The sequence below is a fragment of the Streptomyces sp. NPDC005492 genome (assembly GCF_040605995.1).
Lineage (GTDB): Bacteria > Actinomycetota > Actinomycetes > Streptomycetales > Streptomycetaceae > Streptomyces.
The window spans coordinates 1-57,671 of sequence record NZ_JBEXDX010000013.1 but is presented as its reverse complement, the minus strand read 5'-3'; the positions used below and the strand labels follow the sequence as shown (position 1 = coordinate 57,671).

The following is a 57,671-nucleotide window of genomic DNA, read 5'->3' as shown; positions in this document are numbered from 1 at the left end:
GGATGAAGGTGGTGTTGAAGACGCCCTGGTACTTGGCCTTCGCGGCGGTGGTGGTGATCGGCGCGATCAGGTCGAAGGGGAACTTCGCGCCGAGCGCGCGCACACCCGCCATCTGGAAGGAGCCGACCGCCAGCAGGCCCGCCTTGCCCTCGGCGAAGAGCTGGGTGACCGCGTCGGTGGTGGAGCCGGTGGCGCGGGCCTGGAAGTAGGGGGTCAACTGCCCGTACTGCTCAAGTGTCTTGAGGAACCAGTCGTCGGTCACCTTGTACTCGCCCGACTCGATCTTCGTGAACATGTCGTCGCTGGGCGCGTTGTTCATGACCATCGTGTTGAGCAGTTGGCCCGCGTTGGCGGTGTCGCCGCCCGGCCACGCGATCGGGGTGTAGCCCTTCGACTTGAGGTCGTCGAGGAGTTTCAGGAACCCGTCCCAGTCGGTGGGGGCGCTGGTGTGGCCCGCCTTGTCGAGGGCGTCCGTGTTGGCGAGCGGCATGTTGAAGACGAGCTGGTAGGGCAGGCCGTACTGAACTCCCTTGGTGGCGCCGGGAGTTATCAGGCTCGCCTGGTACTTGCCGACGACGTCCGCGCCGGTCAGCGGCGCGTACACACCCGCCTTCACGATCTGCTCGAACTGCGCGCCCCGGAAGGCGGTGAACAGGTCGCCGGTCTTCGAGCCCTGGATGCGGCGCAGCGCGGTGGACTGGTAGTCGGCGGACGGGGATATGTCCTGGTCGACGCCCGCGTCCGGGTACTTCTTCACAAACGCCTTGATCAGTCCGGCGATCACCGCCTTGTCCTCGGCCCGCCAGTGGGCGAAGGAGACGGTGCCCTTGACGGTGCCGGAGGTGGCGAGGGCGGAGGGTGAAGAACCGCTGTCGGTTCCGGAGGAGCCGCCGCCGGGTCCCGCGCAGGCGGCGAGTCCGAGGCCGAGTCCGGAGGCGGCGAAGAGACGGAGGGCGGCTCTTCTGTCGAGGGGACGGGTCATGGCTGGTCTCTCTTCCGTGAACGTGAACGCGAACGTGATCGTGAAAGGGGCTCAGACGGCGGCGAGTTGGCGGTCGAGCAGCGGCCGGACGCACTCCCCGAACCGGATCGCCTCCTCCAGGTGCGGCTGGCCGGAGAGGATGAAGTGTTCGATGCCGAGCGAGGCGAACTCCTCGATCCGCTCGGCCACTTGCTCATGGCTGCCGACCAGCGCGGTACCGGCGCCGGGCCGGACGAGACCGAACCCGGCCCACAGATTGGGGTGGATCTCCAGCCGGTCCGTCCGCCCACCGCTCAGCGCCGCCATCGCCCGCTGTCCCGCCGAGTCCGACCGCGCGAACCGCTCGTGCGCGGCCTGGATCGCGGCCGGATCGAGCGAGTCCAGGATTCGGTCGGCCTCGGCCCACGCCTCCTCGGCGGTGTCGCGGCTGATGACGTGCAGCCGGATGCCGTAGGACAGTTCGCGTCCCTCTGAGGCGGCCAGTTCCCGCACCCGGGCGATCTTCTTCGCCACGGCGGCCGGGGGCTCGCCCCAGGTGAGATACGTGTCCGCATACCGGGCCGCGACCGGGAGGGCGGCCTCGGAGGAGCCGCCGAAGAAGACCGGGGGTGCCTGAATCGGGGGCCTGCGCAGACGTCCGCCCGCGACCCGGTAGTGGGCGCCCTCGAAGTCGTAGGACTCCCCCGACCAGGCGGTGCGGAGCAGCCCCAGGAACTCGGCGGTGCGTGCGTAGCGCTCGTCGTGGGACAGGAAGTCGCCGTAGGCGCGCTGCTCGTCGGCGTCCGAGCCGGTGACGATATTGAGCAACAGGCGTCCGCCGGACAGGCGTTGGTAGGTGGCCGCCATCTGGGCGGCCAGCGGGGGTGCGATGACGCCGGGGCGGAAGGCGACCAGGAACTTCAGCCGGCTGGTCTGCGGGATGAGGGCGGCCGTGGTGAGCCAGGAGTCCTCGCAGTCGCTGCCGGTCGGGGTGAGCACGGCCTCGAAACCGGCCGACTCGGCGGCGCGGGCGACCTGACCGAGGTAGTCGAGCGTGGGCGGGCGGGTGGTGGAGCGGGACTGGAGGGAGTCGCGGGCGGTCACGCCGACCACATCGCGGTCGTCGCCGGTGGTGGGCAGGAACCAGTGCAGGCGCACGGTCATGGAGGTCTCCAACGGGAGGTGGAGCGGGGGTCCGGGAGAAAGCGGATGCAACGTTGAACCATGCCGAGGACAGCAGGTCGGAACGTGGCGGGGAAGGCGAAAAGGCGCCGGAAAAGACGCGCGGGGGCGCGTGGGGTCAGCTACACAGCGCGGTGGCGACCCTGAGCAGGTCGACGTGCGCGCGCTTCACAAGCTCGACACCGGAATCCATGGGGCGGGACTATACACATCGCAGGTGAAGAACGAGACGGGAGTCTCGTTGCGTGGACAGCGGGATTGTTGCGACCTCGTGGCGAGCGTGTGGCAGGGCTTCCGGCGGCCGGTTACCGGCGCGTAGAACACCGTGTCGTGAAGATCAGACACGGGGCGCTCCTGCTCGCCCTGACACTCGCCCTGCTGCTCCCCGCCAACCCTGCCCAGGCCGCCCCGCTACCGGACCCCATCGTCTTCGTGCACGGCTACTCGGCGCCCACCTCCGTCTGGGACGAGTGGATCGCCGACTTCGAGGCCGACGGCTACTCGGCCGACCGCCTGTTCACCTTCGGCTACGACAGCGCACAGTCCAACGCGACGACGGCCGCCGAACTCGGCGCCTACGTCCAGTCCGTGCGGGCCGCGACGGGCGCCGACAAGGTCGACCTCGTCACCCACTCGATGGGCTCACTCAACGGCCGCTACTACCTGAAGAACCTCGGCGGCACCCGCTACGTCGACGACTTCGTGTCCCTCGCCGGGCCCAACCACGGCAGCAGCACCGCCCTGTTGTGCGCCTGGCTGTACCCCTCGTGCGCCGAGATGGTGCCCGGCGGCGACTTCCTCACCGCGCTGAACGCGGGGGAAGAGACGCCGGGCGACATCGGTTACTTCACGTTCCGGTCCACGTGCGACGAGTACATCAACCCCGACGACAGCACGGTCCTGGAGGGGGCGGTGAACGCCACCTCCGGGTGCCGGACGCACAGTGACATGAACGACGACCACGAGGTGTACGAGCAGGTGCGGGCGGTGCTGAACTGACCATCTCCTTCAGGGCGTTACGGACGCAAGGTGTGCTCGCGCGCCTCGTCACCGACGTCGAGTCTCGCGTCGTACCTCGCGAGCGGCTTCGCCTGTGCGACGGTCGCGGCCGGGAGGCCGGCCCAGGCGAGGATGCGGGCGGTGGCCAGCGCGCTCTGGTCGGCGGTCAGGCCCGCGACGTTCGCGCCGTGGTTCATGCCGGGCGCGGTGAAGACGTACGAGTCGCGTGCACCCTTGCCTACCGCGAAGCGTTCCGCGCCCCACGGGTCGTTCTGGCCGTAGACGAAGAGCATGTGGTCGGCGTGGTGGCGGACCCAACTGTCCACGTCCCGCATCGCGCCCGGCCGGAACTTCATGGGGATGGAGCGGGGGACGAAGTTCCGGGGTGGCTGGTAGCCGTAGCGGAGGTACTTCTTCTCGATGTACGGGAACTGGATGGTGGGCGCGCCGAGTTGGGTGCCCGCCTGGTAGTAGTACGGGGTGTACGGGTCCAGGCCCTGGTCGGTGTAGAAGGAGAAGCCGGAGATCGTGTCGACCGAGGTCCAGATCTCGTCGTCGGTGGCGGTCGCCGCGTTCGCCGGGATGGTGTCGCAGTCGGAGAGCAGGCTGTACTGCCAGAAGCCCCAGACGTAGTCGAGGACGACGGCTTCGTAGGCCTTGTCGAGGCTGCCGACGGTGGTGAAGGTGTAGCCGTTGTCGGCGGCGTACTGCGCGTACTTCTGCTCCAGGGACTCCCTGCGCACCAGCGCCTCGCGCTGTACGGCGTCCAGGCGGTCGCGGCACTCCTTGGTGCCGACCTTGGTGAAGAAGCGGTCGTAGGCCGAATCCTCGTTGTTCACCACGTCGTTGGGGGCGACGTAGGCGACGACGCCGTCCATGTCACGGGGGTAGAACCGCTCGAAGTAGGTGGCCGTCATACCGCCCTTGGAGCCGCCGGTGGCGATCCAGTTCTTGGTGTAGACCGACTTGAGGGCCTTGAAGACGCGGTGCTGGTCGCTGGCCGCCTGCCAGATGTCGAGCTTGGACCAGTCCGCCGGGGCGGGGCGGGACGGGGTGAAGTAGCGGTATTCCAGGGAGACTTGGTTGGCGTCCGCGATGCGGGTGGGTTCGCTGCGGCTGGGGGTCGTGGAGACGTTGTAGCCGCTGGTGTAGAAGACCGTCGGGCGTGAGACGTCCTTGTGCAGCACGGTGATGCGCTGCTGGAACGTGCCCTTGGACGGGTGCCGGTGGTCGATCGGCTGGGTGTAGTTCAGGACGAAGTAGCGGTAGCCGGTGTACGGCTTCTCCTGGACCAGGCTCATGCCGGGTATCGCCAGCAGTTGATCCTTGATGTCCGTGGCCTGGCCGGCCTGGGCGGCGGTGGCCACCCCGGCCGTGCTCAGCGTGCCTATGAGCACGGTGAGCGCGAGCAGCCATCTGAGCGCCTTGCGCATGCAATCTCCCCTGTGAGGCAGTTGTGAAGCGGAAGCTATCGGAGCAACTTCCGTCACACCAGAGGAGGTTGTTGTTCAGCAGAGGATCCAGCCCGACCTGACCGAGCCGCCGCCGACCGCGCCCTCGACCCGCACGCACCGGTGACCGGCGTGCACGGTGACCGGGCCGGCCCGGCGGATGTACCGCCCCCTGTCGACGACCGGCCGATTACCGCGGGCCTGCACACTGACCGACATCACACGCTTCCCGCCGGCCTTCTCCGGGACGGTGTAGGCGCAGACGTAGCCGTTCCGCCGGAAGACATGGACGGTGCCGGTGTCGAAGGGAAGCGTCGCGACCCTGCGCCCCGGACAGACCGAGGCCGCCTGAGCGGTACCGGGGGCCGCGAGCGCGATCACCCCGGACGTGGCGAGCACAGCCATACCGAGCGCCACCCGCCGTCGTAGCGCACCCATGTCCACAGTCGTCCCTCCCGCACAGCAGCCGGACAGCGTACTGATGTACGGACGCAAGACGTATGTCCTACGGTTGCGCGCCGATCAGGCCACGGTGGCGGCTGTGTCCTCCCCCGAGGAAGGTCCCCACAGCTCGGCGTGGGCGTGTTGGGGCACGAGCAACGCCCTGACGGGCCTCCCGGCCACGCCGCGACAGCGGCATATCGGCACCGTGAAGCAGCGGCAGCCCCGGGCCCTGCCGGTCAGACGGCGGTCGCGGTTCCGCCCTCCCCGACGAAAACCACGCCGATCAGGCCACTGTCGCCGCCGCTTCCTCCCCCGATCAAGGTCCCCACAGCTTGGCGTGGGCGTGTTGGGGCGCGAGCAACGCCCTGACGGATCTCCCGGCCACGCCGCGACAGCGGCATATCGGCACCGTGAAGCAGCGGCAGCCCCGGGCCCTGCCGGTCAGACGGCGGTCGCGGTTCCGCCCTCCCCGACGAAAACCACGCCGAACAGGCCGCGGTCACCGCCGTGTCCTCCCCGACGAAGGTCCCCACAGCTCGGTGTGGGACCCGTGGGGCGCGGGCAGTGCCCTGGCGGGCCTCCCGGCCGCGCCGCGGTAGCGGCATATGGAGACCGTGAGACAGCGGCCCCGGGCCCTGCCGATCAGGCCGCTGTCGCCGGCTCGTCCTCGCCGATGAACGTGCGCCACAGGTCGGCGTAGTAGCCGTCCAGACCGAGCAGCTCCTCGTGGGTGCCGTCCTCCACGACCCTGCCGTGGTCCATGACGACCACCCGGTCCGCGCGGGCCGCTGTGGTCAGGCGGTGGGCTACCACGAGGGTGGTGCGGCGGCCGGCTAGGCGGTCGGTGGCCTGGTTGACCTGGGCTTCTGTGGCTAGGTCCAGGGCTGCTGTCGCCTCGTCCAGGAGGAGGATGTCGGGGTCCACCAGTTCCGCTCGGGCCAGGGCGATCAGTTGGCGTTGGCCGGCCGAGAGGTTGCGGCCGCGTTCGGCGACCTCGTGGAGGTAGCCGCCGTCCAGGGTCGCGATCATCTCGTGGGCGCCCACCGCGCGGGCCGCCGCCTCCACCTCGGCGTCCGTGGCGTCGGGGCGGCCGTAGGCGATGGCGTCGCGGACGGTGCCCTGGAAGAGGTACGCCTCCTGGGGGACGACCCCGAGGTGGTGGCGGTACGACGTGATGTCCAGGGAGCGGAGGTCCGTGCCGTCCACCGTCACACGGCCGCCGGTCGGGTCGTAGAAGCGGGCCACCAGTTTGACCAGGGTCGACTTGCCCGCGCCCGTCTCGCCGACGAAGGCGACCGTCTGGCCCGCCGGGATCGTCAACTCGACTCCCCCGATGGCCTCTTCGTCGTCACCGTATGCGAAGTGCACGTCCTCGAAGGCTATGTCGCCCCGGAGGGAGAGGACTTCCAACGGTTCCTCGGCCGCCCTTGTCGACGTCGGTTCCTGGAGCAGCTCCTGGATGCGGCCCAGGGAGACCGTCGCCTGCTGGTAGCCGTCGAAGACCTGGGAGAGCTGCTGGACCGGGGCGAAGAACAGGTCGATGTAGAGGAGGTAGGCCACCAGGGCGCCTGTCGTCAGCGTCGCGGCGTCCACCCTTCCGGCGCCCGCGATCAGGACGGACGCCGCCGCCACCGACGACAGCAACTGCACGAAGGGAAAGTAGATCGAGATCAGCCACTGGCCCCTGATACGCGCCGCGCGGTAGCTGCTGCTGCGTTCCGCGAACCGTCGGCCGCCATCCTTCTCGCGTCGGAACGCCTGCACGATCCGCAGCCCCGACACCGACTCCTGGAGGTCCGCGTTGACCAACGACACACGCTCACGGGCGAGTTCGTACGCCTTCACGCTCGCCCTGCGGAAGAAGAAGGTGGCGATCACGAGCGGGGGGAGGGTCGCGAACACGACCAGCGCCAGTTGTACGTCGATCACCAGCAGGGCGACCATGATGCCGAAGAACGTGACGACCGAGACGAAGGCCGTGACCAGGCCCGTCTGGAGGAAGGTCGAGAGGGCGTCGACGTCCGTCGTCATCCTCGTCATGATCCGGCCGGTCAACTCCCGCTCGTAGTAGTCGAGTCCGAGCCGCTGGAGCTGGGCGAAGATCTTCAGGCGGAGGGTGTAGAGGACGCGCTCACCCGTGCGTCCGGTCATCCTCGTCTCGCCCCGCTGCGCCGCCCACTGCACGATCACGCCGAGCAGCGCCAGCACCGACGCCGACCAGACCGCGCCCAGCGCCATCTTCGTCACGCCCTGGTCGATGCCGTGCCGGATCATGATCGGCAGAAGCAGGCTCATGCCCGCGTCCACGGCGACGAGGCCGAGGCTGATCAGCAGCGGGGCGCCGAAACCGCGCAGCAGCGGGCGCAGACCGTAGGAGTCCTCGGCGCGGACCGCCCGCGCCTCGTCGATGTCGGGGACGTCGGTCGCCGGGGGCAACGCGTCGACCTGGGCGAGGAGTTCGGGGGTGGCGGGCATCCCGGACAGCGCGGTGTCCTTGGGCTCGCGGTCACCGGTCCAGAGGTGGGGCGTGACCCCGCGCTCGGCGTCGAACTCCGCGTCCAGCTCCTCGCGTACGGAGGTGTCCTCCGCCGGTACGGCGGGCAGCGCGTGCCCGGGCGAGACGCCGCCGAGTTCGTCGGGGTCCGTGAGCAGGCGGCGGTAGAGGGGGGAGCGCTCCTGCAACTCATCGTGCGTGCCGATGTCGGCCAGCCGTCCGCCCTCCAGGACGGCGATGCGGTCGGCGAGGTTGAGGGTGGAGCGGCGGTGTGCGATCAGGAGGGTGGTGCGGCCCTGCATGACCTGTTTCAGGGCCTCGTGGATCTCGTGCTCGACGCGGGCGTCCACCGCCGAGGTCGCGTCGTCCAGGACCAGCAGGCGGGGGTCGGTGAGGATCGCGCGGGCGAGGGCGACGCGCTGGCGCTGGCCGCCGGAGAGGGTGAGGCCGTGTTCGCCGACCGTGGTGTCGTAGCCGTCGGGGAGTTCCTGGATGAACCGGTCCGCCTGGGCGGCGCGGGCGGCGGTCAGGATCTCGTCGTCGGTGGCGTCGGGGCGGCCGTAGGCGATGTTGTTGCGGACCGTGTCGGAGAAGAGGAAGGAGTCCTCGGGGACCAGGCCGATCGCGGCGCGCAGGGAGTCGAGGGTCAGCTCGCGGACGTCGTGGCCGCCGACGAGGACGGCGCCGTGGGTGACGTCGTAGAAGCGGGGCAGCAGGAGCGAGACCGTGGACTTTCCCGAGCCCGAGGAGCCGACGACCGCGAGGGTCTCGCCAGGGCGGATCTCGAAGCTGAGGCCGTTCAGGACCGGGCGGTCGTCGTCGTAGCCGAAGGAGACGTCGTCGAACTCGACCGTGGCCGGGGCGTCGGCGGGGAGTTCCTTTGTGCCGTCCGTCATCGAGGGCTCTGTGTCGATCAGTTCCAGGACGCGTTCGGTGCCCGCGCGGGCCTGCTGGCCGACCGTGAGGACCACGGCGAGCATGCGGACCGGGCCGACGAGCTGGGCGAGGTAGGTGGAGAAGGCGACGAACGTGCCGAGCGTGATGTGGCCACGCACCGCGAGCCAGCCGCCGAGGGCGAGCATGGCGACCTGGCCGAGGGCGGGGACGGCCTGGAGTGCGGGGGCGTAGCGGGCGTTCTGCCGGATGGTGCGCAGCCGGCCCGCGTACAGCCGACGGCCGACCTCGCGGAGCTTTCCGGTCTCCTGGTCCTCCTGGCCGAAGCCCTTCACCACGCGTACGCCGCTGACGGCGCCGTCGACGACTCCCGCGACGGCGGCGGCCTGGGCCTGCGCGTACCAGGTGGAGGGGTGCAGCTTGCTGCGGCTGCGCTTGGCGATGATGCCGAGGGCCGGGGCGACGGCCAGGGCGATCAGGGTCAGCGGCAGGGACAGCCAGGCCATGATCGCGAGGGAGATCAGGAAGAGCAGGACGTTCCCGATGGTCATCGGGAGCATGAACAGCAGGCCCTGGATGAGCTGGAGGTCGCTGGTCGCGCGGCCGACGACCTGGCCGGTGGACAGCTCGTCCTGGCGGCGGCCGTCGAGCCGGGTGATCGTGCCGTACATCTCGGTGCGCAGGTCGTGCTGGACGTCGAGGGCGAGCCGGCCGCCGTAGTAGCGGCGGATGTAGGTGGAGACGTAGACGACGAGTGCGGCGGCGATCAGGGCGCCCGCCCAGGGGGCCATGGAGCGGGTGTGGCCGCCGATCACGTCGTCGATGATCACCTTGGTGACCAGCGGGACCAGTGCCATCACCGCCATACCGGCGAGGGAGGCGCCGAGGGCGAGGACGACGTCCTTCGGGTACCGCCAGGCGTACCCGGCGAGCCTTCGGGCCCAGCCCTGTATCTCCCCCTGTTTCACTGCCACGCGGGTGCCTTCCGTTCGCCCTGATCATGGAGTCCCTGATCAGCCGGTCCTCCGGAAGACACCAACGCGCGATGAAGCGGATTTCATCCCTCCGCAACAACGGAAGGGCAGCGGTCCGTCAGACGCGGACCCGCAAGTAGTAGAAACGGGTCGTCTGCGTCGCGCCCTGGTTGTCGTCGCTGACCAGCAGCACCTTGAACCGGCCCTTCTCGCGGCCCGTGATCACCATGCCCTCGATGTTGTCGAGGAGCGGGTTCGGCTGCGGCTGCTTCGCGGTCGCGCCGAGGGACGGACAGTCGGCGATGTCCGCGAGCAGGGTCTTCTTGACGAGCCGGACGCCGGGCTGACCGGTGAGGGTGTCGATCCCGCTGGTGTCCGTCGCGTGGCGCGGGTCGGCCAGGTAGAGGCGGACGGTGTTGCCGACGCCGCTGGTGAAGCCGCGCTCCAGGACGAGGAGGCGGCCGTCGGGGAGGGCCTGCACCTCGGGGACGCCGAGGAAGGCGGCGTCTGTCTTGTAGGCGTACTGCGCGGCGAGCCTGAAGTGGTCGCCCTTGGTCCGGGTCCAGGTCTGGAAGCGGACGGCGCCCGAGGTGTCGCCCGCGATCGGGTACTCCATCGACGCGAGCAGGGTGTGGCCGCCGGGCAGCAGGGTCAGGCCCTCGAAGGTCTGGTTGGAGACGGCCCGGCCCGCGGGCGCGACCAGCAGCGAGGACGGGACCGGGAGGCGGTCGAGGATCTTGCCGTCGGTGGAGTAGCGGCGGATGGACGGCTCGGTCTCGGAGGTGATCAGCCGGGTGCCGTCGTGGTCGATGACCAGGCCCTCGGAGTCGAGGGCGGCGCCGTTCTCGTCCGCGAGCGCGACGACGCTCTTCGGCTGGAGGGTCTTCGCGTCCAGGTCGAACAGCGAGGAGCGGTCCTCCAGGGCGGCGAGCGAGCCGTCCTTGTCCAGCGCGAGGGCGGAGAAGTTGCCGACGAAGGTGCCGTCGAACGTCGTCTTGTCGAGCGCGTCGGAGAAGCGGTCGATCGAGACGGAGGACGAACAGGCGTTGGTGGTACGGGAGTTGCTGGTGGCGTTCGCGGGCCCGGCGGCGGTCAGGCAGGTGGCCGCCGCCAGGCCGGCGGTCGCGGTCGCGATTACGGTTCTCAGGCGCATGCCGGTCACCGTAGGACGGGTGGGTGACGGGCGGGAGACCTGCCAGTTAAGCGAGATCTTTGTGAATCGCCTTTGCGACGCCCTGGATCGTCGTGATGCCGTAGCTCATCGTGCTGTTGTCCTGGGTGAGCACGCTCATCATGTAGTCGTGGCCGCCGCCGTTGAAGGTGCCCAGGCTGTGGACGCGCCAGCCGTGCGTGGACCGTTGCAGCCAGCCGTTCTTGACGTGCACGGTGACGGTCGACGGGGCGCCGTACGGGGTGCCCCAGCGCTGGCCGGCGATGACCTTGTTCATCAACTTCAGGATGTAGGCACGGGAGTTGTCGCTCAGCACCGAGTTCTTGGCGGTGACCAGCTTGAGCAGCTTCTGCTCGTCGGTCACCGTCTCCTGGGTCAGGCCCCAGTAGTTGTTCGCGCCCGGCTTGGTCTGGGTCATGCCGGCCGCGGTCAGGAAGCCCTTGATCTTCGTGAGGCCCAACTGCCTCCACAGGGTGGAGGTCGCGGTGTTGTCCGACTTGGTGATCATGGCCGTGGCGAGGCTGGTCTCGCGGCTGGTCAGATAGCGGTTGTGCTTCTTCGCGTCCCACAGCAGCGTGGCGAGGACGGTCACCTTGACGGTGCTGGCCGAGTCGTAGGCACTGGTCGCCCGCAGGGTGCAGGTGGTCTTGGTGGTGCGGTCGTAGAGGCCGACCGCGACGGTTCCCTTGCGGGTCGCGAGGGCGGCGGTGATGTCCTTCTTCAGCTTCGCGGCGAGGCCGGCCTTGGCGGACGTACAACTGACCGTCGGGGTGGCCGCGGCAGCCGGCGTCGCGGCGGCCAGCACGGGTATGAGCACCGCGGCGCCCGTGCCGACCGCCAGCACTCTGGCTCGGCGGGATGTCCTGTGAGTCCTGTGAGTCATGCAGGAGTTGACTCACAGGAAGGCACGAAAGGTTGTACGGGTTGGGGAACGGTTGCACGACGCGTTACCCGGGCCTTTGCGAATTCACAGCCGAGCACAAGGTCGGGCACAGCACCTACCCACCCTGTCTTCGCACCATGGCCGGGTGACATCTGCCACCGATCCACACCCCCACACCGACCCCGCGTCCGCCGACTGGCCGCCGCCGGCTCCACCCGAGGCGGCGCCGGAGAAGGCGCCCCGCTGGTCGCTGCCCGCGCTGCTCGCGATCATGGTCCTGGCCGCCGTGCTGTACTCCTGGAACCTGACCGGCTCCAGCCTCAACAGCTTCTACAGCAGCGCCGTATACAGCGGCACGCAGAGCTGGAAGGCCTGGTTCTTCGGCTCGCTGGACGCGGGCAACTTCATCACGGTCGACAAGCCGCCCTTCTCCCTGATGGTGATGGGCCTGTCGTGCCGGATCTTCGGCTTCGGCACCTGGCAGATGATGCTGCCGGAGGTCGCCGCCGCGCTCGGCACGATCTGGATCCTGCACTCGTCCGTGAAGCGGTACTTCGGCCACGTGGCCGCGACGATCGCCGCGCTCGTGCTCGCGCTGACCCCGATCACCGTCGCCATCAACCGGGACAACAACCCCGACACCCTCCTCGTCCTGCTGATGGTGGCGGGCGCGGCCCTCGGTCTGCGCGCCGTGCGCACCGAGCGCCTGCTGCCGCTGATCGGCTCCGCGGTCTGCTTCGGCTTCGCCTTCAACACCAAGCTCCTCCAGGGCTACATCGCGCTGCCCGCCGTCTTCGCCGTCTACCTGTTCGCGTCGAAGCTCGGCTGGAAGAAGAAGCTGGTCCAACTGGCCCTGGCGACAGTCGCGTTGGCCGTCTCCAGCTTCTGGTGGGCCACGGCCGTCTCCCTCGTCCCCGCCGCCGACCGCCCCTACATCGGCGGCTCGACGGACGGCACGGCCTGGGACCTGATCATGGGCTACGACGGCTTCGGCCGCGTGTTCGGCGGCGAGGGCAACGGCGGCGGAGGCGGCGCCGGGGGTGGTGGCGGCGGTACGTTCGCCGGCACCGCGGGCCTCGGCCGGATGTTCAACGACATCCTCGGCGGCCAGATCTCCTGGCTGCTGCCCTTCTCGGCCGTCGCCCTGATCGCCGGCCTGGTCCTGGTCGGCCGCGCCCCGCGCACCGACCCGACGCGCGCCGCGCTGGTCATGTGGGGCGGCTGGACCCTGCTGCACTACGTCACCTTCAGCATGGCCCAGGGCACGATGCACCCGTACTACACGACCGCGCTCGCCCCGGGCATCGCGGCGCTGTGCGGTGGCGGCGGCGTCATGCTGTGGCGCGCCTTCCGCGGCGGCGACGCCCGCTGGTCCTGGGTCCTGCCGGCCGGCCTCGCGGTCACCGGGATCTGGGCGATCGTGGTGCTGCGCCGGGCCTCCGGCTGGAACACCTGGCTGTGGCCGACGGTCGGTGTGCTGATGGTCCTCGCGATCGTGGGCCTGTTCGTCTTCCGCACCGGTTCGGGCAACCGGGCCCGGCTGCTGACCGCGTCCGTGGTGGCCGCGATCATCGCCGCGCTCGCCGGTCCGACGGCGTACGCCGTGACTCCGGCCGCCTCCAGCGGCTCCGGCGGCGGCATGGGCGGCACCAACCCGACGGCCGGTCCGTCCACGGGCGGCGGCATGGGCGGCGGCCCGGGCGGCGGCACCCGCGGCGGCTTCGGCGGCGGCGAGGGCGGTCCCGGCGGCAGCCAGGCCAACGGTGAAGCTCCCGGCGGGATGACCCCGGGTGGCGGCGGCACGGGTGAGCTGCCGCAGGGCGGCGGAGCACCGAGCGGGGCGCCGAGTGGCGCGGCGGGCGGTGCGGCCGGTGGTCAACCGGGCGGTACCACCGGGGAGTTCCCCGGTGGCGGTACGGCGCCCGGTGGCACCGGTACGGCTCCGGGCGGCGACACCGGCAGCACCGGCGGTACGCGCGGCGGTTTCGGCGGCGGCGGTGGCGGCATGGGCGGCACCACGTCCAGCGCGCTGATCTCGTACCTGGAGAAGCACCAGGACGGCGCCAAGTGGCTGCTCGCGGTGTCCAATTCGCAGAGCGCGGGCCAGCTGATCCTCAGCACCCACAAGCCCGTCATCTCCATGTGGGGCTTCACCGGCTCCGACCAGGCGATGACCCTCGCCAAGCTCAAGGAGCTGGTGAAGAAGGGCGAGTTGCACTACATCCAGCTCGGCGGCGGTGGCATGGGCGGCAACAGCACCCTGAACACCGAGATCACCGCATGGGTGCAGAAGAACGCGACGGCGGTGAAGGAGAGCGCGTACGACAAGAGCGCGACGGCGGAGACGAGTTCGAGCTCCTCGACCTCCACCACCAACACGTCGACGCTGTACCGGCTGGACCCGTCGGACGTGAAGTGACACCGGCGTAGGCGAACCGCCCACCGCCCCAACGGCCCCCGACCACACGGTCGGGGGCCGTTTTTAACATTCCGTTAACCACCAATACCTCATGTCCATGCCACCCTCCCTGTGCCGCCTAATCAACCCGCGTAGATGGGAAACTCTTTATGCTGGCGCCCCACATACGGCACTGGAGGTCGGTCGCGCTGGCGACGGCCGCCGTCCTGGTCGGTCTCACCGCCCCCACACTGACGGCCACCCCGGCCGCCGCCACGACGACCGCGTACGACTCGACGTACTACAAGAACGCGGTCGGCAAGACCGGCACGAGCCTGAAGTCGTCGCTGCACACGATCATCAGCACCGGCGTCACGAAGATCTCGTACGCCGCGGTCTGGAACGCCCTCATGGCCACCGACCAGGACCCGAACAACAGCAACAACGTGATCCTGCTGTACAGCGGTGTCTCCCGCGCCAAGTCCCTCAACGGCGGCGACGTCGGCGACTGGAACCGCGAGCACACCTGGGCCAAGTCGCACGGCGACTTCGGCGAGGTGACCGGCCCGGGCACCGACCTGCACCACCTGCGTCCCGCCGACGTCCAGGTCAACAGCATCCGCGGCAACCTGGACTTCGACAACGGCGGCAGCGCGGTCACCAACGGCGGCGGCAGCACCGTCGACTCGGACTCCTTCGCGCCGCGCGCGGCGGACCGGGGCGACGTGGCCCGCATGATCCTCTACATGGCCGTGCGCTACGAGGGCGACGACGGCTTCGCCGACCTGGAGCCCAACGAGAAGGTGGGCAACGGCAGCAACCCCTACATGGGCAAGCTCTCCGTCCTCAAGGCCTGGAGCGAGGCGGATCCGCCCAGCGCCTTCGAGGAGAAGCGCAACCAGGTCATCTACGACACCTACCAGCACAACCGGAACCCGTTCATCGACCACCCGGAGTGGGTCGAGGCGATCTGGTAGGCCGCACTGCCGCTGAACTCCCGTACATACTGCGGGAGTTCAGCCCCCTACCGAATATCACCCATCCAGAGTCGCCGCCCCAGCTCGTCAAGGTCGTCCCGCCGACCCTCGTACTCGGGCAGGGCGCTCCGCAGCAGCCGCCAGAAGTCCTCCCGGTGACCGGACACCTTCACGTGAGCCAGTTCGTGTGCGATGACGTAGTCGATCAGATGCATGGGCAGTTGGAAGAGCGGCCACCCGAGACTCATCAGGCCCTTGTCTTCCGAGCCGTCCTGCGGCGGTCGATATGATCCCCATCGCGCCCCCAGGTCCCGTACCTCAAGTTCCGGCTCGGTCACACCCATGCGGGCTGCCCAAGGCTGAAGCCGCTGTCCCGTCCAGTTCCGGCCGGCCCGGCAGTACCAGTCGACAAGCGCTGCCCGCCCCGCCTGCGGCTCCGCCGCCAGATCCGGGCCCATGACAAGGCGCCCGGCGATCAGCCGGACGCCTCCGGCCGCCCCCTCCTCACCGGATACAGCCAGCCGATACGTGCGCCCCAAGTAGCGGAAGGCCTCTCCGTCAGCGAGTTGTTTGGCGGGGCTGAGCGGGCGGACACGCTCTCGCTCCCGCCGCTTGGTCAGCAACCAGTTGTGGTGGGCTCGCACGAACTGCTCCGCCTCGGCCGTCGAACGTCCGGCAGGGGCATGCAGGGTGAGGGTCGCGTCAGGCTCGACAGTCAGCGCGAACCTTTTCCTGCGGGCGCTGGCACGTACTCGCAGAGACAACCCGTCCACTGTGAGCAGAGGTTCGGGGGCGAAGTACGTCGAAGGATCAGCAGGCGCGGTCACCGGCCTATTCTCCCCTCGCCCTGCCCCGAAACTGCCGAAGGTTGTCCTGCGCGAAGGACGCCAGGCGCTGGGCCACGTTCTCCAACGGAGCCCAGTCCGCGCCAACGGGCCGGACACCGCCGCTGAGCAGGACCTCATGAAGGTCACCGGCCAACATGCTGATGTCCTGGTGCTGCCCTTGGTACGACGCCCTGGCCATGGCCCGGGTAGCCACGTCGCACACCTTGCCCGTGAGTTGTCTGACGTCGCCGCCACCGGCCAGCGTGACCCCGGGACTGTCTTCCAGGATCTGTTCCAGCAGCCGGTACATCCTCTGTTCGAGCGGCGTGAGACCGGCGAGTTCCGGGGATTCCTCCCGCTCCTGCCTGGCCTCCTCTATTAGCGGACCGAACTCCTCGATCTGCTCGTCGAAGCGGCCCGGCATCGTACGCAGGATCTCTTCCAGGCGCTGGGAGAGCCGCTCGTACTTCGCGGGGTCCTCCCGCTTCGTCCGCTCCTCCAGATGGAAGCGGAGCGCGTGCCCCATCTCCGCAGCGGCCTCCCGCGACGGCAGCCGCCGCACGACGTCATCGAAGGTGAGCGCGGTGAGCGAGACCGGCGGGATGATCTGGTCGATCTCCGGGCCCTCAAGGTGGTCGGCGATCATGGCCCGGACCTTGCGGCCGTACCGGCGCAGTGTGAACGTACCGCCCTCGTCGTCCCGGCACAGGCGCCGCACCCGCTTCTGGAGCAGGCTCCAGCGCCTGGCGTCCGCGACGTAGTCGAGAGCGCCCTCGTGCGGGAGGACACGCTCAAGGGTGGCGAGGAACTCGTGCAGTACCTCGTCGAAGTCGAACCGCAGAGCTTCGTCTTGCAGCGCGACGGCCGCGGGCCCCAGCTTGGCGAGCTGGTCAAGCTCCGCGTCCTCGATGCCGTTCTGCCGCAAGAAGTCGCGGACGTTCTGGGCAGCGGGCCCGAGGTTGTCCACTTCGTCGGACAACTTGCGCATGGTGTCGGTGACATCGGCGTCCCGGTACCCGGCGAGCGCGCTGGAGAGGTGCTCGAAGACGCCGTAGTAGTCGACGACGTAGCCGACCTCCTTACCGGGCGACGTGCGGTTGACACGCGCGACGGCCTGGAGCAGCTCGGCGTCACGGATGGGCCGGTCCAGGTAGAGCACCTGCTCGCGCGGAGCGTCAAATCCCGTGAGCAGCATGGACTTTACGATCAGAAAGGCGATGGGACTGTCGGAGTGCACGGGGTCGGGTACTGAGCCGGCGAGGGGCGTCGGCTCGCTGTTCGCGGCATCGGACCACGGGGCGTTCATGCCGCCGGCCGGTCCGGTGGGCGGCATCGGGGCTTGCGGCGGGTTGAAGGGGGTCACGGCGACCCACTCCGGATCGGGCGCCAGCTCGGGGAACGCCTTCTGGAAGCGTTCGGTGTACGCCTCCTGGCGACCGGCGTCGGTCCACTCCCGCCACTCCCCCCGCTTGTGACCCGACCCCGGCGAGATGACCGGCACGAAGTCGATCCGCCGCAGCAACGCCCGGAACTGGTGGGCCTGGTGCAGATAGCGCAGCCTGCCGGACAACTGCTCCAGCGGGGTCCCGGCCACCGACTCCGGGTCGAACTCGGCCAGTTCGGAGAGGAGTTCGTCCCGAGCCCTGCGGAGAGCGTGGTGATACTGGACGGCCGCCTTCCTGCTGACCGCCGCCACCTGCGCCTTGAAGCCGCCGGGCAGCACAGTGGTCACCCAGTGCTCCAGCATGTCCACGGCCTTCGCCTCGATCATGGGAGCGGACTCGGCGACGTCCCGTTCGGTGGGCCAGCGCTTGAGCAGCGCGGCGCGCTCCTCCGGAGTGCGGTCCCGGACGAGGTCGTCGAACCCCTCGTCGAGGACATCCCCGTCACGGACCTCGCCCTCCCCGGTCCGCCCCTCGTAGCGGATACGGACCACGACACCGTCGTACTCGGCGTCCTCCATCCGGTACTCGTCGAGGAAGCCCCGCGGCGAGTCGCCCCGCCCGAAGATCCGGCGCGTGTCCTCCTCCTGCCCGGTGATGATCGGCGTACCCGTGAACCCGATCTTGGCGGCGTTCGGGATCGCCTTGCGCAGGGCGGCGTGCAGGATGCTGGTGTGCGAGCGGTGCGCCTCGTCGACGAGGACGAGGATGTCCGGCGAGATGTTGCATTCGGGGAAGTCCGGTACAGGTCCCTGGGTTTCGGCCTGCTCTCCTTCTCGGGCCTGCTCGCCCTCCCCGACCAGGTCCCGGTCGTCCCCGCTGCCTTCCGCTTCCCCGGCGAAGGTGAACCCGTTCCCGTACTTCTGGATCATCCCGAAGACGACACGCCGCCCACCGTCCCGCAGCAGCCCTTCCATCTGCGTCCGGGTCTTCGCCGTCTCGACATCGGACTCGCTGAGCTTCAGCGTCCGGGAGAGCTGGGTCTGCAACTGGGTGCGGTCGGTCACCACGACCACCATGAACTCGCTGAGCCGGTGGTGCAGATGAACCCGGCGCACCAGGAACGTCATGGTCAGCGACTTGCCGGAACCCTGCGTGTGCCAGATGACACCGCCACGCTCGTCATCCGTGTCCCGCCCCGCACGAGCCCGCCCGGTCAGCAGCCTGTGCACGGCCTTCTCGGCCGCCCGGTACTGCTGATGGCGGGCGACGGCCTTGACGGTCCGCACAGCCCCGCCGTCCGCCCCCGACTCGACAGCCATCGGGATCACGTAGTGCCGTACGACGTTGAGCAGACCGGCCGGCCGCAGCACCACACCGACGAGCTTCTGCTGCTCGCCGAGCGACGCGGGTGCGGATTCGGACGCGCCCGAGACGGCGTCCGCGAGCAGCCCGGCGGTACGCAACTCCCGTCGCAGCACGCTCTCCTGCTCAGGTTCGACACTGCGCCACGGGTGGAAGTGCTCGGGCTCGGAGGTGACGGTACCCAGGTGTGCGGTCTCGCCGGTCGCGGCGACGAGGAGTTGCACGGTCCGGAACAGTTCCGGGACACCGGCGGGGACCAGAGTATCGGTGGCGTCGAAGTCCGGGACGGGATTCCCTGCGTAGTACCGAAGATCGAGTACGGCACTACGGACTGGCTCGGCGAGATCGGCGCTCTTGCATTCGACGGCGACGAGCGGGATGCCGTTCACGAAGAGGACGAGGTCGAGTATCGACAGCTCACCGGAACGGCTGCGCACGCGGAGCTGGTCCACGACGGTGAAGGTGTTGCGCGCGAGACGGTCCGGGTGCCACTCGACGTACTGGACGGTGGCGGACGGTCCACCGTGTGCGGCGGAGGGCGAGGGAAGCGTCCAGCCGTGGAGCAGCATGTCGGTGGCGGCGAGATTCGCGTGGACGATGCCCTTGCCGAGGGACAGGGAGGCAAGCTCGCCGACCACCCGCCGAATGTCGTCCTCACCCATCCAGGGCCGACCATCACTGCCACGGACGTTGATCCGCCGCAGCGCGGGCGCCAGTTGGTCGACGAGCAGCGGCACGGCGGCGTCAAGCGTGTCCACCTCCACGCCCGGGACGTGCGTCCACCCCATGGCCTCCAACTGCGCGACGAACGGTCGCTCCACCTCGTCCCGCTCGACGTGCACCACCACAGCCCCGCGCCTCCCCGTACGTCCCGCTGTTCCCCGGAGATCCATTCTGCGCCCGGGGGCGGGGCAAGGGGAGGGTTCCGGACAGAGCGGCGCGAGGCTGTGCGTGCGCACGTAGACGGCTATGCGGTGGTACGTCCGCACGCTCACCGGGGAGTACGGGTGAGGCGCCGGTGTCCTTCTCGTCGGTGGCCTCGTCGTCGTAGGAAACGGGGAGGCGGGCACCCCTGCTCCGGGCGACGCGATGCACGTCGTGGAGCGATTCGGTCAATCGGGCAGCGAGGAAACGGAGTTGGGGCGCCGTGGCCTTGCTGTCACCAAGGAGGTCAGCAGCATGTTCGAGAAGGTCGTCGGCCATGTCCAGCTGTACGGCTTCGACGTTGTCGGCGATGCGGGAGAGACGACTGGTGCCGGTGTCGTCGGTGAGGAGGTAGCAGGGGTTGCCGTCGAGGTTGGACCAGGGGAGGAGACGGGGCTGGCTGGCCGTGGTGGCCAGGCCGGCGGCGGCGTGGCTCACGTACATCATGCGGCGGCCATCTCGATGCGGTGAATCCGGCGCGGGCCGACGTCGACACCGTGAACGGCAAGCCAGAGGGCTCGACGCCGGGTGCGTTGATCGCTCGGCGCATGTGCAAGAGGCGCCGTCGCTGAACACCACGCAAGCCGTCGGGAGTTGAAGACATGGCACGGAAACGCACCCCAACCCCGCCCTGGACAACCTGCTTGAACAGGCACGATGGACCAGGACCCAGCTCGCACAGCAGGTGAATCACCTCGGTCCCCAGACAGGACTCGACCTGACGTACGACCGGACCGCAGTCACGCACTGGATCGCAGGGGTTCAGCCAAAGCCTCAGGTCAGGGCTCTGATCGTCGAGGCCTTCTCGGCCCGGCTCGGACGCCCCGTCACCCATGCGGAAGCTGGCCTGCAACCCGCACCGTCGCTCACAGGGTCCCAAAACGCCGACACTGTCGAGGAGTTGATCGACCTCGGAAGGGCAACCATGGATCCGTCCCGCCGCAGCATGCTGACCGCCACGGTCTTCTCTGCCGCGCTGTCCGTTCCCGTGTTCACCCTCCCCGCGCGAGCGGCGGATAAATCGGTGACGCCTGGCAAGAGAACCGTTCCCATTGGTTCTTCACAGGTGCAGTCGATCCGCACCATGACCGACCGGATCGCGGAGATTCTCGACGAACTCGGTGCCGGGCACGCGTTGCCCATGGCGTCCGCGTTCCTCGTCAATACCGTCGGCCCCTGGCTCCAGGCACAAGCCACGGAACCCGTCCGCAAGGGCATGCTGGCCGCCGCGTCCGAACTCACGTATCTGACCGGCTGGATGGCCATGTACGAGAAGGCCCACGGCCTTGGGCAGCGCTACTACGTGCAAGCCCTCCGACTGGCCCGCGAGGCGACGACCACCTCACCTACTGTAGAACCCTGCGCGGCATGTCCCTCCAGGCATCCAGCCTCGGGCACGGCCCCAAGGCTCTGGAACTCTCGGACTCGGCAGCAGAAGCGCACGCGCCTGACCACGGTGAAGGATTACGAACGCGATGACTGAACTGATCACCGCAAACGCTACCCCGCTGAACGGTTGGCGGAAATCTTCCTACAGCGGCAGCGAGGCCAGGAGCAGCTTGAGGGTCTTGGGCCACCACCCCGCAGGCGTCCTAACCCGCGATTCCAAGGCCCAGACCTGCCCGACCTCGCTCTTCTCCTAGCCGAACTGGTCTTCTTTCGTCACCGCAGTCAAGGAGGGAAACCTCACTGCCTTATCTCTCCATTACCATGATCCGTTCGCCCCTCACTCCTCGCCTCACGGCGAGGAACGAACGTGGTTACGCCATTGCCGAAACTGCAACCCGCCCGCTCAGCAGATCGTCCAGGAGTCCCTGCTTGAGCCTGCGGAGCTTTGTCAGTTCTGCCACTTCGGATTCCAACAGTCGCGTCACACTGCCGATTGCCGAGAGCAGGTGCGCTTGGTCATCCAAAGCAGGAAGAGGGACTCGAAGCTTACGCACCACGCTTGCCGAAATCTTGACCATGCTTTCCGAGGTGCCCTGAGCCATCGATCGAATTACCCGCCGTGCCCGATCCGACATCAGGACAGTAGCGAGAAATGATTCAGACGTTCGGCTCGACGGCTGCAACCTCATCATGAGGTCCGGGTAAATGCATGGCGTTCCCACATCTTTATACACGCCTACCAGCCCCACCAACTCCCGGGTATTAGCACGGCTCATCAAGAGATCCCCGTCCGACAAGACTGCCGCATGCGTAGGCGACACACCCGAAGGGGCATTCTTCAGCTGACCTGGGAAGAACCCCGACGGCGTGAGGCACCCGAGTCCCAGCATCTGAACTCCAGTCCAGGCAACACTCTCAACCGGCGAGAAGCCATTCCGGATTGGCCCACTCAGAGCCTCCTCCAGCGGGAAATCCCAGGCCATTTCGGCTAGCATACTCTCCCGCATACCTGATCGGGCGGCCCTGAGTTTAGCGATTGACGCCTCAATTCCACGCTCCAAATTCGTAACACTGTCGAGCAGGTCAACAATATGCCGCTGCACAGTGAGGGGCGGGACAGGGAACACTGCTTGCGCGAGCTCTCTGCCCGATAGCTCAACTTGGTTTGTCGACCCGGCAAAACAGTGCGACTCAAGATATGTCTGCATTTGCGGCGAGCGCAGAATCATATCAAGCCAGCTTGGCTCTACCAGATCTCGCCTACCCCGGAGAAGCGTCACATGCGAATCAACAACAAATCTTCCCTCTACGTCAAAAACGCAGCTTCGCCCAATGGTCCCAGTCCCAGTAGAATTGAGCAGCACGTCACCGGGTTTCGCCATGAGAGCTCTGCCGAGTTGTACAGGATCCTGGAGGCGAGTCGCATAAGGATGAAACCCGTCAGCTTGGACACACCTCTGACCAATTACTCGAATCGAACTGCTTGCCACGTACGTGGGAGATGTGCCGCGTCGCAGCACCTCTGTTACATCAGCGAGAGGCCTGGTCTCCCACCTTGGACTACTGGCGAGATAGTCAGCGGATTCACGCATAGCCCAACTCCTCCAAGAACCCGTCCAACCGCCCCGCCGCCGCTTCCCGCCCCGCCCGGATCTCCCTCAGCGAAACCGCATACTTCTGCTCCCACGTCTCATAGGAAGCCGCCAACTCCCGCTGCCACCGCACCACATGGCCGTCAAGCTTCGCCGCCAGGTCGTCCCGCAACAGATCGAGCACCACCCGGCGCTCCCCCTCCACGCCCATCTCCTCCCGCGCCCGGAACAACCGAGGCGGTTCCTCCCCCAGCGTCGGCGAAGCGCTCGGATACGGATACCGGTGGAAGTCGGCCTCAAGACGCTTGATGTCCGCGCCCGCCTTCGTCCGCGCCTTCTTCACCTTCGTCAGCTCGGCAGTCAGAGCATCCAATTCCTCGACACTCAGAGCGACTTTCTCGGAGTCAGCCTCACCATCAGCCGGGTCACCGTCGGCCTCCGACTCCTCCCCGTCCCCCGAAAGCCGCGCGTTCAGCTCCTTGAACCGCGCATCAGCCTCCGCCTTCCGCACATCGGCCTCCGCCAACTCCTCCAAGAACCGTGGAGCAATGGCCGCAACCACCTTGTGGTCGTACGCCTGCCGCCGCTCCGACGCCGTGCGCGTCCGCAACTTCTTCGTCCGCGCGTCCTGTTCAGGCGCAAGCAACGTGTCGACGTTCTCGACCCACCCGTCGACCACACCCCCAAACCCGTTCTCCGACAGCGCGAGCAGGTCGTACTTCGCGTCGTACCACCACCCGGCCACCGCCCCGGCCAACGCGTAACGGTCCAGCAACCCGACCCGGCTCAGCCGCTTCACGAACGACTCCATCAACTGCCCCCGCACCGCCATCAACGCGGCTTTGCGCTCCGACGACGTAGACGAAGCAAGAGCTTCAGGGGTGGCCGCGACCGCCTCCAAACGACGGGCGGCCTCCTCCTCCCACCACTTGCCGAACTCCGCCCGCAGCGCTTCCTCCCGAGGCCGGGCCAGCTCGCCCAGCTCGGGACGGCCACCCGCCTCCTCGCCCCGAAAGTCCACATACTTCGGGTCCGCCGGCTCCCGCTCCACGAACAGATCGGCCAGCCCTATCCCGTACGAGTCGAGCACCGGCTTCTTCGCCTCGATCTCCGCGCGTGGGACCCCGCCCACCAGATGCGCACGCACGTCCTGCGGTTCGGGCGGCGGCGTGTTGTCCACGTAGCGGCGGATGTTGAGGTTGTCGTTGTTGGCGGCGAGTTCCTCGCGGGTCACGATCCGCGAGAAGCCGGGCACCTGTTCGTACGCGTGGAACGTCGAGACGATCTTCTCGGCGTGCTCGGGCAGCAGGATGTTCTGTGCCCGCTCCGCGTGGAACTCCCGGTCGGCGTTGATGAACAACACCTTCCGCTCCCGGTCCTTGCCCTTCCGGCCCGGCGGACGCAGCACCAGAATGCAGGCCGGGATGCCCGTCCCGTAGAAGAGGTTCGGCGCAAGGCCGATGACCGCCTCCACTGCGTCCTTGTCCAACAGGCCCGTACGAATGGCTTGTTCGCCACCCCCACGGAAGAGGACCCCGTGCGGCATGACCGTGATGACCATGCCGCCACGAGAACTGTCCCGCTTGGCCTCCCACAGCATGTGCTGGAGGAACATCAGGTCGGCCTTGCCGCGCTCGCTCGTGGCCCCGTACTCGGCGCGCTCGGTCGGGTGCGCCAAGTCTTCAAGGGCGTAGTCCAGGGAAAAGGGCGGATTGCTGAGCACTCCGTCGAACCGGTCCTCGTCCGACCGGGGCACATGCGTCGGCTCCGAAAGCGTGTCCCCCGTGGTCAGGTCGAAGCGACGTACCCCGTGCAGGACCATGTTCATCGTCGACATGATCCAGGAGCCGGAGTTGGCGTCCTGCCCGGCGAAGAACATCGACGACGTGTCGCCGCCGTGCTCCTCCACGTACTCCGCCGCGTGGATGAGCATGCCGCCCGAACCGACGCACGGGTCGTAGATCCTCATGTCCTCGGTGGGGGCGAGGAGTTCGACCATCATGCGGACCACGGCACGCGGGGTGTAGAACTCACCGCCCTTGCGGCCGGCCGAGTCCGCGAACTCCTTGATCAGGTACTCGTACGCGGCACCGATCAGATCGGGGAACTCGAAGTCTTCCGTGCGCAGCCGGATCCGCCCAAAGTGCGCGATGAGGAGTTTGAGGCGCTGGTCGGCCAGCTTCGCCGCACCTGACGCGGCGCCCGATCCGCCGATGCGGTTGAAGTCGAGGTGGTCGAAGAGGCCCTTGAGTTTGGTGTTCTGACGCTCAAGCGCCTGGAGTGCCGGGCGCAGGGTCATCTCGTTGATGTTGTGGGTGGCGGCGGAGACTTCCTGCCAACGGGCCTCCTTCGGCACGTACAGCACATCGCGCTTGCGGTACGGCCCTGCCTGCTCCAGATAGCCGGGAAGGTCATCGTCGCTCAGCTTCAGCTCCTCGGCCGCGTACTCCCGGAGCTTGTCCCTGGCCGCCTCGAACTCGTCGTTGGCCCGCTTCAGGAAGAGCAGCCCGAAGATGTAGTCCTTGTATTCGGAGGCGTCCATCGTGCCGCGCAGAATGTCCGCGGCGGCGAACAGATGCCGCTCCAACTGGGCGAGCGTGAGCTTGGCCACGTACGACTCCCTACGACCCCGACCCGACCTGAGATGACGGGGAGACTTTATTGCCCGCCCCTCACCAACCCGAAATCAGGGAATGCCTGTCGGCCAACGAGTCGGGCAAGGAGTCAGTACGTGTCGATGTGCAGTGCCTTCTCCACGAACTTGTGCACGTCGGTGTATGGGTCCCGGTCCCACTTGCCCACATGCGCCCCATGCTGGCTGTTCATCCGCTCGGCGTTCTTCCGCGCCGCTTTGTATCGGCCCAGGACCTGGTGCGGCAGGACGAGCTTGGGAGTGTTGGCGTCCTGGGAGCCGCGCTGGAACGGCAGTCGTTCGGCCGCTCCGCCGCACACTCCGGCGAACGAGCCGCTGACCGGCTTGTAGTGGGCGAGGCGCCACACCTCAAAACACGGATGAGAGAAGGCGACTCCGATGCCCGCCTTCTCCGCCTGCTCCAACGCGTCGCGGATGTACTTGTAGTTGTCGTGGTCGAAGAGGCACCAGACTTCAGGCAGAAACTTCGCGTCCAGTTTCGCCCGCTTGGCCTTACGGTCCTCTTCCCGCTTCAGCATGATCGCCTGCTCGACGAGGTCGAGCGGCTTGCGCCCGCTGTCCGCCTTGCGGTTGGCAATGTGCATCTCGACCGGGACCTTGTCGGCGAGCGGGACGCCCTGGTCCTTGAGGATGTCGAGATACGAGGGCTCGGTCACCTTGCCCTCGGTGAAGATGAAGACCTGGCGCCTGCGCTGTCCGCCCCGCTGGGCCGGACGCTCCCACGAGTCCTTGCCTCTCTGCGCCCGCCCCATCAGTCCCGCCCTGCCCGGTCGCCTGTCTCGTCGTACGTACCGGCCTCACGCGCCACCAGCAGCCGACGCGCGATCTGTCCCTCCAGCAGGGCCGGAACCCCGCCGAACGCCCCGGCGAGATAGGACTGCGTGAGGTCCTCGTCCTCGCCCGGCTCCACATCGGTGAGCGGATACAGCTCGGTCGCCCCGTCCTTGTCCTTCTGTGTCAGCCACACCTGTCCGGGGTCGAGGAGCCGCTCGCCGCTCGGGGAGGTGAGGACCGTCGCGTCGTGCGACGTGAAGACCAACTGGGCGCCCTTGGGGTTCGCGTACGGGTCGTGGAAGAGACGGACGACCTCTGCGGCGAAGCGGGAGTGCAGGCTCGCGTCGAGTTCGTCGACGAGCAGGACCGCGCCTTCGTCGAGGGCGAGGAGCATGGGGCCGAGGAGGGCGAACCAGGAGCGGGTGCCATAGGACTCGTCCAGCCAGTCGAAGGACACGTCCCCGGCAGCCGAATGGTGTGTCAGCTTCACCGCGTCCTGGCCCGGGCCCTCCCGGACGACCGTCGCCCCGGTGATGCCGAGGTCAGCGACGCGCAGCAGTTCCTGGATCCTGGTGGCCCTCGGCCCCGACAGTTCCTTCGTGGTGTATCGCGCTCGTTCGTCCCGCTCGACCTCGGGGTTGATCATCCAGAAGTTGCGGCGGAACCAGTGAAAGAGCGGGGAGAGCTGCGGGTGGTTGTCCGTGCCGGCCGTGGAGAGGAGCAGTGCGTTCGGTCGTGTGCGCCGTACGAGCTGGGCACGGTCCCTGACACGTCCACCGGGCCACTTGAAGACATCCGGTCGTGAGGCGTCACGGTCGAGCCATTCCTGACGGCGGCCGAGCGGGTAACTGTGCAGCCACTCGGACTCGACGCGTTTGGCGCTGAGCTCGAATCCATACGTCCAGCGGACGGAGTCGATGACGACGTCGACCTCGAAGAAGGAGGGTTCGCTCTCGCTCTTGGGGCTCAGGGCGAAGACCTGGCGCGGGATACCGTCGTAGGAGGCCCAGCGTGCGTAGGAGTTGAGAACGGCGTTGCTCATGTCCGTCATCGCGGTCAGCAGGTTCGACTTGCCGGAGGCGTTCGCCCCGAAAATACCGATCAGCGGGAAGACCGAGATGGATCCGCCGCCTGCGAGATCCAACCGGTTCGCCGATCCAACCTGTCCGTCGCCCGACGCGACGAAGGACAGCTCCTGCTCGTCTCGCAGGGACCGTACGTTCGCAACGCGGAACCTCAGCAGCACGCTGTCCTCCTCTCCCGGCTCAGAGTAACGGCCGCATCTGACACCGACCCGGCCGGGACGCCTGCGACCGCACGGAACATATCCCGTGCAGGTCACCGCGAACAGCCGATCGGGTGATCAAGCCGAACCCAGGTGCATTGCCACGAACATCCGCAGCACCGCCAGGAGCACGACCACCGCGGGCCGGGAGCGGCCAAGGCCTTCGCCAGGTCGGTCTCCATGGTCTCGGGAGAAGCCCGTATCCCCGGGACGCTGAAGGGACTCGGCGAGCGGCACATGGTCGGGGCGGGACAGTTCCTTCGCCGTGGGGTCGCCGAAGGCGTCCGTCATGTACTCGCGCAAGATGCCGTAGCCGGCCGTCCACGATGAGCCAGGTGACCGGGAGGTCGTGTTGCCTCGCCGTCGCCAGTTCCGCGATGGAGTGGAGGGCACCGCCGTCGCAGGACACCGCGAGGACCGATCGGTTCGGCCGAGGCCGTGCCCAGCGCCGCTGGGAAGCCATAGCCGTGGCCGACCGCGCCCCTGGTTGGACCGGACCCGCTCCGGCACCTCCCGCACCTGGAACGAGGCGGACCCGCCCAGCGCCTTCGAGGAGAAGCGCAACCAGGTCATCTACGACACCTACCAGCACAACCGGAACCCGTTCATCGACCACCCGGAGTGGGTCGAGGCGATCTGGTAGGTCGGTGTGACGCTCCTTGAGCCTCGATGGACGTCGACGAGGCTCAAGGAGTTTTCCCGCGCTCCCCGGGGTCCTCGTCGGGGTCCGGCCCGGTGTGGAAGATCGGCCAGCCGATCTCCGTGCGCCACTCGGCGGTGTCGGCGGTGTCGCGGCGGCCGACGAGGTAGTACTCGCGGATCGGGCCGTCGACGGCCAGGGCGTGTTCCGTGACGTAGGTGGCGAGGGTGCCGTAGGCGCGGTCGATGTCGGTGTGCGGGCCGGGGTGGGTGATCGTGGCCAGTTCGACGGCCGGCACCACCAGTGGCACGACCCGGCCCATCGGCCGCACCGGGCCCGCGCAGGGCACGAAGATCGTCGCGCGGCCCCGTTCATGGGTGAACAGGTCGTCGCCGAAGATGCCACCGGCCGGACCGCCCGTGGGCAGGTCCTGGGCGTCGAGGGTCGCGTAGATCTCGCCGAGTGCGCCCTGGTACCAGGACAGCGCCTCCTTGACGTCCACCGTCTCGGCGATCGCGGCGGCCGGGGTGGCCTCGACGCGGCGCCGTCCGAGGTCGGCCCGTTCGGCGGCCGGGGGCTGCGACAGGAGGTCGCGCAGTGACGTGACCGCGCTCTGGGTGCGGGACAACTCCGCCTCCAGTTGGCCGAGATGGTCGGCGATCAGTTGGTTGCGGGTCTCGATGTCGGGGGCCGCGATCACCTGCGCCACCTGGTCGACCGGCATGTCCAGGGCGCGGAAGCGGCGGATGATCTGCGCGGTGGGGATCTGGGCGGTGGTGTAGTGCCGGTAGCCCGTGTGCGGGTCCACGTCGGCCGGCTCCAGCAGGCCCACGCGGTGGTAGTAGCGCAGCGTCTTGACGCTCAGGTGCGTGGCCCGGGCGAAGTCGCCGATCGGCAGGGTGACGTCCACCCCTGGAGTCTGGCACCTCCCCCAGGGGGAGAGTCACGCGTCGGAGCGGGGGTTGACCCTCCCGGCGTGGGAGCGGCCAATGTGGTCCTTGCCCGGCCGACCAGCGCCGGAGCCGCGAAGTGAGAGGAACCCGATCATGCGTGCCACCGAACTCACCGGCGTCGTCGCCGACCACATCGCCGCCGTCAACGCCCTCGACCTCGACGCGGTGATGGCCACCTTCGCCGAGGACGCCTACGTCAACGACAACCGCCGCGAGTTCACCGGCAGCGCGGCCGTGCGGCGCTGGGTGGAGCGGGAGATGGTCGGCGACAAGGTCACCATCGACGTGCGCGAGGTCCTCGACCACCACGGCGACACCATCGTGCGCGGCGCCTACGACGGGACGTACGACAAGACGAACCTGCCGGACGAGGTCGTGCTGTCGAACTACTTCAGCGTCCGCGACGGCAAGATCGTCAGCCTGGTGGTGATCTTCAACCGGGACCCCGAGTACTGATCGCGACGACCGGCCGCCCCCTGCACACCATGGAAGCGATCACGATGGAAAGCGATCAGGCATGAGCTACATCCTCGACCCGGAACTCGTCCCCGTTCTGGCCGCGTTGGCCCAGGGGGCGGTCGGCGCCCCCGCCCGTGAGCGCGGTGACTGGAAGGCGCTGCGCGAGGTCGGCAACGCGGGCCAGCGGTACATGGCGAGCCTGGTCCCGCCGGTCAGCGGAATCACGACCACCACCCACTTCACCACCGCACCCGACGGCGCCTCCATCGAACTGCGCCGGTACAGCACGGGAGATGAGCCACAGCCCGGCCCCGCCGTCGTCTACGCGCACGGCGGCGGCATGGTCCTGGGCGGTCTCGACACCTACGACACCCTGCTGTCGTGGTACGCCGCGCAGAGCGGCGTCCCCTTCCTGTCCGTCGGCTACCGGCTCGCCCCCGAGGCCACCGGGACCATGCTCGCCGAGGACGTCTTCGCGGGTCTGACCTGGCTGGTCGAGCACGCGGACGAGGTGGGTGTGGACCCGGCCCGGATCGCGGTGATGGGTGACAGCGGCGGCGCAGCGCCCGCGGCCGGCGCGGCGATCCTGGCGCGGGACCGGCGGGTGCCGCTGGCCCGGCAGATCCTGGTCTATCCGATGCTCGACGACCGCAACCAGACCCCGGACCCGGCCCGCGAACCCTTCCTGACCTGGACCTACGACAACAACTTCACCGCCTGGAGCGCGGTACTGGGCGACGCCCTCGGCACCGCCGACGTCCCGCCCGTCGCCGCCCCCGCCCGCCTGACGGACTTCGGCGGGCTCGCCCCCGCGTACATCGACACCGGGGACCTCGACATCTTCCGCGACGAGGACATCTCCTACGCCGGGCGCCTCGCGGCCGCGGGCGTCCCCGTCGAACTCCACGTCCACCCCGGCGTGCCGCACGGATGGGACCGGCTCGCCCCCGAGTCCCGGGCCGCCCGGCGCGCCTTCACCGACCGCCTCCGCACCGTCCGAGGACTGTGAACCATGAGCGTCCACGTCACCACCGAAATGAAGACCAGGCCCGAGCACACCGCCGAGGTCATCGCCGCCCTGTCCCGTGCCCTGCCCGACAGCCTCGCCCACGACGGCTGCGAGGCGATCAGTCTGCGCCTGGACCAGGACTCCCCGACCTCCGTGGTCTCCTTCACCCAGTGGGCCACCCGCCGCCACTACGAGGAGTACCTCGCCTGGCGGACGGAGACGGGCATGACCGACGAGATCGACCGGATGCTCACCGAGCCGCTGCTCATCCGCTACTTCGACGAGGTCGTCACCAGGACCCGCTGAGCGGGTTCGGCCGTTCGGTGGAAACCGGAGTCCTGTCGGTGCTCACGGGTGGACGACGACGGACGGACCGGCATCGTGGCTCCCGTCGCGAATCGCCCGATCCGCCCGTCCCGCAGTCCAGGAGGCTCCATGCTCGGCACCGACTTCACCACCGGCTCCCCCGTCTGGCTCGACCTCGGCAGCCCCGACACCGAGGCGGCGGCCGCGTTCTACGGCGCCGTCCTCGGCTGGCGGTTCGTCTCCGCCGGGCCCGAGGCGGGCGGGTACGGGTTCTTCCAGGTGGACGGCAAGACCGTCGCGGCCCTCGGACCGCTCACCCAGGAAGGGGCGGACTCCGCCTGGATGATCCACTTCAAGACCGAGGACATCACCGCCACCGTCCAGGCCGTGACGGCCGGCGGCGGAACCGTACGGATGGAGCCCATGGACGTCATGGGCGAGGGCATGCTGGCGCAGGCCACCGACCCGCAGGGCGCCGAGTTCGCGCTCTGGCAGCCCGGCCGGACGGCGGGTCTGGAACTCACCTCCGCGCCCAACACCCTGCTCTGGGTGGAACTGCACGCCCCCGACCCGGAGGCCGACATCGCCTTCTACCAGGGCCTGTTCGGCTGGCGCAGCCAGGACATGGAGGCGCCCGGCATGACGTACCGGGTGCTGAGCACCGCCGCCGGGGACCAGCAGGACGCCTCGTTCGGCGGGGTCGCGCCGTTGAACGCCGGGGAGGGTGAACAGCCGCGCTGGGTACCGTACTTCCACTCGACGGACGTCGACGCGACGATCGGGGCGGCGGAGGCCGGGGGCGGTTCGGTGCTGATGCCGGCGACGGACGTACCGGAGGTCGGCCGGATGGCCTGGCTCGCGGACCCCTTCGGCGCTGCGTTCGCGCTGCTGAAGCCGGACCCGCGGATGTGACACCGGCGGCCCGTCACCCCAGATGCGTGGGCGCGAACATCCGCAGGACGGCCGGAAGCACCACCACGGAAGGTCCGGCCGTCCCCAGCGCCTTCGCGAGGTCCGCCTCCAGTGCCTCCGGGGTGGTGCGCACCCCGGGCACCCCGAACGACTCCGCCAGCGCCACATAGTCCGGCCGGGTCAGCTCCGTGGCCGTGGCCTCGCCGAACGCGTCCGTCATGTACTCGCGGAGGATGCCGTAGCCGCCGTCGTCGACGATGAGCCAGGTGACGTTCAGGTCGTACTGCCTGGCCGTCGCCAGCTCGGCGATCGAGTACAGCGCGCCCCCGTCGCCCGACACCGCCAGCACCGGCCGTGTCGGGTCCGCCGCAGCCGCGCCGAGCGCCGCCGGGAAGCCGTAGCCGAGGCCGCCCGCGCCCTGGGCGGAGTGGAGGTGGTTGGGGCCCTTCGCGTCGAACGCCGACCAGGCCCAGTAGGCGAGGATCGTCATGTCCCAGAAGGACGGGGAGCCGGCCGGCAGCGCCTTGCGCACCGAGTCCAACACGCCCTGCTCCAGGGTGAGTTCCTGGGCGTCGATGCGGGCGCGCACCCGCGCCAGCACCTCCCGCACCCGTCCCTCCGCCGTCTCGTCCGGCCGCTCCGTCACCGTCTCCAGCAACGCCTGGAGCGCGTGCCACGCGTCCGCGTGGATGCCCAACGCCGGGTGGTTGGACTCCAGTTTGCCGAGGTCCGCCTCGATCTGGACGACCCGGCCGCGCGGCGCGAACGTGTGGTAGTTGGAGGACAGTTCGCCCAGCCCCGACCCCACCACCAGCAGGACGTCCGCGTCCTCCAGGAAGTCCGTGGTGTGCCGGTCCTCCAGCCAGGACTGGAGGGACAAGGGGTGCGTCCACGGGAACGCGCCCTTGCCGCCGGGGGTCGTGACGACGGGGGCGTTGAGCTTCTCCGCCAACTGCCGCAGCTTCTTCGAGGCGTCCGCCCGCACCACTCCCCCGCCCGCGATGATCGCCGGGCGGGCCGCACGCGAGAGCAAATCGGCCGCTACGGCGGTCAGTTCGGGGCGCGGGACGAGGTCCTCCGGGGTCGCGTCCACCGCCGTCACGACCGGGAGCAGGGTCTCGGCGAGCAGCACGTCCTGCGGGATCTCCACCCACACCGGGCCGTGCGGGGCCGTCAGCGCCGACTTCCAGGCCTCGGCGATGGCGGACGGGATCTGTGACTGGGTGCGGACGGTGTGCACCGACTTCACCACGCCCCTGAACGAGGCGGACTGGTCCGGGAGTTCGTGGAGATAGCCGTGCCGGCCGCCGCCCAGACCGGCGCTCGGGATCTGACTGCTGATCGCGAGGACGGGGGCCGAGGCCGCCCGTGCCTCCTGGAGCGCGGCCAGCGAGGTCAGCGCGCCGGGGCCGGTGGACAGCAGCAGTGGCGCCGCCTCGCCCGTGATGCGGCCGTACGCGTCCGCCGCGAACCCGGCGTTGTTCTCCACCCGCAGCCCGATGTACCGCAGGTCGGAGCGGCGCAGCGCGTCGAACATGCCGAGCGCGTGCTGGCCGGGCAGACCGAAGACGGTCGTCGCGCCGAGCCCGGCCAGGGTCTCCACGACCAGGTCGCCGCCGTTGCGCCCGGGGGGCGGGTTCAGGGCGGCGGTGGTCTGCGCGGCCGTCGGGCGGAGTTCCAGGTCGTGGTCGTGGGTCACTTCGAACGAGCCTCGGCAATCTGACGGGACATGATGGTGATCAGGTCGTACGCGGTGTGGGAGGCGGCCACCGAGGTGATCTCGGCGTGGTCGTACGCCGGTGCCACCTCGACGACGTCCGCCGACACCAGGTTGCAGGATGACAGGCCGCGCAGGATCTCCAGCAGTTCGCGGGAGGTCAGGCCGCCGGCCTCGGGCGTGCCGGTGCCGGGCGCGTGGGCCGGGTCGAGGCAGTCGATGTCGATGGAGATGTAGAGCGGCCGGTCGCCGATGCGCTGGCGCAGTTGGTCGGCGACCTCGTCGGCGCCCCGGCGGTAGACGTCGGCGGACGTCACGATGCCGAAGCCCATCTTCTCGTCGTCCTTGAGGTCCTGCTTGCCGTAGAGCGGACCGCGGATACCGACGTGCGAGAGCGCCTCCGTGTCGAGGATGCCCTCCTCCACCGCCCGGCGGAACGGCGTCCCGTGCGTGTACTCGGCGCCGAAGTAGGTGTCCCAGGTGTCGAGATGGGCGTCGAAGTGCAGCAGGGCCACCGGGCCGTGCTTCTTGGCCACGGACCTGAGCAGCGGGAGGGCGATGGTGTGGTCGCCGCCCAGGGTCATCAACCTCGCACCGGTGCCCAGGAGTTGGTCCGCCGCGGCCTCGATGGTCTCGACGGCCTCGTTGATGTTGAACGGGTTCGCCGCGATGTCCCCGGCGTCCGCGACCTGCGCGAGGGCGAACGGGGACGCTTCCTGTGCCGGGTTGTAGGGCCGCAGCAGCCGGGACGCCTCGCGGATCGCGTTGCCGCCGAAGCGCGCGCCCGGCCGGTACGAGACACCGGCGTCGAACGGCACACCGACCACGGCGACATCCGCGCGGCCGACCTCGTCCAGCCGCGGCAGCCGGGCGTAGGTCGCCGGTCCGGCGTAGCGCGGGGTGCGGGAGGAGTCGACGGGGCCTCGGGGCGTCTCGTTGCTGGTCATGGGCACTGCCTTCTTTCCTACGCTTCGTCGCGTATGGGCTTCTTTGTGCGTATGGCTACGACTTTACTGGTGGACGGCGACCGGTTCGGACGCGAGTTCGGGCGCACCGCGTCCGGCGAGACGGTCCCGCCAGGCGGCGAGTACGGCCGCGTCGGTCGCGGGGGTGGCGAGAGAGACGGTCACATAGGCGGCCAGGGACAGCAACAGGCCGTAGTACACAGGTTCGTTGGCGAGGATGCCGTAGGTCGCCATCAGGCCGACCACCGCGAGACCGCCGACGACGACGGAGGCGAGTGCGCCCTGTGCGGTGCCGCGCTTCCACAGCAGGCCGCCGAGGATCGGGACGAGAAGGCCGCCGACGAGGAGGTCGTAGGCGACGGTGAGGGCCTCGACGACGTTGTTCAGCGCGATCGCCGTGCCGATCACCGCCACGCCCATGACCAGGATGAAGGCGCGGTTGCCCCGGATCTCGTCGTGCTCACCGGACGAGGTCCGCCCGCGCAACCGCGACCAGATGTCGTTGTTGGCGACGGTGGCGCAGGCGATCAGCGCGCCGGAGGAGGTCGACATCACGGCGGCCAGGGCGGCGGCGAGCACCAACCCCCGTACGCCGACCGGGAGTTCGTCCTTGACGATGGTCGCGAAGGCGTCGTCCGGGCTGCCGAGGTTCGGGTAGAGGACCTTGGCCGCGGTGCCGATGACGGCGCCGGCGAGGGCGTAGACGAGGCAGTAGGTGCCGGCGACGGTGCCGCCCCAGCGGGCCGTCCTGTCGCTGCCGGCGGTGAACACGCGCTGCCAGATGTCCTGGCCGATGAGCATGCCGAACGTATAGATCAGGACATAGGTGAAGATCGTCTCGCCGCCGATGCCCAGCGGGTCGAAGTACCCGGTGGGCAGCTTCGCCTTCATCTCGCCGAACCCGCCGGCCCTGACGACCGCGATGGGCAGCAGGAGCAGGAGCACGCCGATCGTCTTCACCACGAACTGGACCATGTCCGTCAGCGTGATCGACCACATGCCGCCGAGCGTCGAGTAGGCGACGACGATCGAGCCGCCGAGGACGATCGCGAGGGTCCGGTTCATGTCGAAGAGGACGTCGAAGATCGTGGCGTAGGCGATGGTCGAGGTGACGGCGAGCATGAGGGTGTACGCCCACATGACGATGCCGGAGATCACGCCCGCCCGGCCGCCGTAGCGCAGGTCGAGCATCTCGGAGACCGTGTACACCTTGAGGCGGGCGATGCGGGCCGAGAAGAAGATGGAGAGAGCCAGCAGACCGAGGCCGATGGTGAAGACCATCCAGGCGCCGGACAGCCCGTACTGGTAGCCGAGGCCCACCCCGCCGATGGTGGACGCGCCGCCCAGGACGATGGCGGCCATGGTGCCGGAGTACATGACGGGGCCCAGGCGTCGGCCCGCAACCAGGAAGTCGCTCTTGGACCTGGCGCGGCGCATGCCCCACCAGCCCATGGCCAGCATGCCGGCCAGATAGACGACGATGACGGTGTAGTCGACGGCCATGGCGGGGCCTCCTTGAGCGCGCGGTCGCTTCCGGTCCGGACCGACAGTAGGTGGCCGGAAAGCGACTGCGAAGTGTACGTTTCATCCATCCGAGCCCGAGATGATGGAGGAAACGTCCACCATGCCGGACCTCGCCGTTCCGCCCACACCGCCCGTGCCCCTCGCCGCGCTCCTGGCCCGCGAGGACCTGGGGCTGCGGCAGATCGCGGGCCCGACCGACCTCGACACCGTCATCCACTGGGCGCACACGTCGGAGATGCACGACCCGTATCCGTATCTGCTGGGCGGCGAGCTGCTGTTGACGGCCGGCGTGCACATCCCGGAGGCGGCCGGCTCGGGCACGTACTTCGCCGACTACGTCTCCCGGATCGTCGCGGCGGGCGGTGTGGCACTCGGCTTCGGTCTCGCGCCCGTCCACGACACCGTGCCCCGGGCCCTGGTCGCCGCCTGCGACCACTACGACCTCCCGCTCGTCGAGGTCCCGCCCCGCACCACCTTCTCCGCCGTGGCCCGCGCGGTCTGGCAACTGATGGCACAGGCCCGCCTCGCCGAACTCCGCCGCGTCACCGAGGCCCAGCAGAGCCTGACGGCGGCGGCCTCCCGCCCCGATCCGGTCACCTCGGTGCTACGGCAGCTCGCCCAGCGGGTCGGCGGCCGGGCCGTGCTGTTCGGGCCGGACGGCACCGAGATCGCGGCGGCGGGGAGGGACGCGGCGGGGACGGAGGCGCTGGCGGGTCTTGCACGAGTGGTCCGCCCCACCGGAACGACGCCCTCCTCCACATCCCCCACCTCCGCCACCGACACCGTCCCCGGCGCGCATCTCGCCGCCTACGCCCTCGGCACCGGTCAGGGCTTCGTCCTCGGGGTCGCCGCACCCCACCGCGACCAGGGTGACCACACCATCGCCTCCGTCGCCGCCGTCCTGCTCTCCCTCCTCACCGGCGAACACCAGAGCCGCACGGGAGCGGACCGCTCCTCCGCTCTCGTACGACTGCTGCTGGGCGCCCCGCCCGAGGACGTCGCGGTGCTGCTCGGCGGGGACCGGTGGACCGTCGTGCACGCACGACCGGACGGGCACGCGCCCGACCCCGTCGCCGCGTCCGCGCTGGGTGCCGCGCTCAGGTCCGCGCTGATCGACCTGGGGCGGGATGTCGTACGGGTCCTGGTGCCCGCCGATCGCGCCCCCGCCCCGCAACCCGGCTGGACGCTCGGGGTCAGCGCCGCCGCAGGCCCGCGGGACTGGCCCGCCGCCGACACCCAGGCGGCCCGCGCGCTGGCCCGCGCCCGCGCGACCCGCGCCCCGCTGGTCCGGCACGGCGCGTCCGGCCGCCCCGGCCTCGCCGGACTGGTCCCGCACGAAGAGGCGGAGGCACACGCCCGCACGCTCCTGGCCCCGATCGCCGGGAACCCCGCGCTCACCGAGACCCTGCGCACCTGGCTCTCCCTGCACGGGAGTTGGGACCGTACGGCGGTCGCGCTGGCCGTGCACCGCAACACGGTGCGGCAGCGGATCGCCCGGTGCGGGGCGCTGCTGGACGCGGACCTGGACGATCCGGACGTACGGATGGAGCTGTGGTTCGGCCTGCGTCACGTGTGAGCGACCGGCAGTAAGTGATCCACATCCCAGCGTTCGGGACGTCGGGCACCGGCACAGCGCTCTGCTCCACAATGGGAAGCATGCCGATACCCGGGACACCCAGCCGCGCCGAGCTCGTCGACCACCTTGTGAGGACCCGTATCGCGGGCGACGTGGCCACACCCCGCGAGAACAACCTCTCCCACTACCGCAAGCTGGCGAACGGCGACCGCCACTACTGGCTGGGCCTGGAACTCGGCGACCGCTGGACCGACGAGCAGGACGTGCTCGCGGTGATGGCGGAGCGCGTGGGGGTGAACGACGACCCCGAGTACCGCTACGGCCAGGACACCATCGACCCCGAGCTGACCGTCGCCGGGCTCGACCGCCTCGCCGCACGGCTGCGCAAGGCGGCCGACGGGCAGCAGCGGGTGCTGTTCGCCACCGGCCACCCGGGCGGCCTGCTCGACGTGCACCACTCCACGGCGGCCGCGCTGCGCACGGCCGGCTGCGAGATCGTGGTGATCCCGGAGGGGCTGCAGACGGAGGAGGGGTACGTCATGCAGTTCGCGGACGTGGCAGTCCTGGAGCACGGCGCCACGCTCTGGCACACCCACTCCGGCGAGCCGATGAAGGCGATCCTCACCGCCCTGGAGCGCGAGGGTCGCCCGCTCCCCGACCTGGTCGTCGCCGACCACGGCTGGGCGGGCTACGCGGGCCGCCACGGCGTCGACTCCGTCGGCTACGCCGACAGCAACGACCCCGCGCTCTTCCTCGCCGAGTCGGAGGGCACCGTCCAGGTGACGGTCCCCCTCGACGACCATGTGGTCAGCCCCCGTTACTACGACCCGATGACGGCGTATCTGCTGGCGGAGGCGGGGCTGGCGTAGGCCGCGTCACGCCACGTCCGTCCGGCCGAGGAGCCGGACCAGCACGGCCACGGCGGCGGGCATCCCGAGCAGGAAGCCGACGAGGATGCCGAGGTCCGGGTCGCCGAGCGCCGGAACGGCCCAGTTCGTCGCCGCGGCCCCGAGCATCATCACCGTGACCAGCGCGAGGAGTGCGGCGACGGCGGCACGTGGGCGGCGCGGCCCCGCCCGGTACAGCTCGGCCGCGGGACCGGCCGCGATCAGGCCCGCCATGGCGGCGACGAGAGCGGGGTCGGGCAGCCATCCGAACGGCCACCCCACCAGGGCGGCGATCCCGCAGATGGCGAGGCCGACGAGTTCCAGCAGGACGGTGTCCGCCACCGGGCTCCAACTGCGGCGCGGGACCGAGCTGTTCGGGCTGTCCTTCTCATCGGCCACCTCACGAGCGTAGCCGTCTCACGGCCAGGGGTTGAGGCCTTCCGCGCGCCGCTGCGCATACCCCGGTGTCGGGTCCAGATACACCCGGTTCACCGCCGGGAACGCCTCCCGCAGGCGCTGTTCGGCCTGTTCGCAGGCCCACTCGATCTGGGCGGCCGTGGACACGTCCCGGAAGTCGACTTTCGCGGCGACCAGTGCTTCGCGCGGGCCCTGCACGAGGGTCGTCAACTCCAGTACGGCTTCGATGTGTTGGACGGCGAGGAGTTCCTCGCGGATACGGTCCCGCATGGCCTTGGGCAGCGGACGGCCGATGAGGAGTTCGGCGTTGGAGCGGCCCAGCACCCAGGCGACGTAGAGGAGCAGCGCGCCGATGCAGAGGGACGCGATGCCGTCCCAGACGCCGGACCCCGTGAGCTGTCCGCCGAGCAGGCCGCCGGCCGCGAGGACGAGGCCGACGAGGGCGGCCGAGTCCTCCAGGACGACGGCCTTCACCGCGGTGTCGGGGGTGTAGCGGAGGTAGCGCTTGAAGGAGGCGTCGAGGCGGGCGGCCTCGCCGCGCGCCTGACGCAGGCCGGTGCGCAGGGAGTAGCCCTCCAGGAGGAAGGCGACACCGAGCACGATGTAGGAGATGAGCGGATCGCCGAGATCCTCGCCGGCGGCCAGGGTGTGGACGCCGTCGTAGATCGAGAAGACCGCACCGCCGACGAAGGTGGCGACGGCGGCGAGCATCGCCCAGATGTAGCGCTCGGGGCCGTAGCCGAGGGGGTGTTCCTCGTCGGCGGGTTTCGCGCTGCGTTTGAGGGCGGTCAGCAGGAGGAGTTCGGTGACCGTGTCGGCGACCGAGTGCGCGGCCTCGGAGAGCATCGCGCTGGAGCCGCTGATGACACCGGCGACCGCCTTGGCCAGCGCGATCCCCAGGTTGGCGACGGCGGCGACGATCACCGTGAAGGTGGACTCGCCGCCGCCGTCGCTGTCCTGCGTCTCCGGTGGCCCCTGTGTCTCCCGTGTCGCCTCTGGTTCCGTCATGCCCTCAGTCTTCCCGAGGGACCCGGACCACGCCCTCCTGGATGACGGAGACGGCGAGTTGGCCGTCCTGGGTGTAGATCCGGGCCTGGCCGAGCCCGCGTCCGCCGTACGCCGACGGCGACTCCTGGTCGTAGAGGAGCCACTCGTCCGCGCGGAAGGGCCGGTGGAACCACATCGCGTGGTCGAGCGAGGCCCCGACGACATCTCCGACGGCCCAGCCGCCGCGGCCGTGCGCGAGGAGGATCGAGTCGAGGAGCGTCATGTCGGAGACGTATGTCGCGAGGACGACATGCAGGAGCGGGTCGTCCACCAGCTTGCCGTTGGTACGGAACCAGACCTGGGAGTGCGGCTCGCGCGGCTCGCCGAACCTGCCGTACGGCGGGTCGTCGACATACCGCAGATCGATCGCCTGACGGGCCTCCAGGAATCGTTCAACGATCCCCGGGTCGAGGTGGTCGTAGCCGAGCAGGCGTTCCTGCCCCGTGGGGACCGACTCCGGGTCGGGAGCGGGCGGCATGGGGGTCTGGTGGTCGAGGCCTTCCTCGTATGCCTGGAAGGACGCCGACAACGTGAAGATCGGCCGGCCGTGCTGGACGGCGACCACGCGGCGGGTGGTGAAGGAGCGGCCGTCGCGGATGCGCTCGACGTTGTAGACGATGGGCGCGCCCGGGTCGCCCAGCCGCAGGAAGTACGCGTGCAGGGAGTGGGCGTAGCGGTCGGCGGGGACCGTGCGCCCGGCGGCGACCAGGGCCTGCGCCGCGACCTGTCCGCCGAAGACGCGGGGGACGACGGCGGAGCGGGAGCTGCCGCGGAAGATGTTCTCCTCGATCTGCTCGAGGTCGAGCAGATCGAGGAGATCCTGTAGTGCCTCGTTCATGGTGTCCAGTTGTACTGGGCGGTAATTGCGGGGACCTTACAGGCCCATGTCCTTCGCGATGATCGTCTTCATGATCTCGCTGGTGCCGCCGTAGATGCGGTTGACGCGGTTGTCCGCGTACAGGCGGGCTATCGGGTACTCGTTCATGAAGCCGTAGCCGCCGTGGAGCTGGAGGCAGCGGTCGATGACGCGGTGGGCGACCTCGGTGGTGAACAGCTTGGCGCTGGCGGCCTCGGCGGGGGTCAGCTCACCGGCGTCCAGGGCCTCGGTCGCACGGTCGACGACGGCCTCGGCCGCGTCCACCTCGGCCTGGCAGGCGGCCAGTTCGAACTTGGTGTTCTGGAACGCGGCGACGGGCTGGCCGAAGACGACGCGGTCCTGGACGTACTGCTTGGCGAACCGGACGGCGGCCTTGGCCTGCGCGTAGGCGCCGAAGGCGATGCCCCAGCGCTCGGAGGCGAGGTTGTGGCCGAGGTAGTAGAAGCCCTTGTTCTCCTCGCCGAGGAGGTCCTCGACGGGGACCTTGACGTCGACGAACGCCAGCTCGGCGGTGTCGGAGGTCTTGAGCCCGAGCTTGTCCAGCTTCCGGCCGACGGAGTACCCCTCCGCCTTCGTGTCCACCACGAAGAGGGAGATGCCGTGGCGGCGGTCCTCCTTGGTGGGCGCGGAGGTGCGGGCGCAGACGATCATGCGGTCGGCGTGGACGCCGCCCGTGATGAAGGTCTTGGCGCCGTTGAGGACGTAGTGCGTGCCGTCCTCGGAGAGCTTGGCGGTGGTCTTCATGCCGGCGAGGTCGGAGCCGGTGCCCGGCTCGGTCATCGCGATGGCCCACATCTCCTCGCCGGAGACGAACTTCGGAAGGAAACGCTTCTTCTGCTCGTCGGTGGCGAGCAGCTTGATGTAGGGCAGGCCGAGCAGCACGTGCACACCGGAGCCGCCGAAGGAGACACCCGCGCGGGCGGTCTCCTCGTAGAGGACGGCCTCGAACTTGTACGAGTCGATGCCCGCGCCGCCGTACTCCTCGTCGACGCGGATACCGAAGACGCCCAGCTCGGCGAGCTTGTAGTAGAACTCGCGCGGCGCCTGGCCGGCGGCGAACCACTCGTCGTAGACCGGAACGACCTCGGCCTCGATGAAGGCCCGGATGGTCTCCCGGAACGCCTCGTGGTCCTCGTCAAACACCGTACGGCGCACCGCCGCCACCTCCAGCTACCCAGGGTCCATGTCTAAGCGCTTGCTCAGAACATCACGGTACCGGCGAGTAGGGGGAGCGTCCAGCTGATCGGGCACGTAACGCTCGTCACGCCGCTTGGCCCACCCACCACCCGACTCGGTAGGCCAAGCGGCCCTGACACGGGGCTCCGCCCCGGACCCCGAGGACTCCACGGCCTCCGGCGACGCCCAGTTCCCAACAGCGCCCAGTCCCCCGACAGCGCTCGGATCCCCCGGCACTCCGCTCCCGCAAGCACTCAACCGCCGACGGCGCGCGGCTCCCGCCGCGTCCCGCACCCGCCGATGCCCACCCACCCGACTCGGCACGCCAAGCGGCCCCTCCACCAGACTCCGCCCCGAACCCCGACGACACCACGACCACCGGCGACACCCAGATCCCGCCGACACCCACCCCCCGAAGGCGCTCGACTCAACAAGACCCCGCACCCGCCCAGCCCCAAACCCCCCGGGTCCCGCACCCCCCGACACCCGCCCCCTCACCCACCCGAAGCCGCCGCCCCCAGCGCCCCCCGAGCCATCCGATGCAGCAACTCCGCCGTAGCCCCCCGCCCAGGCAACGCCCCCGCCCTCCCCAGATGCGGAGTCGAGTTGAGGAGGCCGAACACCGAGTGGACCGCCGATCGCGCGCTGGGCTCGGTCAGGTCCGGGTACAGCTCGCGGACGACCTCCACCCACAGCTCCACGTACTGCCGCTGGAGCTGGCGCACCAGCTTGCGGTCGGAGTCGCGCAGGCGGTCGAGCTCGCGGTCGTGGAGGGTGATCAGGGGGCGGTCGTCGAGGGCGAAGTCGATGTGGCCCTCGATCAGGGAGTCCAGGACCGTCTCCGGCGAGCCGCCGTCGGCCTCCGCCAGTCGCCGCTTCGCCCCTGTCAGCAGTTGGCCGCTGATGCCGACCAGCAGCTCGGCGAGCATCGCGTCCTTGCCGGGAAAGTGCCGGTAGAGGCCGGGTCCGCTGATGCCGACCGCGGCGCCTATCTCGTCCACCCCGACGCCGTGGAAACCCCGCTCGGCGAAGAGCCGCGCGGCCTCCTTGAGGATCTGCTCGCGGCGGGTGGGGGCGTCGGTTCTCGTGGTCATGGAAGTAATTCTAGACAGGGAGGTTAGCGGTCGTTAACCTGAAGGAAATGGTTAACGCTCATTAACAGTCGATGGCAGCCGATAGCAGTCGAACGTTGTGCGAGGGGACGCGTAATGCACGAGGCACCGGAGCTGACGAGCGCGGCAGACCCCGCGTCGGAGGCGTGGCGGGCCAACGAGGCGGCGCACCGCGCGCTGGGCGAGGAGCTGCGGCGGAAGCTGGCCGCGGCCCGGCTCGGCGGCGGTGAGCGGGCCCGGGACCGCCACACCGCGCGCGGCAAGCTGCTCCCCAGGGACCGGGTGGACACGCTCCTCGACCCCGGCTCGCCCTTCCTGGAGCTGGCGCCCCTCGCCGCCGACGGGATGTACGACGGGGCCGCCCCGGCCGCCGGTGTGATCGCCGGGATCGGCCGGGTGAGCGGCCGGGAGTGCGTGATCGTCGCCAACGACGCCACGGTCAAGGGCGGGACGTACTACCCGATGACCGTGAAGAAGCATCTGCGCGCCCAGGAGATCGCCCTCGAGAACCGCCTCCCCTGTGTCTACCTCGTCGACTCCGGGGGCGCGTTCCTGCCCATGCAGGACGAGGTGTTCCCGGACCGCGAGCACTTCGGGCGGATCTTCTACAACCAGGCCCGGATGTCGGGGGCGGGGATTCCGCAGATCGCCGCCGTGCTGGGGTCCTGCACCGCCGGCGGCGCCTACGTTCCGGCGATGAGCGACGAGGCCGTCATCGTGCGCAACCAGGGGACGATCTTCCTGGGCGGCCCGCCCCTGGTGAAGGCCGCCACCGGCGAGGTCGTCACCGCCGAGGAGCTGGGCGGCGGCGAGGTGCACGCACGCGTGTCGGGTGTCACCGACCATCTCGCGGAGGACGACGCGCACGCCCTGCGGATCGTCCGGAACATCGCCGCCACCCTCCCCGCGCGCGGGCCGCTGCCCTGGGAGGTCACGGAGGCGGTCGAGCCGAAGGTCGACCCGTACGGGATCTACGGCGCGGTCCCGGTCGACTCCCGTACCCCGTACGACGTGCGGGAGATCATCGCGCGCGTGGTGGACGGTTCGCGGTTCGCGGAGTTCAAGGCCGAGTTCGGGCAGACCCTGGTCACCGGCTTCGCCCGGATCCACGGCCACCCGGTCGGCATCGTCGCCAACAACGGCATCCTGTTCTCCGAATCCGCCCAGAAGGGCGCCCACTTCATCGAGCTGTGCGACCAGCGCGGCATCCCCCTGGTGTTCCTGCAGAACATCTCGGGGTTCATGGTCGGCAAGGACTACGAGGCGGGTGGCATCGCCAAGCACGGCGCCAAGATGGTCACCGCCGTCGCCTGCGCGCGCGTGCCCAAGCTGACCGTGGTGGTCGGCGGGTCCTACGGCGCGGGCAACTACTCGATGTGCGGCCGGGCGTACTCGCCGCGCTTCCTGTGGATGTGGCCCGGCGCCAAGATCTCCGTGATGGGCGGCGAGCAGGCCGCGTCGGTTCTCGCGACCGTGAAGCGGGACCAGTTGGAGGCGCGCGGCGCGGAGTGGCCCGCCGAGGACGAGGACGCCTTCAAGGACCCGATCCGGCAGCAGTACGAGCGCCAGGGCAACGCCTACTACGCCACCGCCCGGCTCTGGGACGACGGGGTCATCGACCCCCTGGAGACCCGCCAGGTGCTGGGTCTGGCCCTGACCGCCTGTGCCAACGCGCCGCTGGGCGACCCCCAGTTCGGCGTCTTCCGGATGTGATGAGGGTGCCCGAGATGTTCGAGACAGTCCTTGTGGCCAACCGGGGCGAGATCGCGGTCCGCGTGATCCGCACCCTGCGCTCGCTCGGTGTGCGCTCGGTGGCCGTCTTCTCCGACGCGGACGCGGACGCCCGGCACGTCCGGGAGGCCGACACGGCGGTGCGGATCGGTCCCTCCCCCGCGGCCGAGAGCTACCTGTCGGTGGAGCGGCTGCTGGAGGCGGCGGCCCGCACGGGCGCGCAGGCCGTCCACCCGGGCTACGGCTTCCTCGCCGAGAACGCCGGCTTCGCGCGCGCGTGCGCCGACGCCGGGCTGGTGTTCATCGGACCGCCGGCCGACGCGATCGCCCTCATGGGCGACAAGATCCGCGCCAAGGAGACGGTGGCGGCGGCCGGCGTCCCGGTCGTCCCCGGCGGGCGTGACCCCGAACTCGCCGAGGCGGCCCACAAGTTGGGCGCACCCGTCCTCCTCAAGCCCTCGGCGGGCGGCGGCGGCAAGGGCATGCGCCTGGTCCGCGACCTGACCGTCCTGGAGGAGGAGATCGCCGCCGCCCGTCGCGAGGCCCGCGCCTCCTTCGGTGACGACACCCTCCTGGTCGAACGCTGGGTCGACCGCCCCCGGCACATCGAGATCCAGATCCTGGCCGACGGCCATGGCAACGTGGTCCATCTCGGCGAGCGCGAGTGCTCCTTGCAGCGGCGGCACCAGAAGGTCGTGGAGGAGGCGCCGAGCGTGCTCCTCGACTCCGGCACGCGCGCCGCGATGGGCGAGGCGGCTGTCCAGGCGGCCCGCTCGTGCGGGTACGCGGGCGCGGGCACGGTCGAGTTCATCGTCCCCGGGAGCGACCCGTCGTCGTACTACTTCATGGAGATGAACACCCGCCTCCAAGTGGAGCACCCGGTGACGGAGTTGGTGACCGGACTCGATCTCGTGGAATGGCAGCTACGGGTGGCGGCGGGCGAGCGACTCCCCTTCGCGCAGGACGACATCACCCTGACCGGGCACGCGGTGGAGGCACGGATCTGCGCCGAAGACCCATCTCGCGGGTTCCTGCCGTCCGGCGGCACGGTGGTCATGCTCCGCGAGCCCCAGGGCGACGGCGTCCGCACGGACTCCGGGCTCTCCGAAGGCACCGAGGTCGGGAGCCTCTACGACCCGATGCTCTCCAAGGTCATCGCCTACGGCCCCGACCGCGCGACCGCGCTCAGGAAACTCCGGGCGGCTCTCGCGGACACGGTCACGCTGGGCGTGCCGACGAACGCAGGCTTTCTACGGCGGCTGCTGGCCCATCCGGCGGTCGTGGCGGGCGAGTTGGACACGGGGCTGGTCGAGCGGGAGGCGGACTCGCTGGTGTCGGACGAGGTGCCGGCGGAGGTGTACGAGGCGGCGGCGCTGCTGCGTCAGATCGCGCTCGCCCCGGACCACGGCTCCGGCTGGGCCGACCCGTTCGCCGCCACGGACGGCTGGCGGCTGGGCCGGGAGCGGGCCTGGACGGCGCACCACCTACGGGTGGCGGGCCACGACCCGGTGGCCGTGCGCGTGCGCAGCACACCGGAGGGCGGCGGGATCGAGGTGCTTCCGGACGGCGCGGTCGAGCCCTTCAGGGTGCCCGCGGGCCTGCCCCCGCGGCCCGGGCCCGAAGGCCGGTTCACCGTCCAACTGGACGGCCTCACCCACTCCTTCACCGCGCTCGCCCTGCCGGACGGCATCTGGCTGGGCCGCGACGGCGACGCCTGGCACGTCCGTGACCACGACCCGGTGGCCGCCTCGCTCAGCGGAGCCGACCGCTCCGGTGCCGATTCGCTCACCGCGCCCATGCCGGGGACGGTGACCGTGGTGAAGGTCGCCGTGGGCGATCAAGTGACCGCGGGACAGAGCCTGTTGGTGGTCGAGGCGATGAAGATGGAGCACGTCGTCTCCGCACCGCACGCCGGCACCGTCGCCGAACTGGACGTGACCCCTGGCGCGACGGTCGCCATGGACCAGGTGCTCGCCGTGATCGCCCCGGCCGAGGAGGAAGAATGACTCTGCCCATGGTCGTACCGGCTCCGGACCTGCCCGCACGGGTGCGTATCCACGAGGTCGGGGCCCGTGACGGACTCCAGAACGAGAAGTCGACCGTGCCGACCGAGGTCAAGGCCGAGTTCGTCCGCCGACTGGCCGACGCGGGCCTGACCACCATCGAGGCCACCAGCTTCGTACACCCCAAGTGGGTACCCCAACTGGCCGACGCCGAGCGGCTGTTCCCGCTTGTGCGCGATCTGCCGGGGGTTCATCTCCCGGTCCTCGTACCGAACGAGCGCGGACTCGACCGGGCCCTGTCCCTGAAGGCGACCCGTATCGCCGTCTTCGCCAGCGCCACCGAGTCCTTCGCCAAGGCCAACCTCAACCGCACGGTGGACGAATCGCTGGCCGTGTTCGCCCCGGTCGTGGCCCGCGCCAAGGACGAGGGCGCCCATGTGCGCGGCTACCTCTCCATGTGCTTCGGCGACCCCTGGGAGGGCGCGGTCCCCGTCGCCCAGGTGGTCCGGGTCTGCCGGGCCCTGCTCGACATGGGCTGCGACGAACTGAGCCTCGGCGACACCATCGGGGTGGCCACCCCGGGACACGTCCTCGCACTCCTCGCCGCGCTCGACGAACAGCGCGTCCCCACCGATGTGTTGGGCGTGCACTTCCACGACACCTACGGCCAGGCCCTCGCCAACACCCTGGCCGCCCTCCAGCACGGCGTCACCACGGTGGACGCCTCCGCGGGCGGCCTCGGCGGCTGCCCGTTCGCCAAGTCCGCCACCGGCAACCTCGCCACCGAGGACCTGGTGTGGATGCTCCAGGGTCTCGGCATCGACTCCGGAGTGGACCTCGCCCGTCTCACCGCCACCAGCGTGTGGATGGCCGACCAACTGGGCCGACCCAGCCCGTCCCGCACCGTCCGAGCACTCGGCAAAACGACACAGCCCCACAAGGAGCAGTGACCCGCCATGGACCACCGTCTCTCCCCCGAACTCGAAGAACTCCGCCGTACGGTCGAGGAGTTCGCGCACGACGTCGTGGCGCCGAAGATCGGCGACTTCTACGAGCGCCACGAGTTCCCGTACGAGATCGTCCGCGAGATGGGCCGCATGGGCCTGTTCGGGCTGCCCTTCCCCGAGGAGCACGGCGGGATGGGCGGCGACTATCTGGCGCTGGGCCTCGTCCTCGAGGAGCTGGCCCGGGTCGACTCGTCGGTGGCGATCACCCTGGAGGCCGGGGTGTCGCTGGGCGCGATGCCGATCCATCTCTTCGGCACCGACGCCCAGAAGGCCGAGTGGCTGCCCCGGCTGTGCTCCGGCGAGATCCTCGGCGCCTTCGGGCTGACCGAGCCGGACGGCGGCTCCGACGCGGGCGCGACCCGGACGACGGCCCGCCTGGACCCGGACACCGACGAATGGGTGATCAACGGTTCCAAGTGCTTCATCACCAACTCCGGTACGGACATCACCGGGCTGGTGACGGTCACCGCCGTCACCGGCCGGGGGCCCGGCGGCAAGCCGCTGATCTCGTCGATCATCGTGCCGTCCGGGACCCCCGGCTTCACGGTCGCGGCGCCGTACTCGAAGGTCGGCTGGAACGCCTCGGACACCCGTGAGCTGTCCTTCGCCGACGTCCGGGTCCCGGCGGCGAACCTGCTCGGTGAACAGGGGCGCGGCTACGCCCAGTTCCTGCGCATCCTGGACGAGGGCCGCATCGCGATCGCGGCGCTGGCCACCGGTCTGGCGCAGGGCTGTGTCGACGAGTCGGTGAGGTACGCCAAGGAGCGGCACGCGTTCGGGCGGCCGATCGGCGCCAACCAGGCCATCCAGTTCAAGATCGCCGACATGGAGATGAAGGCCCACACCGCCCGCCTCGCCTGGCGCGACGCGGCCTCCCGCCTGGTGGCCGGCGAGCCCTTCAAGAAGGAGGCGGCCCTCGCCAAGCTGTACTCCTCCACCATCGCCGTCGACAACGCCCGCGACGCCACCCAGGTGCACGGCGGCTACGGCTTCATGAACGAGTACCCGGTGGCCCGCATGTGGCGCGACTCCAAGATCCTGGAGATCGGCGAGGGCACCAGCGAGGTCCAACGGATGCTGATCGCCCGCGAGTTGGGACTCCCGGCCTGAGGTCGGCTACACCGGTTCGGCGGCCTCACTGTTCAGGCCTGCCGACAACTCCGCCGAGATCAGGGCGACATGGCGATACGCCCGTTCGGCGGCGGCCAGCACGCGGTCCTGTACGCCGCCTTCGCCGAGCGCCCGGTCGAGGCGCTCGGCGAAGGCGGCCCAGCGGGCACGGTCGCCGCTGCCGTAGTACGACACACCGTTCCCGTCCGTGAGCCGGTAGGCCCGGGTGACGTACCCGAGCAGGAACAGGGCACCGAGAGTGGAGCCCTCCAACACATAGAGGTAGCCGAGGAGTTCACGGGGTTCGAGGGCGGCCGTGCGCCGTATCTCCGCCGCGAACCGCTCGGCTGCCGGGCAGGGTTCGGGGGTCGCGCCGAGGCCGGCGAAGTGGCGCAGGTCCCGTTCGACGAGCGGGAGTTTGCACAGGTCCGGCGACCAGACCGAGCCGACGCACGGGCAGGCGGTGTGGGCGAGTTCGGTCTCCAGCGCTCGCAACACCACCCGATAGGCGGCGAGTTGGCCGACGTACCGGTCGAGCGGGAGAGTCCCGGCGAGCATCGCGGTGGCGAATCCGGTGGCCTCCAGGGCCTCGTGCCAGGCGCGGGTGCCCTTCCTCAGTCGCTGGGTGGTCGTGTCCGTCATACGCCGCTCCGCTGCCGGACCGCCGCGAGCAGACGGTCGATGAGGTGGCCCTTGCGTTCGATCGTCACGTCGAAGTAGGCGGCACTGCGCTCGGAACGGCACACACCGTGAACGGCGTCCTTCGCGGCCCGCTTCAGGGCCACGGCCTCCTCGGCGAGCGCGAGAAGCGTCTGTTCCAGTTTCGGGTGTCCGAGCACGTACCGCTCGAAGCCCTCGCCGGGCGGTGCGTCGTCGTCGAGCAGCTCCAGGACGACCCGGTTGCCCAGGCCGTCGAGGTCCTCGTGCGTGTTGGCACCGCCGAGTTCGGGCACGAAGTCGGTCAGGTCGTTGAACAACTGGCTGGCGAGGCCCAGTTGACGCATCGCGCCGTCCAGGGCCAGCCGGTCGTCCTCGACCACCCGCAGCCCGGCGACCGCCGCGTCGAGCGGCATCCAGAACAGGGTGCCGGTCTTGAGGGCGGCCGTCGACTCCCAGAAGTCGACCCGGGTGGCACGCGGCGCGGCCGTCAACTCGCCCCGGGTGAGCGCCGTACGCGAGGACAGGTCGACGGCCTGCCCGGTGAAGCCGTTGCCGACCGAGCGCACCAGGCTGTCCACGACGGCGGGGTCGGCCGCGTGCCGCAGCGCGGACATGATCAGCCAGGCACCGGTGTTGAGGGCGAGCGGTGCGCCGTGGGTGGCGTGGAGGGCGGGTTCGCCGTAGCGGACGTCGCTGCCGTCCTGGATGTCGTCGAGGGCGACCGCGGCCTTCAGCAGAATCCTTACGGCAACTGCCGTACGGCGAATGACGGCCAGCTCGGGAGCCGTGTCGCCCCGGGCGGCCGGCTCGTCGGGAAACCCCCGGTAGTTGCGGTACGCCCAGTACACCATCGAGGGACGCAGCGGAGCCCGGCCGCCGGGTGCTCCGGCGGCGGGTGGCAGTGCCTGCTGGCCGACCTTGGATCCGACGGCGTCGGCGACCGGTTCGTAGAGGGCGCGGCGCAGGGCCGCGTCGTACACGGAGTCCGCCGCCCGTGCCGGGGCGGTCAGCGAGCCGAGGAACTCGGCCAGGTCGTCCTCCAGCAGTGCCGCGTCACCGCGCACCACCGCTTCCACATCCGTCATGTCCACCGTGGTAGCCACTCCACCTCCGAAGGTCACCGAACATCAGTGCGCAGGGCTCGCTACGACCGAGCATGATCACAACTGACCGACGGGACAAGGTGGTTGAAAGCCAAAGTGCGTGAGACATACCCCCACAGGGGCGGCACAGTGCGACCACAGACGGGGCGACGATCACCCCACCCACTGGACATTCAGTGAGGTTAGGCTAACCTACCTTCGAATTGTCCGGCGGGCGCTCCGCCCTGTTCGAAAGCAGCCACACATGTCCAACGCCCGTGCCACTCACCTCTCCCGCCGCGGCATCCTCGCCGCGGGCGGCGCCCTCGGTCTCGGTGCCGTGCTCGCGGCCTGCGGCGACGACGACGCGAAAAGCGGTGGCTCGGACAAGGAGACGACGGCCGCCAAGTCCGGCCCCTGGACCTTCAAGGACGACCGCGGCCAGACCGCGAAGACCGACAAGACCCCCGCGAACATCGTCTCCTTCATCGGTGTCGCCGCCGCGCTGCACGACTACGGCATCGAGTCCAAGGGCGTCTTCGGGCCGACGGAGCTGAAGAGCGGCAAGGCCGACGTACAGGCCGGCGACCTGGACATCGGCAAGGTCACGGTCATCGGCAACGAGTGGGGCCAGTTCAACATCGAGAAGTACGCGGCCCTCTCCCCCGACGTCCTCATCACCACGATGTTCGACGCGGTCGGCACCCTCTGGTACGTCCCCGAGGAGTCGAAGAAGAAGATCCTCGCCGTGGGCGCGCCGACCGTCGGCATCTCGGCCTACGACGTCCAGCTCCCGACCCCGCTCGCGCGCATGCTGGAACTCGCCAAATCCCTTGGCGCGGACACCACTTCGGCCACCATCACCGCGGCCAAGAAGCGCTTCGAGGACGCGGCGGCCCGACTGCGCGCCGCCGCGAAGGCCAAGCCGGACATCAAGGTCCTCGCGGGTTCCGCGAGCCAGGACATCTTCTACGTCTCCGGCTCCAACCTCTCCATCGACCTGGAGTACTACAAGGCGCTCGGCGTGAACTTCGTCGAGCCGTCCGCGGCCGCCCTCAAGGCGAGCGGCGGCTGGTTCGAGAACCTGAGCTGGGAGAACGTCGACAAGTACGGCGCGGACATCATCATGATGGACAACCGCACGTCGGCGATCCAGCCCGCCGACATCACCGAGGGCACGTGGAAGAAGCTGCCCGCGGTGAAGGCGAAGCAGGTCATCGCCCGTAATCCCGAGCCGATTCTGTCGTACGACAAGTGTGCGCCGTTGCTTGAGGATCTGGCGAAGGCGATCGAGAGCGCGAAGAAGGTCAGCTGAAATACCGGTAGTTGAGCTTCGTGGGGAGCTGCGGGCCAGCTGGTGCTGGGCGCGCAGTTCCCCGCGCCCCTTTGGGGGCGCGATCACCTCCCGTTTCTTGGAAGGAACCCCATGACCACGGCCGTCGCCGCCCCCTTCCGTTTCTTCTCTCTTCAGGTCGTGCGGACGGAGCGGCTCGGGCCGTCTCTGGTTCGGGTGACCTTCGCCGGGGAGGATCTGGCGTACTTCTTCTCCGACGGGTGCGATCAGTCCCTGTCGTTGTTCCTGCCGCATCCGGGGCAGTCGGAGCCCGCCGTGCCTTACGAGCTGGGCGACGGATGGTGGCAGGCGTGGCGTGAACTCCCGGACGGGGTACGGGCGGTGATGCGCTCGTACACGCTCCGGGCCCTGCGCCGCGATCCCGACGAGATCGACATCGACTTCGTGCTGCACGAACCGGCGGGGCCGGCCTCCGGCTGGGCTTCGCGCGCGTCCGCCGGTGACCGGGTCGTGCTGCTCGGGCCGGCGGTCGCGGACAACCGGGCGATCCGGTTCCGGCCGCCGGAGGACACCGATCTGGTAGTCGTCTGGGCCGACGAGACCGCCGTACCGGCCGCCTCGGCCATCCTCGAAGCGCTGCCCGCGGGCACCCGTGCGCGGCTGTGGCTGGAGGTCGCGCACGCCGGTGACATCCAGGACCTGGTGACCGAGGCCGACGCCGAAGTCACCTGGCTGGTGCGTGAGGGTGATTCCCCTGCCACCCTCGACGCCCTGCGCGAGGCCCAACTCCCGCCCGCCGAGCGGCCGTACGTGTGGATCGCGGGCGAGTCCGGTCAAGTCAAGGCCCTACGGCGGCACTTCGTGGGTGAGCGCGGGATCGACCGGCGCCGGGTGACCTTCGTCGGGTACTGGCGGCAGGGGCTCAGCGAGGAGCAGTTGCGCGAAGTCGGGTGAGGCGCGAGTGACACCAGTCACGGGAGGGGTGAATGCTGAAGATCTAAGTTAGGTTAGCCTTGCCTGAGTTAAGCCCGTCCCCACCGGAGGACCCCCACATGCGCTCGCACCTGCTCAATGACACGACTGCGGAGCACTACCGCCGCTCCGTGACGGAAGGCGTGGAGCGGGTGGCGGCCAAACTCGCCACCACCGAACGACCGTTCACCGGCGTCACGGTCGACACCCTCTCCCCCCTCATCGACCGCATCGACCTCGACCGCCCGCTGCACGACACCGCCGCGGTGCTCGACGAGCTGGACGAGGTCTACCTGCGTGACGCGATCTACTTCCACCACCCCCGCTACCTCGCCCACCTCAACTGCCCCGTCGTCATCCCCGCGGTGCTCGGCGAGGCGGTGCTCTCCGCCGTCAACTCCTCCCTGGACACCTGGGACCAGTCGGCCGGCGGCACCCTCATCGAGCGCAAGCTGATCGACTGGACCAACGAACGCATCGGCCTCGGCCCGCACGCGGACGGGGTGTTCACCTCCGGCGGCAGCCAGTCCAATCTCCAGGCGCTGCTGCTGGCCCGCGAGGAGTCGAAGACCGACAGCCTGGCCAAACTGCGCATCTTCGCCTCCGAGGTCAGCCACTTCAGCGTGAAGAAGTCGGCGAAACTGCTGGGCCTGGGCCAGGACGCGGTCGTGTCGATCCCGGTCGGCGCCGACAAGCGGATGCAGACCGTCGCCCTCGCCCGCGAGTTGGAGCGCTGCAAGACCTCTGGTCTCGTGCCCATGGCCGTCGTCGCCACCGCCGGCACCACCGACTTCGGCTCCATCGACCCGCTGCCCGAAATAGCCGAGCTGTGCGAGCAGTTCGAGGTCTGGATGCACGTGGACGCGGCCTACGGCTGCGGTCTGCTCGCCTCGCTGAAGCACCGGGGCCGGATCGACGGCATCGAGCGCGCCGACTCGGTCACCGTCGACTACCACAAGTCCTTCTTCCAGCCGGTGAGTTCGTCCGCCGTCCTGGTCCGCGACGCCGACACCCTGCGCCACGCGACCTACCACGCGGAGTACCTCAACCCGCGCCGCATGGTGCAGGAGCGCATCCCCAACCAGGTCGACAAGTCCCTGCAGACCACCCGCCGCTTCGACGCGCTCAAGCTGTGGATGACGCTGCGCGTGATGGGCGCCGACGGCATCGGCGAACTCTTCGACGAGGTCTGCGACTTGGCGGCGGAGGGCTGGAAGCTGCTCGTCGCCGACCCACGCTTCGACGTGGTCGTGGAGCCCTCGCTCTCCACCCTCGTCTACCGCTACATCCCGGCCGACGTCACCGACCCGGCCGAGATCGACCGCGCCAACCTGTACGCCCGCAAGGCCCTGTTCGCCTCCGGTGACGCGGTGGTCGCGGGCACCAAGGTCGCGGGCCGCCACTACCTGAAGTTCACCCTGCTCAACCCCGAGACGACGACCGACGACATCGCCGCCGTCCTCGACCTGATCGCCGGCCACGCCGAGCAGTACCTGGGAGAGTCCCTTGACCGCGCTTCCTGAACCCGCCACCAAGACCTACGACTTCGTGGGCATCGGGCTCGGGCCCTTCAACCTCGGCCTGGCCTGTCTCACCGAGCCGATCCTCGAACTCGACGGAATCTTCCTGGACTCGAAGCCCGGCTTCGAGTGGCACGCCGGCATGTTCCTCGACGGCGCCCACCTCCAGACCCCGTTCATGTCGGACCTGGTCACCCTCGCCGACCCGACCTCGCCGTACTCCTTCCTCAACTACCTGAAGGAGAAAGGGCGTCTGTACCCCTTCTACATCCGGGAGAACTTCTACCCGCTGCGGGTCGAGTACGACGACTACTGCCGCTGGGCGGCCGACAAACTCTCCAACGTGCGCTTCAGCACGACGGTGAGCGAGGTGACGTACGAGGAAGGGGACGAGGTCTACGTCGTACAGACCGAGGCCGGTGACGTCTTCCATGCCCGGCATCTGGTCCTGGGTACCGGCACCCCGCCGTATCTTCCGGAGGCCGTGGCCGGTCTGGGCGGTGACTTCATCCACAACTCCCGCTATGTGCACCACAAAGCGGAGTTGCAGGCCAAGGAGTCGATCACGCTCGTCGGCAGCGGGCAGTCCGCCGCCGAGATCTACTACGACCTGCTCGGCGAAATCGACGTCCACGGCTACGAGTTGAACTGGGTGACGCGCTCCCCGCGCTTCTTCCCGCTCGAATACACCAAACTCACGCTGGAGATGACCTCCCCGGAGTACATCGACTACTTCCACGCGCTGCCGGAGCAGACCCGCTACCGCCTCACGGCCGAGCAGAAGGGCCTGTTCAAGGGTATCGACGGCGATCTCGTCAACGACATCTTCGACCTGCTCTACCAGAAGAAGGTCGGCGGCCCGGTCCCCACCCGGCTGCTCACCAACTCCTCGCTGAACAGCGCCACTTACCGAGACGGAGTCTACGAACTGGGGCTGCGCCAGGAGGAGCAGGAGAAGGACTACACCCTGCGCTCCCGGGGCCTGATCCTCGCCACCGGCTACAAGTACGCCGAGCCGGAGTTCCTCAAGCCCGTGCACGAGCGGCTGCGTTACGACTCCCAGGGCAACTTCGACATCGCGCGCAACTACTCGATCGACACCACGGGCCGGGGCGTCTTCCTCCAGAACGCCGGCGTCCACGCGCACAGCATCACGTCCCCGGACCTGGGCATGGGCGCGTACCGCAACTCGTACATCATCCGTGAGCTGCTCGGCACCGAGTACTACCCGGTCGAACAGACCATCGCGTTCCAGGAGTTCGCCGTATGAGCCGTATGACCCGCATGAGCCGTATGGGCTTCACCTTCCGCCCCCTGGACCCGCTGCGCGACGCCGAGCTGCTGCACCAGTGGGTCACCCACCCCAAAGCCGCGTACTGGATGATGCAGGACGCGAAACTGGAGGACGTCGAGCGTGCCTACATGGAGATCGCGGCCGACGAGCACCACCACGCGCTGCTCGGGCTCGACGAGGAGGGTGTCCCCGCCTTCCTGATGGAGTACTACGACCCGCGCCACCGCGAACTGGTCGGCCTGTACCAGCCGTTGCCCGGCGATGTCGGCATGCACTTCCTGACGCCGGCCACCGAGGCGCCCGTGCACGGCTTCACCCGCGCGGTGATCACCGCCGTGATGGCCCACCTCTTCGAGGACCCGGCGGTCCAACGCGTCGTCGTGGAACCGGACGTGGCCAACACCGCCGTACACGCACTGAACGAGACGGTCGGGTTCGTGCCCGAGCGTGAGATCCAAAAGCCGGAGAAAATAGCCTTGTTGAGCTTCTGCACGAGGGAACGCTTCTTTAAAAGGCACAGCCTCATGGCTACGGCGGTGTCCGCATGAGCCTCGCCGACGCCGTGGCCCATCTCTCCCCCGAGCGCTGGGAGAAGGCCAACCGCCTGCTGATCCGCAAGGCCCTCGCCGAGTTCGCGCACGAGCGGCTGATCACCCCCGAACCGGTGGAGAAGGACGGCGACTTGTACGTCGTCCGCAGCGACGACGGTCTGACCCGCTACCGGTTCACCGCCACCCGACACGCCCTGGACCACTGGCAGGTCGACGCCGACTCCATCTCCCGTGTCCGCGACGGCGCCGAACTCCCCCTTGCGGCACTGGACTTCTTCATCGAGCTGAAGCAGGCCCTCGGGCTGAGTGAGGAGATCCTGCCGGTCTACCTGGAGGAGATCTCCTCCACCCTCTCCGGCACCTGCTACAAGCTCACCAAGCCGCAGCTCCCGGTCGCCGAGCTGGTACGCGGCGACTTCCAGGCCATCGAGACCGGGATGACCGAGGGCCACCCCTGCTTCGTCGCCAACAACGGGCGGCTCGGCTTCGGCATCCACGAGTACCTGTCGTACGCCCCCGAGACCGCGAGCCCGGTCCGCCTCGTGTGGCTGGCCGCGCACCGCTCACGGGCCGCGTTCACGGCCGGTGTGGGGATCGAGTACGAGTCGTTCGTCAAGGACGAGTTGGGCAGCGCCACGCTGGACCGCTTCCGCGCCACCCTGACCGACCAGGGTCACGACCCGGACGACTTCCTCCTCATTCCCGTCCACCCCTGGCAGTGGTGGAACAAGCTCACCGTCACCTTCGCCGCCGAGGTCGCCCGCGGCCTCCTCGTCTGCCTCGGCGAGGGAGACGACGAGTACCTCGCGCAGCAGTCCATCCGGACCTTCTTCAACAAGTCCAACCCCGAGAAGCACTACGTCAAGACGGCCCTGTCCGTCCTCAACATGGGCTTCATGCGGGGGCTTTCGGCCGCCTACATGGAGGCGACCCCGGCGATCAACGACTGGCTTGCCCAACTCATCGAGAACGACCCGGTGTTGAAGTCCACCGGCCTGTCGATCATCCGTGAGCGGGCGGCCGTCGGCTACCGGCACCTGGAGTACGAGGCCGCCACCGACCGCTACTCGCCGTACCGCAAAATGCTCGCGGCCCTGTGGCGCGAGAGCCCGGTGTCCTCGCTCCAGGACGGCGAGTCGCTGGCGACGATGGCCTCGCTGGTGCACCTGGACCATGAGGGCGCGTCCTTCGCGGCCGCCCTGATCGAGCGGTCGGGACTGGCACCGACGGAGTGGCTGCGCCGCTATCTGCGGGCGTACTTCACCCCGCTGCTGCACAGCTTCTACGCCTACGACCTGGTGTTCATGCCGCACGGCGAGAACGTCATCCTCGTCCTGAAGGACGGTGTCGTCCAGCGCGCGATCTACAAGGACATCGCCGAGGAGATCGCCGTCATGGACCCGGACGCGGTGCTGCCGCCGACCGTGGAGCGGCTGCGGGTCGAGGTCCCCGAGGACAAGAAGCTCCTGTCGATCTTCACCGACGTCTTCGACTGCTTCTTCCGCTTCCTCGCCGCCAACCTGGCCGCCGACGGCGTCCTGGCGGAGGACGACTTCTGGCGGACGGTCGCGGACGTCACCCGGGAGTACCAGCAGGCGGCACCCGAACTCGCCGACACGTTCCGGCAGTACGACATGTTCGCCCCCGAGTTCTCCCTGTCCTGCCTCAACCGCCTCCAACTGCGCAACAACCAGCAGATGGTGGACCTGGCGGACCCGGCGGGCGCGCTCCAGCTCATCGGCACCCTGAAGAACCCCATCGCCGGGTTCTGACCCACGGACAGGCGGGCACCCCGGAGTACGTCGGCGGCGCGATGAAGATCGTGGTCAACGCGGGCATCGGCAACCCGTA

Annotated in this window: 46 protein-coding genes and 4 pseudogenes (1 of these 50 running past the window's edge); 22 read left to right on the top strand and 28 right to left on the bottom strand. The window is 69.4% G+C overall.

The features are described from left to right. The 3 genes from ABZT04_RS19595 to ABZT04_RS19585 form a co-directional block, all read right to left on the bottom strand. Positions 1-982: the 5' portion of an extracellular solute-binding protein gene (locus ABZT04_RS19595; RefSeq protein WP_356057909.1), read on the bottom strand. It extends 320 nt beyond the left edge of the window; the window shows 982 of its 1,302 coding nt (coding positions 1-982); the start codon lies at positions 980-982; its stop codon lies off the left edge, out of view. Positions 983-1,033: 51 nt separating this feature from the next. After that, a complete protein-coding gene (locus ABZT04_RS19590) occupies positions 1,034-2,125 on the bottom strand; it encodes an LLM class flavin-dependent oxidoreductase (protein WP_356057907.1) in 1,092 nt (363 codons plus the stop codon). Positions 2,126-2,261: 136 nt separating this feature from the next. Further along, positions 2,262-2,336, bottom strand: coding sequence for a putative leader peptide (locus ABZT04_RS19585; RefSeq protein WP_355873567.1), 75 nt, complete (start codon positions 2,334-2,336; stop codon positions 2,262-2,264). 137 nt (positions 2,337-2,473) lie between these two features. On the opposite strand from ABZT04_RS19585, the gene ABZT04_RS19580 reads away from it, so the two are divergent. Further along, positions 2,474-3,142: an alpha/beta fold hydrolase gene (locus tag ABZT04_RS19580; RefSeq protein ID WP_356057906.1), complete on the top strand. Its 669-nt coding sequence runs from the start codon at positions 2,474-2,476 to the stop codon at positions 3,140-3,142. A 17-nt stretch (positions 3,143-3,159) separates the two neighbouring features. Here ABZT04_RS19580 and ABZT04_RS19575 read toward each other — a convergent pair whose 3' ends face one another. From ABZT04_RS19575 to ABZT04_RS19555, 5 genes are all read right to left on the bottom strand, one after another. Next, positions 3,160-4,575, bottom strand: coding sequence for a S28 family serine protease (locus tag ABZT04_RS19575; RefSeq protein WP_356057905.1), 1,416 nt, complete (start codon positions 4,573-4,575; stop codon positions 3,160-3,162). 75 nt (positions 4,576-4,650) lie between these two features. Beyond that, entirely contained in the window at positions 4,651-5,031 is a 381-nt protein-coding gene (locus ABZT04_RS19570; protein WP_356057904.1) for a hypothetical protein, read from the bottom strand. A gap of 648 nt (positions 5,032-5,679) precedes the next feature. Then, complete coding sequence (locus tag ABZT04_RS19565; protein ID WP_356057903.1) at positions 5,680-9,399, bottom strand: ABC transporter ATP-binding protein; 3,720 nt, start codon at positions 9,397-9,399, stop codon at positions 5,680-5,682. 118 nt (positions 9,400-9,517) lie between these two features. Further along, complete coding sequence (locus tag ABZT04_RS19560; RefSeq protein ID WP_356057902.1) at positions 9,518-10,552, bottom strand: esterase-like activity of phytase family protein; 1,035 nt, start codon at positions 10,550-10,552, stop codon at positions 9,518-9,520. Positions 10,553-10,598: 46 nt separating this feature from the next. Next, on the bottom strand, positions 10,599-11,453 hold the full coding sequence (locus tag ABZT04_RS19555; RefSeq protein ID WP_356057900.1) for a serine hydrolase: 855 nt from the start codon (positions 11,451-11,453) through the stop codon (positions 10,599-10,601). 145 nt (positions 11,454-11,598) lie between these two features. Between ABZT04_RS19555 and ABZT04_RS19550 the strand changes: the two genes are divergently transcribed. Together ABZT04_RS19550 and ABZT04_RS19545 are read left to right on the top strand one after the other, a co-directional pair. Continuing rightward, the gene (locus ABZT04_RS19550) at positions 11,599-13,872 is read left to right on the top strand and encodes a glycosyltransferase family 39 protein (protein ID WP_356057899.1); all 2,274 of its coding nucleotides are present in this window, start codon (positions 11,599-11,601) and stop codon (positions 13,870-13,872) included. Between the two features lie 149 nt (positions 13,873-14,021). Beyond that, positions 14,022-14,828, top strand: coding sequence for an endonuclease (locus ABZT04_RS19545; RefSeq protein ID WP_356057898.1), 807 nt, complete (start codon positions 14,022-14,024; stop codon positions 14,826-14,828). A gap of 47 nt (positions 14,829-14,875) precedes the next feature. Here the strand turns inward: ABZT04_RS19545 and ABZT04_RS19540 are convergent, their stop codons facing one another. The 3 genes and pseudogenes from ABZT04_RS19540 to ABZT04_RS19530 all read right to left on the bottom strand — a co-directional run. After that, positions 14,876-15,601 carry a SprT family zinc-dependent metalloprotease gene (locus tag ABZT04_RS19540; protein ID WP_356058081.1) on the bottom strand — a complete coding sequence of 242 codons (726 nt, stop codon included), beginning with the start codon at positions 15,599-15,601 and terminating at the stop codon, positions 14,876-14,878. A gap of 58 nt (positions 15,602-15,659) precedes the next feature. After that, positions 15,660-19,250, bottom strand: a complete 3,591-nt coding sequence (locus ABZT04_RS19535; RefSeq protein ID WP_356057897.1) for a type I restriction endonuclease — start codon at positions 19,248-19,250, stop codon at positions 15,660-15,662. Positions 19,251-19,461: 211 nt separating this feature from the next. Continuing rightward, positions 19,462-19,773 (bottom strand): annotated as a pseudogene (locus tag ABZT04_RS19530) (hypothetical protein); the annotation flags it as partial. 238 nt (positions 19,774-20,011) lie between these two features. Here ABZT04_RS19530 and ABZT04_RS19525 point away from each other — a divergent pair. Both ABZT04_RS19525 and ABZT04_RS19520 read left to right on the top strand, forming a co-directional pair. Beyond that, positions 20,012-20,809 carry a hypothetical protein gene (locus tag ABZT04_RS19525; protein WP_356057896.1) on the top strand — a complete coding sequence of 266 codons (798 nt, stop codon included), beginning with the start codon at positions 20,012-20,014 and terminating at the stop codon, positions 20,807-20,809. Continuing rightward, positions 20,802-20,969, top strand: coding sequence for a DUF397 domain-containing protein (locus ABZT04_RS19520; protein ID WP_356057895.1), 168 nt, complete (start codon positions 20,802-20,804; stop codon positions 20,967-20,969). Before ABZT04_RS19525 ends, ABZT04_RS19520 begins: the two co-directional genes overlap by 8 nt. Positions 20,970-21,086: 117 nt before the next feature. Here the strand turns inward: ABZT04_RS19520 and ABZT04_RS19515 are convergent, their stop codons facing one another. The 6 genes and pseudogenes from ABZT04_RS19515 to ABZT04_RS19490 all read right to left on the bottom strand — a co-directional run. Then, on the bottom strand, positions 21,087-21,317 hold the full coding sequence (locus tag ABZT04_RS19515) for a hypothetical protein (protein ID WP_356058093.1): 231 nt from the start codon (positions 21,315-21,317) through the stop codon (positions 21,087-21,089). Positions 21,318-21,761: 444 nt separating this feature from the next. Further along, positions 21,762-22,307, bottom strand: a pseudogene (locus ABZT04_RS19510) (restriction endonuclease subunit S); the annotation flags it as partial. Continuing rightward, on the bottom strand, positions 22,300-24,918 hold the full coding sequence (locus ABZT04_RS19505; RefSeq protein WP_356057893.1) for a class I SAM-dependent DNA methyltransferase: 2,619 nt from the start codon (positions 24,916-24,918) through the stop codon (positions 22,300-22,302). The pseudogene ABZT04_RS19510 and the gene ABZT04_RS19505, both read right to left, overlap by 8 nt. 113 nt (positions 24,919-25,031) lie before the next feature. Then, on the bottom strand, positions 25,032-25,712 hold the full coding sequence (locus ABZT04_RS19500) for an RloB family protein (protein WP_356057892.1): 681 nt from the start codon (positions 25,710-25,712) through the stop codon (positions 25,032-25,034). Beyond that, positions 25,712-26,980, bottom strand: a complete 1,269-nt coding sequence (locus ABZT04_RS19495) for an ATP-binding protein (protein WP_356057891.1) — start codon at positions 26,978-26,980, stop codon at positions 25,712-25,714. The genes ABZT04_RS19500 and ABZT04_RS19495 overlap by 1 nt, the downstream gene beginning before the upstream one ends. Positions 26,981-27,097: 117 nt before the next feature. After that, positions 27,098-27,517 (bottom strand): annotated as a pseudogene (locus ABZT04_RS19490) (thiamine pyrophosphate-dependent enzyme); the annotation flags it as partial. Between the two features lie 16 nt (positions 27,518-27,533). On the opposite strand from ABZT04_RS19490, the pseudogene ABZT04_RS19485 reads away from it, so the two are divergent. Beyond that, positions 27,534-27,662: pseudogene (locus ABZT04_RS19485) on the top strand (endonuclease); the annotation flags it as partial. A gap of 43 nt (positions 27,663-27,705) precedes the next feature. Here ABZT04_RS19485 and ABZT04_RS19480 read toward each other — a convergent pair. Then, positions 27,706-28,569: a MerR family transcriptional regulator gene (locus tag ABZT04_RS19480; protein ID WP_356057890.1), complete on the bottom strand. Its 864-nt coding sequence runs from the start codon at positions 28,567-28,569 to the stop codon at positions 27,706-27,708. 136 nt (positions 28,570-28,705) lie between these two features. Between ABZT04_RS19480 and ABZT04_RS19475 the strand changes: the two genes are divergently transcribed. The 4 genes from ABZT04_RS19475 to ABZT04_RS19460 all read left to right on the top strand — a co-directional run bounded on the left by ABZT04_RS19475 (position 28,706) and on the right by ABZT04_RS19460 (position 31,298). Next, the gene (locus tag ABZT04_RS19475; protein ID WP_355921145.1) at positions 28,706-29,068 is read left to right on the top strand and encodes a nuclear transport factor 2 family protein; all 363 of its coding nucleotides are present in this window, start codon (positions 28,706-28,708) and stop codon (positions 29,066-29,068) included. Positions 29,069-29,129: 61 nt separating this feature from the next. Further along, positions 29,130-30,080: an alpha/beta hydrolase gene (locus tag ABZT04_RS19470; RefSeq protein ID WP_356057889.1), complete on the top strand. Its 951-nt coding sequence runs from the start codon at positions 29,130-29,132 to the stop codon at positions 30,078-30,080. 3 nt (positions 30,081-30,083) lie between these two features. After that, positions 30,084-30,386, top strand: coding sequence for an antibiotic biosynthesis monooxygenase family protein (locus tag ABZT04_RS19465; RefSeq protein WP_356057888.1), 303 nt, complete (start codon positions 30,084-30,086; stop codon positions 30,384-30,386). A 129-nt stretch (positions 30,387-30,515) separates the two neighbouring features. Next, complete coding sequence (locus ABZT04_RS19460) at positions 30,516-31,298, top strand: VOC family protein (protein WP_356057887.1); 783 nt, start codon at positions 30,516-30,518, stop codon at positions 31,296-31,298. A gap of 13 nt (positions 31,299-31,311) precedes the next feature. Here the strand turns inward: ABZT04_RS19460 and ABZT04_RS19455 are convergent, their stop codons facing one another. The 3 genes from ABZT04_RS19455 to ABZT04_RS19445 all read right to left on the bottom strand — a co-directional run bounded on the left by ABZT04_RS19455 (position 31,312) and on the right by ABZT04_RS19445 (position 35,483). Beyond that, positions 31,312-32,997, bottom strand: a complete 1,686-nt coding sequence (locus tag ABZT04_RS19455; protein WP_356057885.1) for a thiamine pyrophosphate-binding protein — start codon at positions 32,995-32,997, stop codon at positions 31,312-31,314. Beyond that, positions 32,994-33,962, bottom strand: coding sequence for an agmatinase (gene speB, locus ABZT04_RS19450; protein ID WP_356057884.1), 969 nt, complete (start codon positions 33,960-33,962; stop codon positions 32,994-32,996). Before speB ends, ABZT04_RS19455 begins: the two co-directional genes overlap by 4 nt. 63 nt (positions 33,963-34,025) lie before the next feature. After that, the gene (locus ABZT04_RS19445; protein WP_356057883.1) at positions 34,026-35,483 is read right to left on the bottom strand and encodes a sodium:solute symporter; all 1,458 of its coding nucleotides are present in this window, start codon (positions 35,481-35,483) and stop codon (positions 34,026-34,028) included. A 121-nt stretch (positions 35,484-35,604) separates the two neighbouring features. Between ABZT04_RS19445 and ABZT04_RS19440 the strand changes: the two genes are divergently transcribed. Together ABZT04_RS19440 and ABZT04_RS19435 are read left to right on the top strand one after the other, a co-directional pair. Next, positions 35,605-37,080, top strand: coding sequence for a PucR family transcriptional regulator (locus ABZT04_RS19440; protein ID WP_356057881.1), 1,476 nt, complete (start codon positions 35,605-35,607; stop codon positions 37,078-37,080). 80 nt (positions 37,081-37,160) lie between these two features. Then, positions 37,161-37,949: a phosphatase gene (locus ABZT04_RS19435; RefSeq protein WP_356057880.1), complete on the top strand. Its 789-nt coding sequence runs from the start codon at positions 37,161-37,163 to the stop codon at positions 37,947-37,949. Between the two features lie 6 nt (positions 37,950-37,955). On the opposite strand, the gene ABZT04_RS19430 is transcribed toward ABZT04_RS19435, so the two are convergent. The 5 genes from ABZT04_RS19430 to ABZT04_RS19410 all read right to left on the bottom strand — a co-directional run bounded on the left by ABZT04_RS19430 (position 37,956) and on the right by ABZT04_RS19410 (position 42,578). After that, positions 37,956-38,366: a hypothetical protein gene (locus ABZT04_RS19430; RefSeq protein WP_356057879.1), complete on the bottom strand. Its 411-nt coding sequence runs from the start codon at positions 38,364-38,366 to the stop codon at positions 37,956-37,958. Positions 38,367-38,384: 18 nt separating this feature from the next. Beyond that, complete coding sequence (locus ABZT04_RS19425; protein WP_356057878.1) at positions 38,385-39,392, bottom strand: cation diffusion facilitator family transporter; 1,008 nt, start codon at positions 39,390-39,392, stop codon at positions 38,385-38,387. Positions 39,393-39,396: 4 nt separating this feature from the next. Next, positions 39,397-40,269, bottom strand: coding sequence for an acyl-CoA thioesterase II (locus tag ABZT04_RS19420; protein ID WP_356057876.1), 873 nt, complete (start codon positions 40,267-40,269; stop codon positions 39,397-39,399). A gap of 36 nt (positions 40,270-40,305) precedes the next feature. After that, the gene (locus tag ABZT04_RS19415; RefSeq protein ID WP_355923575.1) at positions 40,306-41,463 is read right to left on the bottom strand and encodes an acyl-CoA dehydrogenase family protein; all 1,158 of its coding nucleotides are present in this window, start codon (positions 41,461-41,463) and stop codon (positions 40,306-40,308) included. A 515-nt stretch (positions 41,464-41,978) separates the two neighbouring features. After that, positions 41,979-42,578, bottom strand: coding sequence for a TetR/AcrR family transcriptional regulator (locus tag ABZT04_RS19410; RefSeq protein ID WP_356057875.1), 600 nt, complete (start codon positions 42,576-42,578; stop codon positions 41,979-41,981). 114 nt (positions 42,579-42,692) lie between these two features. On the opposite strand from ABZT04_RS19410, the gene ABZT04_RS19405 reads away from it, so the two are divergent. The 4 genes from ABZT04_RS19405 to ABZT04_RS19390 are packed head-to-tail and all read left to right on the top strand — an operon-like array spanning position 42,693 to position 48,447. Continuing rightward, a complete protein-coding gene (locus ABZT04_RS19405; protein WP_356057874.1) occupies positions 42,693-44,309 on the top strand; it encodes a carboxyl transferase domain-containing protein in 1,617 nt (538 codons plus the stop codon). Between the two features lie 14 nt (positions 44,310-44,323). Continuing rightward, on the top strand, positions 44,324-46,333 hold the full coding sequence (locus tag ABZT04_RS19400) for a biotin carboxylase N-terminal domain-containing protein (RefSeq protein ID WP_356057872.1): 2,010 nt from the start codon (positions 44,324-44,326) through the stop codon (positions 46,331-46,333). Next, a complete protein-coding gene (locus tag ABZT04_RS19395) occupies positions 46,330-47,280 on the top strand; it encodes a hydroxymethylglutaryl-CoA lyase (RefSeq protein ID WP_356057871.1) in 951 nt (316 codons plus the stop codon). The genes ABZT04_RS19400 and ABZT04_RS19395 overlap by 4 nt, the downstream gene beginning before the upstream one ends. A 6-nt stretch (positions 47,281-47,286) precedes the next feature. Next, positions 47,287-48,447, top strand: coding sequence for an acyl-CoA dehydrogenase family protein (locus ABZT04_RS19390; RefSeq protein ID WP_356057870.1), 1,161 nt, complete (start codon positions 47,287-47,289; stop codon positions 48,445-48,447). Between the two features lie 6 nt (positions 48,448-48,453). Here ABZT04_RS19390 and ABZT04_RS19385 read toward each other — a convergent pair whose 3' ends face one another. Both ABZT04_RS19385 and ABZT04_RS19380 read right to left on the bottom strand, forming a co-directional pair. After that, positions 48,454-49,089 (bottom strand): biliverdin-producing heme oxygenase, encoded by a 636-nt coding sequence (locus tag ABZT04_RS19385; RefSeq protein ID WP_356057869.1) that lies wholly within the window; start codon positions 49,087-49,089, stop codon positions 48,454-48,456. Next, positions 49,086-50,192, bottom strand: coding sequence for a class 1 isoprenoid biosynthesis enzyme (locus ABZT04_RS19380; RefSeq protein WP_356057868.1), 1,107 nt, complete (start codon positions 50,190-50,192; stop codon positions 49,086-49,088). Before ABZT04_RS19380 ends, ABZT04_RS19385 begins: the two co-directional genes overlap by 4 nt. 262 nt (positions 50,193-50,454) lie before the next feature. Between ABZT04_RS19380 and ABZT04_RS19375 the strand changes: the two genes are divergently transcribed. From ABZT04_RS19375 to ABZT04_RS19350, 6 genes are all read left to right on the top strand, one after another. Next, a complete protein-coding gene (locus ABZT04_RS19375; protein WP_356057866.1) occupies positions 50,455-51,504 on the top strand; it encodes an ABC transporter substrate-binding protein in 1,050 nt (349 codons plus the stop codon). Positions 51,505-51,615: 111 nt separating this feature from the next. Then, on the top strand, positions 51,616-52,437 hold the full coding sequence (locus ABZT04_RS19370) for a siderophore-interacting protein (protein ID WP_356057865.1): 822 nt from the start codon (positions 51,616-51,618) through the stop codon (positions 52,435-52,437). Positions 52,438-52,535: 98 nt separating this feature from the next. Further along, positions 52,536-53,978 (top strand): lysine decarboxylase DesA, encoded by a 1,443-nt coding sequence (gene desA / locus ABZT04_RS19365; RefSeq protein WP_356057864.1) that lies wholly within the window; start codon positions 52,536-52,538, stop codon positions 53,976-53,978. Further along, positions 53,962-55,245: a SidA/IucD/PvdA family monooxygenase gene (locus ABZT04_RS19360; RefSeq protein WP_356057862.1), complete on the top strand. Its 1,284-nt coding sequence runs from the start codon at positions 53,962-53,964 to the stop codon at positions 55,243-55,245. The genes desA and ABZT04_RS19360 overlap by 17 nt, the downstream gene beginning before the upstream one ends. Positions 55,246-55,250: 5 nt before the next feature. Beyond that, positions 55,251-55,817: a GNAT family N-acetyltransferase gene (locus tag ABZT04_RS19355; protein WP_356058080.1), complete on the top strand. Its 567-nt coding sequence runs from the start codon at positions 55,251-55,253 to the stop codon at positions 55,815-55,817. Then, on the top strand, positions 55,814-57,592 hold the full coding sequence (locus tag ABZT04_RS19350; RefSeq protein WP_356057861.1) for an IucA/IucC family siderophore biosynthesis protein: 1,779 nt from the start codon (positions 55,814-55,816) through the stop codon (positions 57,590-57,592). The genes ABZT04_RS19355 and ABZT04_RS19350 overlap by 4 nt, the downstream gene beginning before the upstream one ends. The last annotated feature ends 79 nt before the right edge of the window (positions 57,593-57,671 follow it).

What these genes read in the sequence shown, in the direction of transcription:
- ABZT04_RS19460 (WP_356057887.1), top strand. Translation starts at nt 30,516, where the DNA reads ATGCTCGGCACCGACTTCACCACCGGCTCCCCCGTCTGGCTCGACCTC.
- ABZT04_RS19380 (WP_356057868.1), bottom strand. Translation starts at nt 50,192, where the DNA reads ATGACGGATGTGGAAGCGGTGGTGCGCGGTGACGCGGCACTGCTGGAG.
- ABZT04_RS19545 (WP_356057898.1), top strand. Translation starts at nt 14,022, where the DNA reads ATGCTGGCGCCCCACATACGGCACTGGAGGTCGGTCGCGCTGGCGACG.
- ABZT04_RS19555 (WP_356057900.1), bottom strand. Translation starts at nt 11,453, where the DNA reads ATGACTCACAGGACTCACAGGACATCCCGCCGAGCCAGAGTGCTGGCG.
- ABZT04_RS19515 (WP_356058093.1), bottom strand. Translation starts at nt 21,317, where the DNA reads ATGGCTCAGGGCACCTCGGAAAGCATGGTCAAGATTTCGGCAAGCGTG.
- speB (WP_356057884.1), bottom strand. Translation starts at nt 33,962, where the DNA reads ATGACCAGCAACGAGACGCCCCGAGGCCCCGTCGACTCCTCCCGCACC.
- ABZT04_RS19350 (WP_356057861.1), top strand. Translation starts at nt 55,814, where the DNA reads ATGAGCCTCGCCGACGCCGTGGCCCATCTCTCCCCCGAGCGCTGGGAG.
- ABZT04_RS19575 (WP_356057905.1), bottom strand. Translation starts at nt 4,575, where the DNA reads ATGCGCAAGGCGCTCAGATGGCTGCTCGCGCTCACCGTGCTCATAGGC.
- ABZT04_RS19370 (WP_356057865.1), top strand. Translation starts at nt 51,616, where the DNA reads ATGACCACGGCCGTCGCCGCCCCCTTCCGTTTCTTCTCTCTTCAGGTC.
- ABZT04_RS19560 (WP_356057902.1), bottom strand. Translation starts at nt 10,552, where the DNA reads ATGCGCCTGAGAACCGTAATCGCGACCGCGACCGCCGGCCTGGCGGCG.
- ABZT04_RS19570 (WP_356057904.1), bottom strand. Translation starts at nt 5,031, where the DNA reads ATGGGTGCGCTACGACGGCGGGTGGCGCTCGGTATGGCTGTGCTCGCC.
- ABZT04_RS19390 (WP_356057870.1), top strand. Translation starts at nt 47,287, where the DNA reads ATGGACCACCGTCTCTCCCCCGAACTCGAAGAACTCCGCCGTACGGTC.
- ABZT04_RS19375 (WP_356057866.1), top strand. Translation starts at nt 50,455, where the DNA reads ATGTCCAACGCCCGTGCCACTCACCTCTCCCGCCGCGGCATCCTCGCC.
- ABZT04_RS19475 (WP_355921145.1), top strand. Translation starts at nt 28,706, where the DNA reads ATGCGTGCCACCGAACTCACCGGCGTCGTCGCCGACCACATCGCCGCC.
- ABZT04_RS19385 (WP_356057869.1), bottom strand. Translation starts at nt 49,089, where the DNA reads ATGACGGACACGACCACCCAGCGACTGAGGAAGGGCACCCGCGCCTGG.
- ABZT04_RS19435 (WP_356057880.1), top strand. Translation starts at nt 37,161, where the DNA reads ATGCCGATACCCGGGACACCCAGCCGCGCCGAGCTCGTCGACCACCTT.
- ABZT04_RS19420 (WP_356057876.1), bottom strand. Translation starts at nt 40,269, where the DNA reads ATGAACGAGGCACTACAGGATCTCCTCGATCTGCTCGACCTCGAGCAG.
- ABZT04_RS19405 (WP_356057874.1), top strand. Translation starts at nt 42,693, where the DNA reads ATGCACGAGGCACCGGAGCTGACGAGCGCGGCAGACCCCGCGTCGGAG.
- desA (WP_356057864.1), top strand. Translation starts at nt 52,536, where the DNA reads ATGCGCTCGCACCTGCTCAATGACACGACTGCGGAGCACTACCGCCGC.
- ABZT04_RS19465 (WP_356057888.1), top strand. Translation starts at nt 30,084, where the DNA reads ATGAGCGTCCACGTCACCACCGAAATGAAGACCAGGCCCGAGCACACC.
- ABZT04_RS19425 (WP_356057878.1), bottom strand. Translation starts at nt 39,392, where the DNA reads ATGACGGAACCAGAGGCGACACGGGAGACACAGGGGCCACCGGAGACG.
- ABZT04_RS19590 (WP_356057907.1), bottom strand. Translation starts at nt 2,125, where the DNA reads ATGACCGTGCGCCTGCACTGGTTCCTGCCCACCACCGGCGACGACCGC.
- ABZT04_RS19410 (WP_356057875.1), bottom strand. Translation starts at nt 42,578, where the DNA reads ATGACCACGAGAACCGACGCCCCCACCCGCCGCGAGCAGATCCTCAAG.
- ABZT04_RS19445 (WP_356057883.1), bottom strand. Translation starts at nt 35,483, where the DNA reads ATGGCCGTCGACTACACCGTCATCGTCGTCTATCTGGCCGGCATGCTG.
- ABZT04_RS19470 (WP_356057889.1), top strand. Translation starts at nt 29,130, where the DNA reads ATGAGCTACATCCTCGACCCGGAACTCGTCCCCGTTCTGGCCGCGTTG.
- ABZT04_RS19395 (WP_356057871.1), top strand. Translation starts at nt 46,330, where the DNA reads ATGACTCTGCCCATGGTCGTACCGGCTCCGGACCTGCCCGCACGGGTG.
- ABZT04_RS19520 (WP_356057895.1), top strand. Translation starts at nt 20,802, where the DNA reads ATGACTGAACTGATCACCGCAAACGCTACCCCGCTGAACGGTTGGCGG.
- ABZT04_RS19500 (WP_356057892.1), bottom strand. Translation starts at nt 25,712, where the DNA reads ATGGGGCGGGCGCAGAGAGGCAAGGACTCGTGGGAGCGTCCGGCCCAG.
- ABZT04_RS19400 (WP_356057872.1), top strand. Translation starts at nt 44,324, where the DNA reads ATGTTCGAGACAGTCCTTGTGGCCAACCGGGGCGAGATCGCGGTCCGC.
- ABZT04_RS19440 (WP_356057881.1), top strand. Translation starts at nt 35,605, where the DNA reads ATGCCGGACCTCGCCGTTCCGCCCACACCGCCCGTGCCCCTCGCCGCG.
- ABZT04_RS19355 (WP_356058080.1), top strand. Translation starts at nt 55,251, where the DNA reads ATGACCCGCATGAGCCGTATGGGCTTCACCTTCCGCCCCCTGGACCCG.